The following is a 49,260-nucleotide window of genomic DNA, read 5'->3' as shown; positions in this document are numbered from 1 at the left end:
ACGTTTAGTACCGGGCGAAGCCGAGTTCAGGTCTAGGAATAGGGTACCCGGCCGAATATGTCGGGCTGCTTCCTGTGCCACCGCCAGCGTATTAGAAGCGGTCACCGCCGAAATAATCAGTGTTGCCGCGTCGCATAAGGCTCCCAAATTGGGGGCAATATCGATGCCAGCGCGAGCGGCAGTCTTTAAAAGCTCCAGCTCCGTACCAGAATTCTCAAGCTTTCGGTCGTAGGTTGTGACGGACGTAATCCCACGCTGTCCCTTGAGCCCGGCAGCAAATATCCTACCGACCTCGCCATACCCGATTATTCCAATATAATTATTTATCATGGTGCAGGTCATATCAGTCGATGTAACGCAGCCCTGCCTTGGCCAGTAAATCGCGCATTTGATACATGTCCAGGCCCAGGACGCCGCTGGCAAGCGTTTCCCTTTTTTCGGCTTCATTGGCTTCGCGCGCCGCCGCCGCCGCCGCAGTCGCGGCCGCGAATTGGGCTGGTACCACAACGATGCCGTCGTCGTCGGCGATCACCACATCACCCGGATTGACCAGCGCGCCGCCGCAGACCACGGGTATGTTGACCGAACCCAAGGTCGCCTTGATGGTGCCCTTGGCGCTGATCGCCTTTGAAAATACCGGGAACTGCATCGCGGTCAGATCCTTGATATCGCGTACGCCAGCGTCGATGACCAGACCCTTGGCGCCGCGAGCACGAAAGGAAGTCGCCAGCAGGTCGCCGAAATAGCCATCGGTACACTCCGCCGTAACGGCTGCTACCACGACATCTCCCGGTTCAATCTGCTCGGCGGCGACATGCATCATCCAGTTGTCGCCAGGTTGTAGCAACACTGTTACCGCTGTGCCGCACATGGTTGCACCGACATAGATAGGACGGAGGTACGGTCGCATCAGGCCAACCCGCCCCATGGCTTCATGAATGGTGGCGGAGCCGAACGCTGAGAGAGCTTCGACGTCGGCCTTACTTGCACGTTGGATATTGCGTTTGACGATACCGAGATTATTCAGTGACATGATGTGTATCCTCTTGTTTTGTTTTAGCCTTCAGAGCAGCGTCCAGACGCGGGAATACACGGCGGGCATTGCCTTCGTAAATCTTGTAGCGGTCTTCAGCGCTTAGCTGGACTGACGCTTCGATATAACGCTTGGTATCGTCGAAATAGTTACCGGTCTCGGGATCGATCCCCCGTACCGCGCCGATCATTTCGGAGGCGAACAAAACGTTGTCAACCGGGATAACTTTGGTCAGTAAATCGATCCCCGGCTGGTGATAGACACAAGTGTCAAAGAAGATGTTGTTGAGCAGATGCTCTTTCAGTAGCGGCTTCTTCATTTCTTGCGCCAACCCGCGGAAACGGCCCCAGTGATAAGGCACGGCGCCGCCGCCGTGCGGAATCACGAACTTCAACGTGGGGAAGTCATGGAACAGGTCGCTGGACAAGAACTGCATAAAAGCCGTGGTGTCGGCGTTCAGGTAATGCGCGCCGGTGGTGTGAAAGCACGCGTTGCAACTGGTGCTGACATGGACCATTGCCGGAATTTGATATTCAACCATCTTTTCATAAAGGGGATACCAGTGGCGATCCGACAGTGGTGGCGATGTCCAGTGGCCACCGGAAGGGTCGGGATTCAGATTGATGCCGACAAAGCCGTATTCGGTCATGCATTTTTCAAGCTCGGGAATGCAACTGCTCGGATCCATACCGGGTGACTGCGGCAACATCGCCGCGCCGATAAAGTTATCCGGGAACAGTTGCGATACCCGGTAACACAGCTCATTGCAGATCGCAGCCCAGGTGGCGCTGGTGTTGAAGTCGCCAATATGGTGCGCCATGAAACTTGCGCGCGGCGAGAAAATCGTCATATCCAGGCCACGCTGCTTCATTAGACGCAACTGGTTAGTTTCAATCGATTCGCGCAGTTCGTCATCGCTGATCCGTAACTCCGAAGGTTTCGGTCCCAGTTTCGGCGTCGCAAGGTTGGCGATCTGGCGATTGCGCCAATCCTCCAGCGCTTTAGGGGCGGTAGTGTAATGGCCGTGGCAATCAATGATTAACGGATGTTGCATATTATTTTCCTTTCCAGGCTGATGCGGGAATCATGACTTCGCCGCGCATGATCAGACGAGCGGTGCGAAGCAGGGCGGCGCGGGTAACGCTTTGTGGATGAGCAGGATCCAGTCCGAGTTCGACGCTAAATTCACCGGTCGGATGCTCGACCGATATGATTTTGGTGATGCCATCCGGAACGACAGCCAAGCCTTGGGCGACCGATCCTTCCAGTACGCAAGCGGTGGCCACGGTCACTGCGGCTAGTACGCCGATGGCGTCGTGACAGACGTGAGGAATGAAACAGCGGGTAGCAATATTACCTGCGGCTTGTGGTAGGGCAAGCAGGCACATCTTTGGATAATTTTTTTTACTGACGTCGCCCAGTCCCATCATCGGGCCTGCCTGTAGCCGTAAGGCTTCTAGTTTTCCCTGCAGTTCGGTGTCGGCGTCTAGCTGTGCCACGGTCTCGTTACCACTGCGGTTGAGATCCGCAGCCCGTACCAGCACCATCGGCATGCCATTGTCTATCAGTGTCGCGTCGATGGTGAAAGGCGCAACGTTACTACCTTGCACGGCGATGGTGTCCAGTACGCGTCCCGTTGGCAGCAACGCAGGGCATATTGAACCGGCTGTATCGAGGAAGTTAATAGTGACGGGTGCGGATGTACCGGGTACGCCGTCGATTCTGGCATCGCCGCCATATTGCATCCGACCGTTTGGTGTTTGTACTGTGATGTCGCATTGCATGCCGGTGTTCAGGGTCAACACTCTGACGGTCGTGGTGTCGCCTTGGGCAACGATGATGCCGCGCTCTAGCGCGAAGGGGACAACGGCGGCCAGCATATTGCCGCAGTTAGGCGTGGTATCGACCGTGTTGTTGTCGGGCTGCAATTGCGCAAACAGGAATTCGAGGTCAACGCCAGGCTTGCTGCTGAGGCCTACGATGCCAGCCTTGCTGGTCAGCGGATGAGCCCCTCCCAGTCCATCAATCTGGCGGCGGTCCGGCGAACCCATGACGGCCAGCAATATGCTGTCGCGCAAGGCCCCATCCTCGGGCAAGTCGGAGTTGAGGAACAATGGTCCGCGTGAGGTGCCACCACGCATCAGCATGCAAGGCACCGGAAGCAGATCAGATTCAGTGTTAAATGTGGTGGTCATGGTAAAAAGGTCATCTGACTTGAATGTGTCTAGTATCTGCAGGTAAGCGCATGTCTTGGTTGCCTTATACCGCGATAAGCGTTCTAATTTGCTTATCAAGTTGTATCAGTGCGCGCGTCTTCAGCTATCCTCCTACCCCATGCCTATCCTGAACCTTCACCATCTTCATGTATTTAGTACCGTTGCTGCCACGGGAGGGATACGTCGCTCTGCGGACCTGTTGTATCGCGCATCTTCTGCGGTGGGGAGATCGGTGGCGGCGCTGGAAAAACACCTTGAAATTCAGCTGTTTGAGCGCAAAGGAAACGGTATGCTATTGACGGCGGCCGGAGAAACCGTGCGCTTGCGGACCCACATTATCGAGGCGGAGTTGCGCGATGTTCGCGATGACGCGGTGCGGTTTGCTGCGCGCGAAGGCGGCTTTGTTGGGAGCATGGAAGCACTGTTTAATGAGCGCCGCCTGCAGAGCGCGGTCCTGCTGGCTGACGTGCATCACATGCCAAGCGTGGCACGTGTGATGGGCATGTCGCAGTCGGCGATTAGCCAGGCGATAACAAAACTGGAGGACGCTCTTGGGCAGACGCTGTTCCGTCGTACCGCGCAAGGGATGATGCCTACTGACGCTGGAACACGCTGGATTTTACGATTCAATCGCGCGCTGGTGGAACTGGATCATATCGTCTCCGACATTGCTGCGCTAAAGGGTGTGCTCGAAGGTGTAATCACGGTGGGGGCGCTTCCGCTTGCGCGCACGTTGGTGCTACCCACTGCGATCACATCCATATTGAAAAAGTATCCGCAACTGCGGGTGCGTTCGCTGGAAAGCACCTACGAGGAACTGACCGCAGGACTGCTCAGCGGTCGGGTTGATTTCATTATCGGCGCGCTACGAACCCCAACCGAGAACGGGCTACAAGCATCGACCTTGCTTCAAGACCAGACGGCAGTGATCGCCCGAGCCGACCATCCGTTGGCATCCAAGCCCACGCTAAGCTTTGATGATTTGCAACAGTACGCCTGGGTGTTGTCCCGCGCCGGGACGCCGCTGCGCGTGTCGCTGGAACAATTTTTTCAAGACCACGGTAGAAAACCGCCACAACCCGCAGCAGAAACAGGAGACCTTGCCCTCCTTCGCGGACTGCTTGTGTCCAGCGATATGATCACTGTGCTGTCTGCCCATCAGTTGCATTATGAAATTACTACCGGGCAGTTGACGGTATTGCGGTTTCCAATGGATGGTCTCAACCGGCAAATCGGCGTGACAACGCGTGCCGGCGCTTACTTGTCTCCCGGTGCAAATGCGCTGCTGGCAGAACTTCAATCCGTGGCCGAAACTTGGCGATAGTGTATATATTGTCGGTCTTACCTCAATAAGATTCATCATTGCACTCAACGCAATACTTTCGCAGCGTGAGACTAGATACGTCTGTATTTAGTCCAGACCTGAGTGTGCCACCTACCTCCAATAAGTAAATTGCAACGCTCTCGAAGCTGAGAGCAATGCGACATACAGGCACTCTGCGTAGACTTCAATTATCAAGTTACGACATCTGCATGCCAGCAGTAACAGCGTCTTGGTGGCCCGCTACTGCGGTAATTAGCCCCATAAATTACAAAAACAATAATTGAATTTCTCTCAGGAGACGAAATGACACCTTCTCAAACGCTCGATGTTCGGGCTTATATTAATGACCGGAAAATGACCGGTTACCAATGGTTATTGCTTGGGCTTTGCTTTCTCATCGTGGCGACTGATGGTATGGATGTCGCCATCATGGGTTTTCTCGCGCCGGGGATCACCAAAGAGTGGGGTATTAGCCGTGCGGTCTTTGGTCTTGTGATGAGCGCCGCCCCACTCGGTCTGGCTGTCGGTGCATTGCTTGTCGGCCCTCTCTCGGACCGATTCGGTCGCAAAAAATTATTAATGACCGCCGTGGCGTTGTTCAGCATATTCAGTATCCTGAGCGCCTACAGTACAGGCGTGACATCGTTGTCTGTTCTGCGCTTTCTGACCGGACTTGGGTTAGGTGCGGCCATGCCGAGCACTACCACGCTGTTATCGGAGTATCTGCCCGAGCGGTCACGCAGCACGTTGTTGGCGTTGATGTTCACCGGGTTTAATCTCGGTTCGGCTCTGGTCGGGTTCGGTGCCGCGGCGTTGTTGCCGCATTACGGATGGCGCACGGTGTTGATGGTCGGCGGTGCGATTCCATTGGCCTGTCTGCCATTTTATTTGTGGCTCATACCTGAATCAGCACGCTTTTTGGTAGTACGAAACTTTCCCAGTGACAAGATCGCGCGTACCCTGCGGAAAGTTTGCGGTGGCAGCTTTTCCAGCGGTACGCGCTTCGTTCTCAATGAACCACCGGTACAAAAAGGCATGCCTGTAAAAGCATTACTGTCGCCGTCCTATCGCAAGATGACGATCGCGCTATGGGTTACCTATTTCATGGGATTGCTGGTCATCTATCTTCTCAGCGGCTGGTTGCCGACGCTTATTAAAGATGCTGGCCTGCCAATCGAGCGTGCCGCAAATCTCACCGCGCTGTTCCAGCTCGGTGGCACCGTTGGTGCTTTGGTCGTAGGTTACTACATGGATAAATTGACGCCGAACCGTGTTATTGCAACGGCATATATTGGCGGAGCGATATTCATTGTGTTGCTGGCTTCGGGCAGCGTCGTCTCAAGCTTGTTCGGCGTATATGTACTGCTTGCGGGCTTCTGTATGAGCGGTGCGCAGACCGGCATGAATGCTTTCGCACCGGCATGCTATCCGACTGCAGTGAGAGCGACGGGCGTGAGCTGGATGTTGGGCATCGGCCGCTTTGGCAGCATCTCCGGCTCGTTTGCCGGTGGTCTAATGCTATCGATGGGATGGGGATTCAGCGCGGTCATCGCTATTCTTGCAGTGCCCGCGATGATTGCAGCATTTTCAATTGTTTTCACCAAGTTTGCCCCCCGCACCGCGAGCGCATAAGGCATGCCGGATGAACGTTAAGCAGGTACGCCCCGCTCTCCGTTTGTCCGGCAATTCCATTGGAACTGGCGCAATATGACTATCGCATTTTTCCTTTCTACACATTAAGTCTGTGCCTACGCGCGGATCAGGAGCTCATTATGGCCACCATCATCGGCGCGATAGCGTCATCCCACACTCCCACGATTGGCTTTGCGCTGGATACCGGCAAGCAACAGGACCCAGCTTGGGCTCCCATCTTCAAGGCTTACGAACCGGTCAGGCAATGGCTTTCGGAAAAAAAACCAGATGTGATTCTGATGATCTACAACGATCACGTCACCTCTTTCTTCTTCGATCATTATTCTGCGTTCGCACTCGGCATCGGTGATTCCTGGCGGGTTGCAGATGAAGGCGGCGGTGCGCGTGCATTGCCGCCAGTCGACGGCCACCCCGCACTGTCGCGGCATATCGGTGCGTCGCTCATGGCCGACGAGTTCGATATGTCTTTTTTCCAGGATAAAGGGCTGGACCACGGGTGCTTTTCTCCGCTCTCTATTCTGTGGCCAAACACACCAAGCTGGCCCGGTGCCATCGTGCCACTGCAGGTGGGCGTGCTGCAATTCCCGGTGCCATCCGCACGCCGTTGTTACAAGCTGGGTCATGCGTTGCGACGTGCAATTGAAAGCTATCCCGACGATATAAAGGTCGTACTGGTTGCCACCGGTGGACTATCCCACCAAGTACATGGTGAGCGCGCCGGATTTAACAATACCCCGTGGGACCACGAATTTCTGAACCTGATTGAAAACGACCCTGAATCCCTCACCAACATGACCCATGCCGATTTTGCGCGGCTAGGCGGATTTGAAAGCGCCGAGGTCATCATGTGGCTCATCATGCGCGGCGCTATGTCAAGTCACATCAAGTGCCTGCATAAAGACTACTACCTGCCGTCCATGACCGGCATCGCCGTTGCGCTGTATGAGAACGACGCTACCGCGTCAGAGGCTGTCACTGCGCGCGCCCGTGAAGAACATCTGAAGCACATGAATCACCAATTAGCGGGTATCGAAAACTTGCCCGGGACCTATCCGTACACGCTTGAGACCAGCGTGCGGACCTACCGCATAAACAAGTATCTCCATCAACTGGTAGAGCCAGATTTTCGGGTGCGTTTTCTCAGCGATGCCGAGAGCACCTTCGCGGAAGCAGGATTGACCGAGGTAGAACGGAAGATGATCACTGAGCGCGACTGGCGGGCCATGATTCACTACGGCGTTATTTTCTTTTTGTTAGAAAAGCTAGGAGCAGTCGTCGGAGTGTCCAACCTGCATATTTATGCCGCCATGCGCGGCGAATCATTGGATACATTTCGCCAGACGCGCAATGCGCCAGGTGCACTGTATTCGGTGGCAGGAAAGGTAGATAAGGATTTAGCATGGAATAGTGAAATCAGGAAATGAATCGTCATAAAGTTGACTTGATATGTGATCGATAATTTTATTTTGTCGAGCAATCAACTTTATGAAGCAGATTTTGGGTGGACTATAAGACTCACACCTAATTAGCCCTTTAATAGCAATTTCTGGCCGTCCGGCCGGAGTTCTCCCTGAGGAGAAACGTGCCGATACAACGTCTGCCGGGTAATTCCCATTTCTTCGCAAAGATCGCCTACGGTTGTCTCAGGCTGCCCCATGGCAGCCATTGCCAAACGCAGCTTGGCAGGTGTCATTTTGAATGGTCTCCCACCTTTTCGGCCCCGGGCGCGTGCCGAAGCCAGCCCGGCAATGGTACGTTCGGAAATGAGTTCTCGTTCGAACTCAGCCAACGCGGCGAAGATACCAAAGACCAGTTTGCCAGCGGCGGTCGTGGTATCGATTGCTGCACCATGTCCGGATAACACCTTGAGTCCCACACCTCGACCGGTTAGATCATGCACCGTGTTGATAAGATGACGTAAATTCCGGCCGAGCCGATCCAGTTTCCACACCACCAAGGTATCGCCTTCGCGCAATGCTTTGAGGCATGCGGTGAGGCTGGGGCGATCTTCTCGTTTGCCAGAAGCTTGGTCTTCATAAAGATGTTTTGGATCGACGCCAGCAGCCACCATAGCATCGTGCTGCAAGTTGGTGTTCTGGGAGCCGTCCGCCTTTGATACGCGCATGTAGCCAATTAGCATATTTTTACCTGTCACTCACTTGTCACTTATACGGTCGATTATGTGACATTGTCCCGCAGTATTACTTCTTCAACAAAATTTGTCACTTAACCGGTTATTTATTGTATGACATACAAAGGGCTATAATCTATAAAAATGTGACACCCATTCGACCCATTCGACCCACGTTCTTATGATCATTTATTGTGCCTGTTAATTTTCTTACTCCTAGTCAGATTCGGAGCCATGGCCGTTACGATGGTCCGCCTACCGCAGACGAACTCTCACGCTATTTTCATCTGGACGACACCGATCATGCGTTGATCAATACGCGTCGGGAAAAACACACCAGGCTTGGATTTGCACTTCAACTCGCCACCGTCCGGTTTCTCGGTACCTTTCTCGATGATCCGGCGGACGTCCCCAACGAAGTTATCAGGATACTGAGCCAGCAACTGGCGATTGACGATGGCGATTGCCTTTCAAAATACCGCAATAGTCGGCAACGCTGGGAACACGCGGCTGAAATACGCAGGCATTACGGCTACCGGGAATTTACCGAGTATCCGGTTGGTTTCCGTCTGGGGCGATGGCTCTATGCCTTGTGCTGGACCGGAACCGATCGGCCGAGCGTGCTGTTCGAGCGCGCCACTACTTGGCTATTGACCGGCAAGGTTCTACTGCCAGGCGCGACCGTGCTGGAACGTTTCATCGCGCGATTACGGCAGCGCGTGGAAGCGCGGCTTTGGCGCATGTTGTCGCACGGACTGAGTCTCGAACAGCGTATGCGGTTAGATGACTTACTCACGGTTCCGGCAGGCAACCGCAATTCGACGCTTGACCGACTGCGTACCGGTCCGGTTATGGTCAGTGCCTCGGCGCTGGTGCGCGCTCTTTTGCGCATCGAGGCCATCCGTGCGTTAGAAATTACGTTGCCGGGGACGGCGAAAATTCCGCCGAGTCGCATTGCCGCGTTGGCCCGCTTCGCCAACACATCGAAAGTCACGGCGGTGTCTAGACTGCCTGAGGCACGCCGCATGGCAACGCTGGTGGCTTTCGTTTATACGCTGGAAGCCACAGCGCAGGACGATGCGTTGGAAGTCATGGAAATATTGCTGCGTCAGTTGTTCAGCGGCGCGATGAAAGCTGATCAAAAAGCGCGCCTGCGCAGTCTGAAAGATCTGGATGCGGCAGCGACGGTGTTGGCGCAGGCTTGTGCATTTCTGCTCGACGTCGAATTGCCCGATAAAAAGTTGCGCGCAATGGTGTTCGAAAAAATTCAACAGGAACGACTCGCTGAAGCTATGCAAAAGGTGAGCACCTTAGTTCGGCCGTCACAAGACGTTTTTTATCGGGAACTACACGCCCGTTATCGTAGGGTGCGGCGATTTTTGCCTTCACTACTGCAACATATCCATTTTGGTGCCGGACCCGCCGGCCGCACTGTGCTGGAAGCCATCAAATATCTGCATGTGCATGAAATCGATCATAAACGGAAGATCGATCCGCCGATGGCGATCGTGACGAAAGCATGGTTACCGCATGTGATCCCGGGAGAGGGCCGGCTGGATCAACGAGCGTATATGTTTTGTGCGCTTGATCAGTTGCGTTCTGCATTGCGCCGACGCGATGTATTTGCTGACCCAAGTTGGCGCTACGCCGATCCGCGCAAAGGATTATTGTCAGACGCCGACTGGACGGCGGCGCGACCGGTTATTTGCCGCACGCTCGGATTTTCTCCGGACGTCACACCGGTGCTGGCGGGCTTGGCGACAGAACTGGATCAAACGTATCGCGCTGTGGCGACACGCCTGCCGGAAAATCCGGCTGTGCGCATTGTGTGCAATAACGAGCAACATGATCTCGTTCTGAGTCCGCTTGACAAGATCGAAGAGCCATCTTCCTTGCTGGCATTGCGAGCAGAAGTGGCGGCGCGTCTGCCGCGTGTCGATGTGCCGGAAATTCTGCTTGAGATTGCCGCCCGTACCGATTTTGCGGAGGCGTTCACGCATGTGAGCGAACGCGAGGCGCGGGCGGCCGACTTGGTCACCAGTGTCTGCGCCGTATTACTGGCCGAATCGTGCAACACCGGATTTGAGCCTTTGGTGCGGCAAGATGTCGCGGCCCTGCGACGTGATCGACTGTCTTGGGTCAATCAAAATTACATTCGCGATGAAACGCTGATTGCCGCGAACATGCGTCTGGTGTCGGCGCAAAACAAGATCGGATTGGCGCATGCCTGGGGCGGAGGCGAAGTCGCTTCTGCTGATGGCATGCGTTTCGTAGTTCCGGTGCGCACCGTGCACGCCGGACCAAATCCCAAGTATTTTGGTATAGGCCGCGGCGTTACCTGGTACAACATGGTGTCCAGCCAATTTACTGGCTTGAATACCATCACGGTACCCGGTACATTGCGCGATAGCCTGGTCTTACTAGCCGTCGTGCTGGAACAGCAAACCGAGCTGCAGCCGACCCACATTATGACCGACACGGGCGCTTATACGGACATCATCTTCGGTCTGTTTAGATTGCTGGGATATCGCTTCAGTCCACGCCTTGCCGATGTCGCCGGCACGCGGTTTTGGCGCATCGATCCCGATGCCGATTACGGTCCGCTCGACAAGATTGCGAAACAACGGGTCAACATGGCACTGATCGCTGAGCAATGGGACGATATTTTGCGATTGATCGGTTCGCTGAAGTTAGGACGAATACCGGCGACAGGGATCATGCGCACGCTGCAGGTCGGTGACCGGCCTACGCGAATGGCCAAAGCCCTGGCAGAATTCGGACGTATTGAGAAATCGTTACACACACTGACCTTCATCGATAATGAAACCAAACGCCGCAATATTCTGATCCAGCTTAACCGTGGCGAAAGCCGCCACGCTCTGGCGCGGGCCATATTCCATGGAAAACGTGGCGAGTTGCATCAGCGTTATCGGGAAGGCCAGGAAGACCAATTGGGCGCTTTGGGACTGGTCGCCAACGTCATCGTATTGTGGAATACCATTTATATGGAAGCGATTTTGAACAAGCTACGCAGTGAAGGTTACGTGGTGATAGACGAAGATGTGGCGCGATTGTCACCCTTGATTCATGAGCATATCAACATGCTGGGACGCTATTCTTTCGCGGTTCCAGAATCTGTGCTTCGCGGAGAACTGCGACCGCTTAGGGAGCCGGGCGATACCGATAGGGAGTCTGTTCCCTAATCTTTTATATGAAAATTCGGTGACTATGTGGTGTTTATATGACTTTTAGGCTTAACCGCAGTTTCTGTTCCGTTGCTCCCCACACCCCAACTTCAACAAGGTCGTCGCGTCGGGTGCCGACTCGCGATTGAGATCGATGCCGACGAAACCGCGAATCGCCTGGCTGTCGTAGATCGCGTCCTCGATCCCTTCGTCGGACAGGCCGAAACACTGCTGGGCGACATACATGCGCAGCATGCGCGCCAAGCCGATCGGCGGGCGTCCGGCACCTTCAGCCTTTGGATAAAACGGCGCGATCAACTGATGCAGTTGCGACCAAGGCGTTACCTTGTCGATCTCGGCGAGGAAGCGGTCGCGCCGTGTCAACTTCTTCTTGGCGGCATATTCGAGGTCAGAAAAGCTCTTCTGCATGGTCGACTGGACATTGGTGGGCGTGCCAATATTGTCTCAGGTCTCGCCCGTGGACGGAACGGTTCCGGAAGAATAAATCAGCGTTTCCCTAGGAATATTTTGGACTGTCGGAAAACAGGTGTTTTCCGGCACGTTAGCAACGGCAAGCAAAACCGCCCTCTCAATGCCCATAAAAATATACGGAAAATCTTGTCGCTTTGCGCTACTATACGGAAACCTGATTTTAATGGATATCCGTCATGTTTGTTGGCTACATGCGCGTTTCGTCGGACTCAGATCGGCAAAGCACCGACCTCCAACGCGATGCGCTGCTGGCGGCAGGCATCGATGCCCGCCACTTGTTTGAAGATCATGCCTCCGGTGCCAAGGATGATCGCCCGGGCTTGGCCAAGGCACTGGAATTTGTGTGCCCCGGCGACGTGCTCGTCGTCTGGAAGCTGGATCGACTAGGCCGTTCGCTGTCGCACTTGCTCTCCATCGTGACCACGCTGAAAGACAAGCAGGTCGCCTTCCGGTCGCTCACCGAAGGCATGGACACCACCACGGCATCGGGCGAGCTACTATTCCATGTGTTCGGTGCACTAGCTCAGTACGAACGGGCCTTGATCCAGGAGCGGGTCATTGCCGGTCTGGCCGCCGCCAAGCGGCGTGGCAGAGTCGGTGGACGGCCGGCGGCCATCGTTGGCGAGAAACAGGACGCCATCATTGCCGCACTGAACGGCGGCATGTCGAAGGCAGCTGTGTGCCGCAACTTCGGCGTCAAACGCACCACGTTGATTGAAACTTTGGCCCGTGTCGGATGGCCCGGTGCGCACGACGCCGACACCTGAAAGTAAATGACACATGCGCGGTGACAGCAACGAGCGATTGACCATCCTCTCGGAAGCAGAGAAGGCGGCGCTCTATGACATTCCCGATTTCGACGATTTCCAGCGTGTTGAATTTTTTGCTATGACCGAGGCGGAGCGTTCCTTGGCTTTGCAGCGCAAGGGCATCTTGAAACAGATCTATTGCCTGCTGCAAATGGGCTATTTCAAAGCCAAGCAGGCATTTTTCCAGTTCTCTCTGGAAGATGTGCCGCCAGAAGATGTCGCGTTCCTGCTGCAACGGTATTTCCCGGGAAAAACGCTCACGATAGGGCCATTGAGCGCCAAGGAATATTACGCGCAGCGCAGGGAAATTGTTGCTTTGTGCGGCTATCGCCTGTGGACGGACAATGACCTACCGACATTGCGCGACAAAGCAAAGCTGCTGGCTCGCACGGATGTGACGCCCACCTTTTTGCTGGCTGAATTGATGGTGTTTTTGATTGGCCAGCGCATCGTGCGGCCAGGCTACTCCACGCTGCAAACCATCATCAGGGAAGCGCTCGGTGCTGAGCGTGAACGCGTGGAGCAACTGGTCGAAGCGGCCGTGACCGATGCAGCACGCGATGCGCTGCAACAACTGCTGGTGCGAGAGAGTATCTTATCCGATTTGGCCGCGCTCAAACAGGATGCCAAGAGCTTTCGCTACCGCCAGATGGGGCTGGAGCGTCAAAAGCGCCTCACGCTGGCGCCCTTGTATGCCATCGCCAAGGCGCTGCTGCCAAGCCTTGACCTCTCGCAACTCAACATCGCCTACTACGCCAGCCTGGCCAATTTCTACACCATTTACGATTTACGCCGATTCAAGCCAGGCCAGACAAACCTTTATTTGCTGTGTTACGCCTGGCAGCGCTACCGGCAACTCACGGACAATTTGGTGGAAGCCTTTGGCTACCACACGCGGCAGCTCGAAGAAGGTACCAAGGCAGTTGCCAACCAGCAGGCAGCCAAAATACACAACGAGCGGCAGCAAGCCACGCCACGGATTGGCGAGCTGCTCTTGCTGTACGTGGATGACACACTCTCCGATGGAACACGTTTCGGCACCGTGCGCCGCCGGGCATTCGGTATCATGCCTGAGGAGAAGCTGCGATCGGCCGGCGAACTCCTGACTTCGACGCCAGTCAGTCAGATGGATTTGCGCTGGCAAGCGGTGGACAAGCAGAGTGGGCTTTGCACGAAAAATCTGCGTCCGCTGGCAATGGCCCTGGATTTCGCCAGCGACAGCGCCAGTGGCAAGGCCTGGCTGGCCGCGCTGCAATGGATGAAAGAGGTCTGGTCCCGCCAACAACGACTTGCCAAGCAGCCGCTGGCTGAAATTCCGCCGCGCACGGTACCCACACGCTTGCGCGACTTTTTGCTGAGCGTTGGCGAGGATGGCGAGCCCGTTGGTTTGCGCGGCGACCGGTATGAATTTTGGGTGTACCGGCAACTGCGCAAGCGCCTCGACACAGGCGACATTTACCTCGATGACAGTGTGCGGCACCGGCGCTTTGCTGATGATCTGGTGTCCATGGAGGCTAAGGCAGACGCACTCAAGGCGCTGGACATACCTTGGTTGCGCCAGCCGGTTGACGTGACACTCGATGCCCTGTTCGCCGAGCTGGATATGCAATGGCGCGCGTTCAATGAGGAACTGCGCGGCGGCAAACTCAAACACTTGGAGTTTGATCCCGATAAGAAAACGCTGATCTGGCACCGTCCCAAGGCGGACAAAGACAAGCTGCTGCAACAGGGCTTCTACGCCAAGCTCCAAGCACGCGACATTGCCGACATTTTTCGATTTGTGAATGAGCAGTGTCACTTCCTGTCGGCGATGACGCCCTTGCAGCCGCGCTACGCCAAGAAGATCGCCGATGAGGACAGCTTGATGGCGGTGATTATTGCGCAGGCCATGAACCATGGCAATTTCAGCATGGCCGAGACCTGTGACATCCCCTATCACGTCCTGGAAGCCACGCATCAGCAACACCTGCGCCCGGCCACCCTGATCGGCGCGAATGACCAGATCAGCAATTTCATCGCCAGTCTGCCCATATTCCCTTACTACTCCATCGACATGGATGTACTCTACGGCAGCGTTGATGGGCAGAAATTTGCCGCTGCCGCACCAACACTCAAGGCACGCCATGCGCGCAAGTATTTTGGCAAGGATCGCGGGGTTGTCGCCTTTACCTTGCTGGCCAACCATGTAGCATTGCAAACTGAAATGTTGGGCGCAAACCAGCATGAGAGCTATTGGGTATTCGATATCTGCTACAACAACACGTCCGACATCAGGCCGACCACGATCACCGGCGACATGCACTGCATAAACATGGCCAACTTCGCCATCCTGCATTGGTTCGGCATGAACTTGGCACCGCGCTTCACCAATTTGCATGCCCAGACGAAACACCTCTATTGTGGCCCTGGTCAGGCCTACTCTGATTTCCTGATTCAGCCGGTGGGTCAAATTGACCGCAGCCTGATTACATCGGAGAAAGCCAACATGGATCACATTGCCGCCACGCTGGGTCTCAAGGATATGAGCCAAAGCGTCCTTATGCGCAAAATCTGTACCTTGTCCGGGCATCACCGCACGCGCAAGGCCATCTTCGAATTCGACAAGCTGATTCGCAGCATCTACACGCTCCGTTACCTACGCGACCCGCAATTGCAGCGCGACGTCCACCGATCGGAAAACCGCATCGAGTCCTACCATCAGTTGCGCTCCACCATCGCCCAGGTGAACGGCAAAAAGGAACTGACAGGGCGCACTGACCTGGACGTGGCGGTCAGCAACCACTGTGGTCGATTGATTGCCAATGTCGTGATCGCTTACAACTCCATACTGCTGTCCGGGCTGCTGAGCAGATATTTGGCAGGCGGCAACGAAAAGTCGATCGACTTGCTCAGGCGAATTTCACCTGCAGCATGGCAGCACCTGCACTTCCTTGGGCATTACGCATTTCGTGACAAACGAAAACCGATTGATTTGGAGACTATTGTGGCTGGGATTGATTGGGAGTAGCCACGGATTTTGGCAAACTGGACAAATTCCGCCGGTTTGGGCTTACAACCCCATTGACGGTTGCACTGGGACCACGAAAACCACGAACCAGAACACCCTTTTTCGCCAGAGCCACGGCCATTTTTTCCACTTCGGTCGATGGAATGGTCGCAGGATCGATCACGGCAGCCACCCGCATTCTTGGAGAGTTCTGCTGTTCTGCTGCCACACCATTGATGATCGAAATTCCCAGGTCGGGATAACTGAACAAATGCGTAGTCGGCACCTCCCGGAAGGCGAAGCCCCACGGTATTGCTTTTGAAATGAAGGTTATACCGCGGACACCGGACATTGGGATGTCGCCAGAGAGAACCTTAAGCCGCTCACTAAGTCTCCCCAAAATCGATGACATCGACTCGTGGCGATTGTCGTAAGCACCGTAGAACTCTTCACATAGCGTTTCAGCTTCATCCTTGTCTACAGTTTTGATAAGACAAAGCCCTGCCCCGATAGAATATGCATAGTTGGCTGCGATCACCTGCGACAGTTCGTTGTCGTCCTCGCACACGACAAGATGATCACCTTGCGGCGCCGCATATCGCGCTTCACTAGGTATGTCGGTAAATTCAATGGGCACCTTTGTCTGCAACGCACGAAGCAGACCGACCCCGATATTGGTATTACCCCACTGGATTGGAGTGCCGCTTCTCACCCGAATACCCAGGACCGTATTGGTAGCCTGGCCCACATGATCAACGTTGATGGTCATGTGGGATGGAAAGTGCGGTGCGAACCGCCCAGCAATTTCACCAGGTATCCCAGCGATGATGATCTTCTTAGCCCTCGTGCGAGCGACAGCATTTTTGCGCCTAATGACTTCGGCCTCCGCATCTGGACGAGTGACCCTGGGTCCGTCGATGATTGAAAGGTATTTGCCTTTCTGTGCGATCAGTGCCGATAGCCGCGCAATTAGAAAAGGATCTTCACCCATAATGATTGCTGCATGCAGGGCAGGAGGTTCAAATTTCTTCATGATCCCTTTCCCAGGAAGACGGCGCTGAACGTTTCATCGGATTTTAGCTGGACTTTCCGCCACCCCCTTCCTTGCTCAACTAGGCTCTCATTTTCCAGTTTGTACGGAAACCTAAATCTCGATTGAGGACAAACGGGTCGCACCAACGCACACCGACGTCTTTGCATACATCGGGCAGATGGCGGTTTTGTCTTTTTTTGGATGGCTTGGACACTTCGACAGTCACGACGCATCTGTCTTCTTTGTATGTCATCGCATACGCAACCAAAAACGGATCTCGTCCTATCTGCTCAACTTCATCATCGGTTAAATCAGCTCCATAGCCAGTAATGACAACGGTCTGAACATTAGCAATATCAACCTGCTCATCAAGAATGAGGGCTTTTTTGCTTTCGTCCTGCTGTATCCAGGAAAACAGCAAATCCTTTTCCGCATCCTTTGGGCCGTCTTTTATTTCTTCAAAAATTTCCAACGGAATTTTTATGCGTCCGGACTGACCCATGTGCAGAAGCCATTCCCAATATTCAGGAATTTGATCGACAGGATAATAAGAATTGTTCGCTGTTATCAAAACGCTCGCATCTAGTAAATACAGCATTAAACATTTCCTCCGGTACTGGCCCTAAGGCCAGAGCGGGAAACGTCTACCAACAACGGATGAACACTTCTTGGTTTTACACCGAGAATTTTGGCAGCTTTAACAGGTGATAAAGCTCCTGAACTGACCGTGCGGCTTGCAAACTCCAGCATTGCTTTTCCCAGACGATGACGACGCACAACGTAATAGCTAGGACCAGAATCACTCGTCTTGGGCTTCGCCTTAATCTTCGCTTTTTCTTGCGCCCACATTTCCCGAAGTTTCGAGTCTAATGCATGCCAATTATTCCAAGAAATGAAACCTGCTCTATAGAGCTTGTAGGTCACCATGGACCTGCTTAAATTTCTATCCTCAGCAAATTGCGAAATAGCTTCTATAGAGGCATCCAGGCCCCAACTGGCATCAAGCTTGATTTTGCCGAGCTCGGCCTTGGGAAGTAAAAATTCGCCTGCTACATCATTACAAAATTGTTCAATGGCCACATCCGACGGTGCGCCACTGACGCCAGTAGCTCCAAGACATAAATGGGCTATTTCATGTAGCAGGGTGAACGACCATGCAGTTTTTGCATCTTGATCGTTAATGACAACGAACGGTGCAATTGGGTCGGCAATTGCAAAGCCTCGAAAAGTTTCAACAGGTATGGCCGAGTGATGACTACCGAGATTTCCAATCAGGAGAACAAAAATACCGACCGTTTCTGCACGCTCTCGCAGTAAGGAAAAGGCATCTTCCGCTTTTTTTTGTGCTCTGAAGTCAGCAAGATTGAGCTGCAAAGCGTGCTGAATTGACTGTAGCGTCGCAGCGATCCCATCAGCCATTTTTGTTGAACCAATAAATGCGAGTGGCTCGACTTCTTCGTCTTCCAGAGTGGAGCGAACAAGACTTTGCCGCGCGCGAAGATCGCGAATAAGGGCGTCAAGAAGGGCATCCGACGCTATGGAACGATCAGGTGTAACGGTTCTAAAATCCTGTCCTCTATCCCCTTTTTTCGGGGGGGTCGCAAGGTAAAAAGTCAGCAGAGACCGCCTGTATTGCTTAGACATTTTCAGTAAAACTGCACGGGATGGCACTTCTTCGCCTGCTTCTAAAGCAGCAAGACGTCCGACTGCAGTCATGCCGAGCGCATGGGCGGCATCCTCCAGGTTTAACCCCGCAGTTTCCCGTGCCCATTTTAGAATTTCAGGATTCAACACTTGCATCTTTCAAAACTTGTCTTTGGCGGCATTTCTGATCGGTTGGATCACGTCAAATCATCGATTATCAACGGTATTGCTCTTTCGAAACAGATTTTACTGGGACGTATAGTTTTCATAATAATCTTTTCTGCTCGTTTCTATGCCTGGGCAATGAAAAACCTCTGAACGCTATGCGTCTCCGGAATTTAATAAGCAACCTTAAATGTTGGGCTATCTTCAGGTCGCATCTTCCTGCGATCATAAATGCGGGTAGTCGAAATATTTGCGTGTCCTAACCACTCCTGCACTTTGGCGATATCGGCTTCATGATCGAGCGCATTGGTGGCGGCGGTCGCGCGCAACGCATGCGGCCCGAAGCCGGCGATATCCATCTTTAACGATGCCGCGTAACCGGCCAGCATCTTGTAGACGCCATCGGCGGTAATTGATGCCCGCCCATTCTGATGCACATTGTTTTTAAGCGGCCGGAACAACGCGCCCTGGCCATCGCCGGCGTGGCCGGCCCCCTGCAGATAGGCATCGATGACCTCGGCGGTACCGGGATGCAGCGGCACGTAGCGCAGCTTGCCGCCCTTGCCGTGGATGCGCAGATGCGCGACGCCACGCCGTTGCTGGACATCGCCGACGGTCAGTGCGCACAGCTCGGCACGGCGCAAACCATGATAGAGCAGGGTGGACAGAATCGCGCGGTCGCGCTGCCCCTGCAGCGTGGAGGCGTCGGGCGCATTGAGCAGTGATCGCGCCTGGTGGTCGCCAATCGCCGGCGTCTTTCCCTCCAGGCTTTCCATCTTCGGGCGCTTCACGCCCTTGACCGGATTGCTGACAACCGCATTGGCTTCGCACAGATAGTCGAACAAGGAGGACAAGGCGGCCAGCTTGCGCCGGATCGTCGCGCCGGACAAGGCGCGGTGTTCCAGATCCCGGCGCCAGGCGAGCAAGTGCGCGCGCGTGACGATCCGGAATTGCGCCGGCCGGTCGATGCCGGCGAACGCCATGAATTCCTGCAGATCGCTCTGGTAGGCGCGGCGTGTCTGCGGATTGGCGATGTTGGCGAACCAGGTCAGCGCCGGCGGCACGTCGGCCAGCTGATGAAACTGGGCGGCGGTCAGTGCGCGTCCCTGCGTCACCGCACCCGGTGCCAATGCCGGCGATGCGTTTTCCATCATGATGGGGTCTCCAGCGCCTGCGCTGCAGCAATCAAGGACGCGACATGCTCGATCAGCTCCTCGACGAAGCCCTCTGTGACATCGAGGTCACCCTCATATTCGGCCAGGTTGCGTTTGGTGTGTGCCTGGTTGAGCAATAGCCACTGCTGCGGCTTAAACCCCAGCGTATGCTCCAGACACTGAAAGACCAGGTAGCGGTTTTCGCTGCGGTAGCCATGCACCCGCAGGGCCGACAACGCGGCCGCATGCGCGGCATTGTAGGCCAGGTCAAAGCGGCTTTCCAATGAGAGGATGGGTTGTCTGGCATCCTGCAATCGCACGGTGGCCGAGCGCAACAGGCCAGCCCGCTCCCGCGCATCAGGCGGCTCCGCCTTGAGCTTGCCGATGCGCGCCAGATTCGCCAGCGCTGCCGAGTGGGGAAACGTCATGTTCCGATCCTTTGACAAAGATTTTGGGCTGCTCCAGCACGCGCATGATGAATGACTTGCCATCGTGCACGCGTTGCGCAAACTCGCCCGGTGTATACAGGGTTGGATTCACCACCCGACCCAGCTGCGCCTGGGCAGGCAACAGCACTTCCAGCAATTCCGTGTTCGACGGCACCCGTCCAATTACCATCAAGTCCACATCACTGCCGGCATGCTCGGTGCCTTTGGCCAGCGAACCGTAGACAAACGCCACATCCACTAGCGGCCACAAAGGCTGCAGTGCGGCGCGCAGCACATCGACCACGCCGAAGGTTTTCAGGACAATACCGCGCAGTTCGTCAAAGATCGGCGCGGCGTGGTTGGCCTGGTAATGCTTCTGATTGCCGACCCGGTGCACCGTCACCAGACCGGAGGATTCCAAGCGCGCCAATTCCCGCTGCACCGCGCCGGACCCCGACCCCGCCAACCCGATAATTTCATTGGCGTAAAACGACCGCTGGGATTGACCAAACAACACCGCCAGCACCCGCTGTTGTGTCTTCGTAAAAAGTGCATCTGCATAAATACCCATAAAAGGCATCATAATGCCCAATATAGGTATTGTCAAACGCCGCAGCCCACTGCTCCAACACACTTGGGTCGACGTCCATTTACTATTGATAACGGTTTTTATCAAGAGTAAAGGCGCCACGTGATTGACCTCGATTGGTGGACGGGCTGATTGACAGATCCCGCCAAAAAAGAGCACCGGTCAGTGTCCTGGTTCCAGGTGTCTTCAAAACCACCGTTTATTGAACTGTTGAGAACAGATCAACAAGGTGCCGCAGACTACTCGTTGGCTGAGGTTTTCAGAAAAGTTACCTCAAACGCCTTGCATTGGCGGAACTGCTGCAACCGGTTGGCAAAGGCAAAGGCATCGTTCATATCGTAGTGCTGGAAAACATCAATCCCTCGATCCAGCAGGATTTTCCAGCCATGGTCTGTGACGATATGGCGCGCATGGATGGTGCCTGACGTGTCATATGCCCACGTGAATTCGATGCCAACTGCCGACGACGACTCCGTGATCTTCTCTAGGTACTCCCGCTGCTGCACACCTTTGAATTCGTCCTCACGGGTAATTAAGTGAAACTTAATGTCCTCTTCCTTGTTCTTGACCTTGGCAACGGTTTCCAGCAGCTCCATGAGATTACGCACTTGGTGAAACAGTCGAATGTATGCGTCTGTTAGCGTGATCGTTTTGGCACCCCGTAGATATGGGCCAAACAGGCGTTCGAACGACAGCCCACGCTGGTTTTCCTGAAAGGTAAGATGCTGCTCGGTCAGCTCTTCAGCGACGACTTTGGCCGGAGTGGGCGCTATGGTTTCCAGCGCTGGTACATCGACTTGCGGAGAAGCTTCATCGTTGGCGGTAGGTTCTGAGCCATCGCCAACAACACGGTTATAGTGGCCCGGATATTCGTTTTCTTCCAACGTCGTCACAGCGCATGACTTGCCTGCTTTGTCTTCGTAGAAGAACCGGACTTTTGAATAGGTAGCGTCAATCCGCATGAGCTGATCTTTGACTCGCTTGCGGCCTTCGATAGCGCAGCGCAAAAGTTCTTCGACCTCTTCTTGTGATGCCTCGCCCTGCGGGTAGATGATCTTCATCAGGCCCGAAAAGGTCTTGTTGATACCGTCTCGGTCGCGTGTGGAAATGTCGGAAGCCAACGTGAAGTGCTGCGTGTAGCGATCCGAAAAGTCATGGTTCCGCAGTGCGCGCAGGATTTCCGCCAGATAGTCCACGATAAAGCCGTACCCGCTGGAGAACATCTCGCCACGGATGATGTCCATCTCCCAGCCGGGGATGTAGTAATGGATGCGGTCCAGGAAGGCGGAGTCATGAAATTTCTCGGGCAGCGGATCAAACAAGTCTGAGTGCTTGAGCATATGCGGCACCGTGTGTTCGGTATTGCCGACGAAGGCCATGGAAGCCTCCGCTCCCAAGGTTTCCACACCACGCGAGAACGACTTGTTTGCCATGTAGTTCTTCATGATGTCCACCAAGGACTTGTCCACACGCTTTTGCTTGCCTGCGAACTCATCAAAAGCGACCACATCCCAGTAGCCCACCAGACCAATTTTTCCGGTGCCGTTATGCACGAATAGCTTAGGCACCGTCACTTCGCCGCCCGAGATCAGCATTCCGTGCGGTGAAAACTCTGAGTAGATGTGCGACTTGCCGGTGCCCTTAGGACCCAGCTCGATCAGGTTGTAGTTGCGCTCGCAAAACGGAATCAGCCGCACAAGCTGACTAAGCTTGTTCCGTTTGCCAAACATTTCCGGGTTAAAGCCTACGCTCTGAATCAGCAGGTCGATCCACTCGTCGGTGGTGAACTGCTTGCGTGCCGTCAGATAGCTATCCATGTCAAAGTTCGACATTTGGATTGGTTTCAGCGATCCCATGATCCACGGGCTGGCGTTCTTGTCCTCCGTGAACGCGTACTCCACATCGGCGATGCACCACACACCACTGACCAAGAGCTTAGGGTGCTTCTTAACGGTGGCCGAATCCACCACGACATTTTTGACGCCAAGGTTGGCAAACTCAGCCTCGTAAGCATCGGTCTTGTCATTGAGTGACACGCTGACGCGGTCGATGACTTTATGGCGTCCTTTCTCTTTGATCGTCGAGCGGACTAGCCCGGATTCATTGCGGTGCACATAGTGCTTCGCCAAGATGTCCTTCACGGTCTCGATGCCGGTCTGGATCGTAGCTTCGTCGTTGGTCGCGCAGTACTGGCCCAGCAAGTACTCCAGCACATACGATGGAACAATCGCATTGCCTTTGACCGTTTTCACGAGGTCTTTGCGAACCACCAGACCGGGGAAGTGCTGGTTTATTTTCTGGTCAAGTGCGCTCATGGGAATCCTGTCCCTTAGAAATCAAAATCACTAGTAAAAGAGCGCCGCACCAGATAGCGCAGCGACTTGTATTCTTTGTAATGGCTGGTGCCTGCCAGTTTTTCGTCCAGCCGCAACACAACCTCTTGGCCGTTGACCTCATCGGCTTTGCGGGTCAATACCAAACGAACATGCGACTCGCGGTCGCGGGGGTTTTCTGACGTCAAGTCAAACGTCAGTTCGTGGCTATCAGAGATCAAGTCACCCGAGTGGGTGTAGATGCCGGCACGTAGCGTGCGCGCCTGCACTTTTTCGGTCACCGCCTGCGACTGATACATCACCACGGCCAGCTGGCCTGATGTGATGGTCGAGGTTGTTCCGCGCAAAATGTCCACGTCAACCACCGACACATCGCTCTGCCGCTTCTTATTGATCTTAATGACAGGAATCACCAACTCCTGCAAGGTGGCCCCGCCATGCACAAAGCGGCTACCGGAGCCTTGCAGGCGCAGACGATGAATCGACTTCGGGATCTGTACTTCCATGTCGCCGGTCAGGCCCAACTGCGCCGAGGTGAACGACTTCAGGCTGGTGTTTTCTTTCAGGCCCCGGCCCAGCACAAAGCGTCGGTCACGGTAAAGAATCGAATCACCTTCCACATCGCCCGCCAGAAAATCGCTCTCTGCCAACGTGCGGTTTTGGTAGATGAAACCATGGTCTGCCGTCACTAACAAGTTGCTGGCGTTGGCCCCGGTCAGCTTTTTGATCAGTCGCAGCAGTTCTTGCAACGTCTCTTCGGCGGCGTTGAACACGCGCTCTTCAGTGTCTCGCGTATCGCCGGTCTTGTCGATCAGGTTGTGATAGATGTAGACTACATCGTTATCGCGCAGCAGGGCACGGGTGTCTTCCTTACCCATTTCCAGCAGGTCTTTGGCCTGAATTGCTTTCCCAACTTTGGCAGCGATCTTGTTCAGAATCTTGTGCCGGTTGTCCGTGCCACGGGAGCTTTGGCCGTCTACCTGCACACCGCCAGATTCATCGCCGGTCAGCATCAGTTCCTTGTTGGGCAACAGCGCTGCCATGCCCAATTGCGTGTAGCTTGGCAGCATGGACAACGCTGGCTCAATGTCGGCATCAAAACGATCTTCTTGGCGGATCAAAGTCAGAAGCTCTTCGCCCACTTCGTAGCGGAACGCGTCCGAAATGATGACGTAGACCTTGTTGTCCTTTTCCAGAAATGGCTGAACCCAGCGCGTAAAGAAGTTACGCTGCAAGGGCACAGGAGGTGCGTCCCAGTGGCGCGTATCGTCCACAAACGGCTGCCAACGGTTGTTCAACTTTACTAGATAGCTATTGGTGTAAAGGTTCTCAATTTGCTCGGCCAGGCTTGCCATCAACGTGACCTCACCTGCCTCGCGAATATGAAATATAAACTTGCGATACAGCTGATCCAGCCGAAACCAAGACTGGCTGTACCGCAACACGCCATCAGCCAACGAGTCCATCGCCAGCGTGGCTTCATCGAGGTTACGAATGAACTCTGCCGCCATCTCAAGGGCGCCATAAAGACTCGCAAAATCAGCGTGCCAGTGGCCTTGCCGCCGCAGGCGTACCCACTGCGCCACATCAGCCGCAGACACCGTGCGTGAGGTCACCTGCTGGACCAAGTCTGAAATAATCTTCTGGTCAATCAGCCGGAAGTAATCCAGCTCCACCAAACTGCGAAAGTCGCGTTTAGCCAAGTCTTGTTCAATGCCCAATGCATCGGCACATTCAGCCGACAAGGCCTCAAAGCTGGCTTCGTATTGGCGGCTGTCTTTCCAGCGCTTCAGGAACACCAAGGCATCGGCAGACATCTTGGCAGTGCGCTCCGTGCCCATGGCAAAGCACGACTTGAACAGCTCCACCACAAAGTCGCGAATGCTCGGCGTTTCAGACACGTAGCCAAAGGCTCGCTCCATCTGCTCCCACAAAAAACCATCCAAGCCGCAACGGTGGATAAGCTTTATTTTGTCGTCTTTGTGTTCTGCCAGTTCGCCCAGCAGGTGTTCCAACACGGCATCTAGACGTGGCTCGCCCCCCGTGCACACCGCCAGCATCTTCATGCGCAGCGCCCCTTGCGTGTCGTCAGGCTTCAGCCAGCGCTTCAATACCTCTTTGCGTTTGCCCGCCTTGAAGAACTCGGCATGGGCCTGTGCCACATCGACAAACTCAAGGCCCAGTTCCAGCTCAGCCAGCCACAAAGCCACCTGATCGGTACGAAACTCGTCATGGGCCAGTTGCACATCCAGCAACCAGTTGTCCAAATCGGCCGGTTGCGGTCCCGGCTTGTAAATCAGGAACTTGCTCTCTGGCTCCTCACGCAAGATACGGTGCTTGATGCCAAACTCGTTGTTGGCAATCTCCAGCTTCTGCACACCGGGCAATGCCAGCGCGTCAAAGTCGGAGCGTAACTCTTCCTTGGTGTCGTACCAGAAGACGATGCGAGTTGCTTCAAATTTTTTGGCCAGCGCCAGGGCTATGCGATTTTCCATCCTCAATCCTCTGGCGCATCTAACCCAACAATCTTCTTCAGCGCTACGCCAAACAAGCCATAGTTGTACCTCACGCCCTTATCGAGATCGATTTTTTTCTGCTCCGTAGCCAGCGGGTACAACACATCTCGTTCGTAACTCTCCAACTCGGCGATGTTCTTTTTCAAGTCTTCAATCTCCTTCAGCGCCTTGGTCTTCTCACCAGCCGAGGCGTTGCCGCTGATGCTCACCTGGTCCAGATGGCTCTTGCGTGCAGCCAACTTTGTGCGGAACTCACGCAAGTAGTCATTCAGCACCACACTTACCGTGTCTGGGCGATATCGGTGCATGTAGATCAACGCGTTGAACGTGCCGTTGGGGCTGGAGAACAGCCAATAGATGGGGCGCTTCTTGTAGCGCTTTATGTGATCGTTGTAGAACTCAGAAAGGAAGTACTCACGTAGCGTGTAGTCCTTCTTTTTCTTTACGTTCAGTCCATTAACGATGAACTGGAGGTTTTCCTCGTAGTGTTCGCCTCCAAAGGTCGCGCGCAGAAAGCTGCGGAAACGCTCGGCCATGTCGTCGGTAAACCAGTCGCCATCGAGTATCGGGATGACGTTGTCGGCATCGGCTGGGAAGGTTGAGTCCGGCACTTGCCGCAGGTAATCCGCCAGTGTCTCGCCTTGGTCGGCGAGAATTAGCCCCGGCTTGTCGAGGCTGTAGCGGCCAAACATGCAGCCCACGGCGTAGGAAATGAACTCCTTCATCGTGTCGGCCAGCACCAGTACTTCCAGCGCGGCTTCGGTCTTGTCGCCACCGTAGCGATAGTGCGGGTTGCAGGTTAATGTGATTTCGCTCAAAGACACATCCGGCCTCGGTTCATCTTGCAAGCCATAGGCATTAATGAAGATACGATAGTTTTCTTCTTCGAGCGATTTCATCTCCAGCGTCAGTTCTCGCCAACGGACGCTGAGTTGGTCGTAGCTTGCCTTAAGCGAAGACGAACGACATGAAGATTCCAACAGCGGAAGATTGATGAAATCCCAAGATGTTTCATATGAATTCCAATCTACTTTGGCAATCCCTACCAATGCTTTTGCAACCTTTATAGTTTCATCCGAAATGAATAAAGCTGACAGAGTTAGTTTTCTGAAATCACCAGATTGAAAATGCAAAGTTGGGTTAAGTATTTTTGACCAATTATCAGCAAACTTAGTATTCAGTAAAGCCAGGCCAACATAAAGTAGATCTGGCTTACTAAAAAAAGCGGAAGGGCCGGATGCATCAAAAATGCATCCCTCTGGCATCAACCGCCCGGACAGCTTTCCTGAGGTTACATCAGACCAAGTTATACCTTGCTGAAGGTAAAATTCCTCACCCCTTACACAAGAATTCTTCTCTGCCTTTATCCGCTCTCCGTTATTTTCCCAATCAACATAGAAATCAAGATTTCCATACCACTTTCTAAATCGCCCCCCTTTGTTATATGGAAACCATTTAAGTGTCAGTTGCTTCTTTGATACTTCACTCCATGCTCTCACGTACAGATCATTGTTGCCTGTCTGCACTCCATTTGATGAAGTAGCAAATGTAGATAGTGCGGGGAACTCATCGAAGCATCTTAGTTCAGCTTTACTTACCCAATACGCAATTGGATTACCGGGAATTTTCCTGAAATCGGTAGTTGACGCGCGATAGAACCAGCCACAATCTGGATTCTTGATGGCCTCTTGCAGCATCCCTGATTTTTCTGCTTCTGAATTTCCGTCAACTAGTCGAATATCGCCACCTTTGAACTCTGGACGATAGGCGTTTTCCAGAACAAATGCAGTTGTCTGCACTACCTCACCACCAATGCTGTCGAAGGCTCGGGCGCCCAAATGCGCCATTGAAACCAGCGTTTTCTGATTCAGCAAGTTCTCGCGAAACCTTTCGAACGATGAAAGAAACATCCAGCTTTGCATAGTAATCATGGATACTGCACCTTGTTTCACAGCAAGGTCGAGATTGCGCTCGATGAACATGGCAAACAGATCGGATTTGCTATCCGGGTAGTTATCCTTCGCCCAAGCCCCCAGACGCCCATTCATGCTTCGACCTCCCATATAAGGAGGATTGGCAACCACAACATGATATTTCGGGCTTAGATAATCGGCTTGGCGCAGCGCGATCAGAACCTTACGATGCGTCTCAGCCAAGAACAGTTGGCCACCCATGTCTTTGGCCTCCAGCATTGGCAGGATGCCCGCCACGTCGGTCAGTGCAGGCCGGATCAGTGAACCGAAGTTGTCGGCCTCGGCAAACTGCTTAAGGGTGGCGCGCAGGTTATCAGTGAACAGATCGCGCCCCACTAAGTCCATGTACTCATCCATCTCGTCTTTTACGAATTCCACGTTTTTCAGCACGCAAATGTTCGGTTGGACGCGCTTGTTGAAAAAACGGCGCTGTTTGGCGCGAGCCTTCATGGTCAATGCGAAGGCTGCAAGCTCACCAGCACGTTCGTCGATCTCGATGCCATAGAGGTTATGCTTGAGAATTTTCTCGGGAATCTCGGCGGGATCGGTGCCTGCTTCTTCGTAAATGGCATAAAGCAAATCAAAAGCGTAGGTGAGCATGTGGCCGGAACCGCAGGCCGGGTCGCACACCTTGATGTCTTCTGGCTTGCTAATGTGCAAAAAATTCGTCTCTGGCTGCCCGGGCTTAATGTAGTAGTCCATCTGATCGACCAGCCGTGAGTTCGGACGATTGAGCAGCCACAGGCGACCCAGCGAGTTTTCCACCAGATAGCGCACGATGTAGTGCGGGGTGAAAAGTTGTGTGGCGGCCGGAATATCTTCAGGGTCAATCTTGCCGCTCTTCTTTAGTCCACTGAAGACCTCATCTTTTTTCTCTGATATGTAGAACTGATAAAGCCAGCCAAGGACTTCCACGTCCTCGCACGTATCCGGTGTCATCGCTTCGCGGGTGTAGGCAAGGATGGCGTTGCCCGAAAGCAGATCATCCGGCATCAAGAGTTCGGTGTAGTCGGCGATGCGCTCGAACAGGTAGGGCATGGCTCGGTGGAAATCGTTACACGCAGCCACCACCAGCAGGCGATAGGCCTCTTGCTGCGGGTCGCGGCTAGTTGCGCTTTCGTTCAGTAGTGCAATGACCTGCTGGCGCACATCGGCGGGCACCATCTCTTCGTCGAGGTGCCCCATCTTGGCCTCGGCCAGAATCTCGGGCTGGAACTGGCCTTCCAAGGGCGACACCACGGCAATCCGGCTGTAGTGGTTTACGTCCATGAAGCGCAGCGCGCAAAAGCGGTTGAACCATGTGTAGGCCACTTTCTCGATCACATGCTCTTTGCTGGTATCTTTGATCTGCTTTTCCAGATCTTGCACCGTCTTGGAGTTCTCTCGCCGCGCAGCACTGTCTTTGGCCAATACCATGCCCAACTTAGCCGCGACTTGTTCCAGCAGCGTGCGGCGGGCGTATTGGGCGAAGCGCCTTAGTTTAGTGGTTTCCATTGTTTTTATGCTCCTGGCTGAGGTGCAGCCGCTGAGATTGGGGTGATGGCGGCGGAGCCGGCGCTAAGGCGCGTGACCGGCCACTTCGGAAAGTTTTCGTTCCAAGTCTCAATGTTGAAGACCTGGCAGTTCTCGACCAGCTTGCGTTGCCAGCGTGGGGTTGGCATTCCCATGGGGGGCAGCTTTCTTGCGATCTCATCCGAAAGGTTAAGCAAAAGTGCTGGCTCTAACGTAATGAGGCTGATGTAATGAATCGGCTTGCCGACCTTGCCTTCCGCCCAGCGGTAGACAAATGAGTCGATGAACTTCGCGGCGAACGTGCCGCTCAAGGTGCCGTCATTCAATCCGCCGAGAAACTTTGCCAGTCCTTCTGCCTGCGCATTGGGATTGCTGGGGTCTTTCACTTCTACAAAGACCCAAGCCTCAGCCATTTCCACAACAAAATCAACCCGATGCATGACGCTAATGCCGTGAAAATTCGGCAAAGCGGGCTTCATCTGATCAAAGACAAAGCCATCTTCGGCGTCGGTGAAGTCAAACGATAGGTCGCGTTCTGCTAGATTCATTTGCCCAGATTCCCCATCTTCAGGCGAACCTGTTCTTTGGTCAAATCGTTGAAGGTATCGGCAATCGCGTTTGGCGTGATGGCGAGATAGTCATCGGTAGATTCGAGTTTGACCTCCGCCGTAGCCGGATCTTTGTAGAGGGCGTGGAAACGAACGTGGTCACCTTTTCCCTTGTCCATGAGCAGGTCGAACCACTTCAGCAACACATAGTCGTGCGTGGCCAGCACGATTTGCTGCCCGTTGCGAGATAACTCTATCAATACTTCGACAACCTGACGCAGCAGTTTCGGATTCATGTTCGTCTCAGGCTCGTCCCAAATTAAGGGGCCGCTGATGCCCGGCAACAAGCTCTTGTTTAATACCAATCGCTGAATCACACCTAGCTTGCGTACCCCTTCTGCGGACATATGAGCAGAAACGGCCTCTCCGGTTTTTACGACGAACTGTGAAGTTTTGGTGTCGCTGTATGCGTACTTCTCTGGATCTGCTTTGTCGAGCAACTCATTCGGGTCTTTCTTAAAGCTCTTCTGATATTCTCCAGGGTGGAAAACAACTGTTCCCCCCTGGAACACGAACCTGCCATTGATCGCTTCGGCCAGCTTTTCGTAGACGCTACCGAACCTTGGCTCATTCTCGATTACCTTAGCCTCATTTGTAACCGGATCTCGGACTATCAGAGCGCAAAGATCAAAGTAGGTTTGATCAAAAAGACGAACCAACGTGGCATTGTCAGATGCTGGGTCAGATATTCCTCCGACTAATGACATGACTTCTTTTGTTGGAATGAAGATTGGCGGTCCACTCATCAGCTGAGATTTTGTTTCACCTCCTGAAATGGTTCCGCCTCGCTTGCTAGGAATCTTGATTTCAATTCCGCCGGCTGAAAACGATGCTCCTAGTTCCGCGTGCCGTTGGCCATTTAAAGGTCGTCGTACCAACCGGCTGAGGTCACCGTCGATTGGCTTAAACAGTGCTTCTAATTGCTTGACCTTCCATTCGAATCGAGCGGCTACATCAACTTGCTGGTCGAGCGCAGCTGCCCCAGCAAGAAGGTATGCTGCCTTTAGAAGGTGGGTTTTACCGGTGCCGTTCTCACCGATGATGATGTTAATATTGGGTGAAAACGTGATAGCGTGTTCGCCGGTCAGATTGCCGAACTTGGTGAAGTTCTTGAGCTCTAGTTTTTCAATCATGTTGATTCCTTAAATCTGCACGCGCTTGCCGTCGCTGATGGTCTTGAGCAGGGCTTTGCGCATAGAATCAACATAGCGCTCTACATCGCTTGCATCTGCAAGCCAAGCTTTGTCAAAGTCCACCCGGATGTTGCGACTTGGTACGTACTCAATCTTGGATTCAGCTGGTGTGGCTGTCTCATTAGCGGTGGTGGTTGTTGCTGTGCTTGTACCCGTGACTGCTGGCTTGACCGATACTGGCTTGGCCCAGGCAGACAAGTGCGATAGCAGGCGTTGGTATTCGTCGTCTTCAAAGCGGCGCAAGGTGTCGCGAATGACCGCGATCAGCTTTTGCCGTGCGATGCTCTGCGCACAGCGTTCAAACGGTTCGGCGATCTGCATTTGCTGTTCAGTAGACAGTGCGGTGAATTCCGCCATGCTGTGGATGCGTCGCTCCAGCGTTTCGACGGCGGTTTTTGCTGTGTCGATCTCGGTGCTAAGTTGCCCAGCGATCTTGGCTTGCAAGGCATCAACCAGCGTTTTGATCTGCTGCATCCGGCTACCTTTGAAGCAATCCGCATCAGTCAGTGCCGAGCTGAGCTGAGCTGCTTCTTCGCCGGGTACGTAGGCGAAGTTGGGCTCCTGGCTTTGCACAAACTTGCGGGCCTCAACGAAGATGTCTTTCTGCACGCCGTTCATGAATCTGCGGATGGGGTCGATGACCTTTTCCTTCACGTCCAGCAAAGCATCTTCCTGCCGCGCCAGTTCTGTCAGGTGCCACGTGTAAGGCTTGTCGCTGACTTCCTTGAGCGTTTCCAGCACCGGTTTGAGTGCAGCCAAGAACGGATACTGGTTGACTTGCGCAGCCAGCAGGGTCAGGTCAGAATGCAGTTGCTTGAACGCGGCTTCCGCCTCTTTGCCCAAGGCCTTGGCTTCGCCAGCGCCAGCGGGCGTGTCAAAAAAGTCGGCAAAGAACTCTTTCAGCGCCCGCACTTGGGAAGCGGTGTAGTCAACCTGGGGTTCGAGGACGACAGTGCCATGGCCATGCGTGTTGCGCAGGGCACGTTCCAGCTCGTCGTCTTCCAGTACGTTGCCATCCACGCGCACCTCGATTTTACCTCTGGCACAGAGGTGCGCCAAGATGCAAAGCACTGCCGCGAAGTACCAGCCGTAAGGTTTGCGTTCGAACTTCTCCAGCAGACTCTTCAGTGTGGTTCTAACGCCGCCACGGTTGTTGCTTTGGATAAAGGCCAACATTTCTTGCTCTGACTCGGCCAAGATAGTGGCATCTGTCCCGAACAGGCCTTCTTGCGAGTGCTTGAGGAACTTGCCTATATCGTTCTCTACGTAAGGGAGTCCGCGCAACATGCGCAGATTGGGATAGACCCGCTGGATCAGCTCGTAGAAACCTTTCGTGACGCGAATTTGGGCCTCTTCTGACCCAATGTCCACATCACCGCCAGAAATGATGAGTTTGGCTTTGCCCAAAAGCGATTGCACGAGTGTCTGCAAATCACCATGGCGTTCGCGGTTCTGGAAACCTTTGTCGGTAAGAATCCGTTTGACGTTTTCCTGCTGGGTGGTGGAGACGGTTTGCCGGATGTATTTTTCGGTGCGCTTGTACATCAACAGATCGCGCACCAGCTGGTCGTCGGGCGGCATGATCACTAGCAGCTCGTCGCGCCCCATGCTTTGCATACGCAGGATGGTTTCGCTCTCCGCATTTTCATGGAATGGGCTGATCACGTGGATGGCAAGCTCGTATTCGCGGCCTTGTAGCTTGTCATCTAGCTTGCGGGAATAAGGGTAGTCCTGCCCTCCACTGTTGCCGTTCGGTTCAAATCGGATCTTCCGGTTCTTGATGACGTGGTCGAAGATCAGCTTTTCAAGCTCGCTGCTGACATCTAAAGATTCAACTTCAGTGTTCTTGATCTCCTGCTCGACGTCTTTTTCTTCATCGGTCAGGTATTCGTACAACTCGCCGTTGCGCTGAATATAGGTTTGCTGCTCTAGCAGGTTCAGTGCTTCTTCAACCTTCTTGCGCAACTGGGGCAGGTTTTGGTTAAAGCTTTCCAGCATCAGCACGCACAAGTTGCGCAGCGTGGGCTTGAACTCCTTGACGTACTTCACGAGGAAGAGCGTTTTCAACAGTTTTTTGGCAAACGTGTTGTCAAGCTGATTCTCGGCATTGATGATGGCTCGCTGAATGTGTGACTTGAGTGCGGTCCGAATGCCCTCAAACATCAGGTCGAAGGTGGCTAAGTGCCCTAGTTGATGGCTGCTGATCTGTTTGGCAACCTCTTGGAATACGCCGAGCATGGAGCGCTCACCTACCGAACTGTGCTTGCCTTCAAAGCCGTTGTGCTGAGACAAGCTCTGGATGGCTGACTGGAACAAGCCGAACTGGTATGGGATGAACGGATAGCAATGAATGAAGTGGTCACGGTCCTGAAAGTTGCGGTAGTTCTGCGAGCCATCCGCAAAGTCGAACAGCGTTTTGAAGTTGTTCGACTGCTGGTGATATACGTCCGTGAGCAGGCTGATGCCCTCATCATTTTTCATCAGCAGGCGCTTTTGAATGACCTCAGCCACATCGGCGCTGGTGAGCTTCATTCGGTTGGAAAAGCGAGCTTGAATCTTTGTGAAGTCGTTGCTCTGCTGCTTGCTCATTTCGCCCACCACCGTGGACATGTCCTCTTGTGCGGTGACCATGACCCAGGCGCGGCCATTGCACTTGGTAGCCAAGCTCTCAGCAATGGTTTGCAGGTTAGTCATGAGCTTGACGTTATCAGCGATATACTGCCCGACCTCGTCCACAAAGAAATTCAGACGGAAGTTGGCTGGTCGCTTGTCGAGAAAGGCTTTGACCTGATTGGCGAAGTCTTCAATCGAGACGCGGTATTGGCTGCGGTACTTGTCCAGAATGCCTGCTGCGTCCGCGTCAGCATCTCCCGTGGCCACGGCATAGGCGCGGGCGATGTTTTTGGATTCCAGTAACGCTTGCTCCCGGCCACGTGGCCAGTCCCGGCCAGAAATATCTTGGTAGGCTGCTTTGAATGCGCCGTAAAGGCCACGGCTGTCCAGATCACGTTCGAACTGCGCAATATGCCCTTGTTTGCCGTAGTAGCCGCAGGTTTCATCAAAGACCTTGACGAACACGGACAGCAACGCGTCCATCTGCGTCTTGCTGATGACGTCGGCTTTTTGGTCAATGTTGAACAGAATGCTTTGCGCCGGGATGTTGACAGCACGCTTCAGATCACCGCGCAAAATCTCGTTCTCGCCACACTTGGAGAGGAATAAATCCAATGCGGCCACGCCATCAATCGCACGGTTTTCCAAGAGCAGCGCCAGCATCTTAAGCAAGTGCGACTTACCTGAACCGAAGAAGCCAGATATCCAAACGCCGTTGGCACCTTCATAGTTGTTGTAGGCATCAAGAAATGCTTCAAGACGCTTTTCAACCTCATTGGTCAATACGTATTCCTCAAGCTCAAGGAGCAGGCTTGCTTCGTCGTCAGCTTTGATCACCCCTTCGATAGGACGATCAACCGGCTTTTTGAAAATGGCTTTTAGGTTCATCAAGCTGCTCTCGCTTTAAACTTCGTAATCAAAGATGTTGAACGCCCGGTAGTACTTGTCGTCTCGCAGGCGGCCAAACAGCTCAAGGGCTGCGCCGGCTTCCAGCGAATGCGTGTAAGCACCGGGAAAAAACATGACTGTCGGTTGATCTTTTGCCGTGCTCTGAAGGTTGTTTAGCACGTTGTGCGAGCGGATATACGGGAACACCTCCGCCACACCGGACAGGAACAACACGTCGAACTCATTGCGTTCAATCAATCCGGCAATGGCAGGAACCAAGTGCGCTTCGGGGTCCAGCATCCCTTGCAGCAGCTCCAACAGCTCAGGCTTGGAAACTGTGCTCTCCACTTCAAGAACCTGCATCCATACGTCTCGCTCTTTGAGCAGTTCAACCGAAAGGTCATAGAGATTCACCTCAAGCACACGCACACCATTCTGACCAAGCCTGTTGGTGAGCTGCTTTTGAAGACGCTCCATTTCGACCGCTTCAGTGGGCTTGAAGGGACAAATGAAGAACGGCACTTCGGTGTAGCCCTTCATTAGCAAAAAACGCTGGCTACCGATGACAGCCAGCAAGTGCTGGAATCGTTCTTGGAGGGAGCCTTTAGTCAACTCGCCCATCATTGCGCCTTCATACTTGACCGGAAACCAAGCACCGGAAAAATGCGGATCATGTCTATTCTTTTTTGCGAAACCAGTTTTTCCACATGCGGAGACAGCACAGCAGGTTGAATGGAGTTACTGGCTGAAATTAACTCAGCATCCCGAAGCATTCGAAATAAATTCTGACGTAGCTTTTTGCGGGTCATGGGGGTTATGGCATCAAGGTCTTCATGCCAATCCGCTTTTGCATTGAAGAATGCATCGAAGTCTTGGTAGCTCACGTCATACCGAAGCGTCATAAAGCGTTCCCGAATCACTTCAACAGCAAATTCCTGGATAAAAGGATAGCGGCAACACACGGCAAGCCAGAGGATATTTGCGCGCTCTTGACTAGAACCACGCGCAACCAATTCAAGAGCATCGTCGGTCAAGGTTTTGAGGCGTGCAGAGATTTCGCGGTAAATGCGAGTCGCAGAACTTTGGGTTCTGGTCTGAAGCAGCCCCTGCTTCAGCGATTTTTCGCGGACGGCATCCCAATTCATTTCTTCCAAATACAGCTGGGCCACTTTTTCTGATTCTTGGCAGAAAAGGCCTCCTGTAGTGAATGACATGCTGTATTTAGCTAAAGCGATCATTATTCTTCAATGCTTGATTTGTTTTCGTTAGCACCACCAGCCTTGACCCAAAGATCAACTTCACTCTTCTGAAACTTCCAGAACCGGCCAACGCGGTGCGCAGGCATGTTCATTTTGGCGATCCATGCGTAAATAGTGTCTTTGCTGACACCCAAATATGCGGCGATCTCCTCAACCGACAACCAGCGATCCGACATGGCGGTGTTTTCCATTTATTAAGGTAAAGTAACTGGACAATGCCGTAGGATTATACAGAGCCTGATCAATATGAATCGGATTTGACCTGAATAGACCAGTTTTGATATGTAATAGATGGGACTTGTTCTGATTGAACTATGGGCGGGGAAACCACCTACCCCGTCTTGGTCCGCGTTGGCCGTCCAGCACGAACCCGATGAGCTGGTGGGTACGATGGTCGCGCGGCTTCCTGCAAAGACTCGGCCTATTCGCCACAAAACTTGAAAAAACTCGGCACGACCTGCGATGTCGTGACGATATATTGATGGCATTGCAACCCTACGACTCTGCCATGAAACCGATCCCTTCCGCAATTTGTTGATCCATCTTGAATTGGATGAAGAACCTCTAAACGTCTGGTGGCCAAAGGCCACTATCGAAGACCCCTCTAGGGGTACCGTAAGGATTCCTGCGCAAATGAGTAACATGTTAAAAAAACCATAAAATTTATGGTGTTCTGCGCTACTGGATGACCGGAACGGGGCGGTTGCCGCCAATGGCGGGCCTTCGGCAGTTGTAAGCGTGTTAGCCAACCATTCGGCCTGCGACTACGGCCAATTCGGCAGTGCTTAACCCCAATCCCGCCCAGCCTTCGGCGAACTTGGCGCTTTGCGACCGGGGAAGTTGGTCGCTTGTTAGGTTACGAATCCGCACCCGAGCTGGCAGCGATGCCCCTTCGCCCACAAAGATTGCTTCTTGCTGCGCGAGATTAGGGAGGGCTTTCGTCATCCCAGAAAGACCGTCAGGGAGAAATCGAGCGACGTGCTGTTGGTCAGCTTGATTCGTTAATCTCAAAACAAGCCAAGTGCCGCATTGCGATATGACGGTGCTTTCAACGTCCGCAGGGCGCTGACTTACGAGCATTAGCCCAATTCCATATTTTCGGCCCTCTCGGGCGATCCGTCGTATAGCCATCTGTGCCGAAGCGTACTCCGCTTCACCACGGTCTGGTACATATCGGTGTGCTTCTTCGCAGACCAGCAATATCGGATCTTTCTTCCTCTCATCGCTGGTCTGGTACAGCTTATATTGGAAAAGTAGTCTTGCGAGCATTGCGGCAAGAGGGCCAGCAACCTCGTTGGGAAGACCTGAAATATCGAGGATTCGTATGTCCTGCTTGGCGCCTTCTCCGACTTGAGCTTCTCCGACAAACTGTTGGAGCACATCAGATAGACTAGGTGCATCTTGCCCCCAGTTTTGCATCAAAAAGTGAACGCGCGGGTCACGTCTAAGAATTGATATTTTGTCCAAGATGGACTTGAATTTGTCGGCAAAGGCCCCGTCCGCCATCTTTTTCAAGGCCGCATCCTTAACAACTGCTCCTTGCAGATAAATAATGTGATTGACCAATTCATCTAATGAAAAAGGGCGCGGCTTGTCGCGGTCAAACTCGACCAAAACCTGCTCATCAATTCCAGACTTTGGGCGCGGTTCATCAGGACTGCCTCCGTCTGCTGGCGCCGCGCCGCCGTAACCAGTTGGCGCTGCATCTACAAGACCAGCAGCTACCATGCGTGCATGTGTGAGGGCCTTGTAGATGATATTGTTCTGGGTCGTGGCTTCAAATTCTGTTTTGCCGATGGCTAGTGATCTGAACTCATCTGCAGACATTAACCAATAAGGAAGTTTGATCGGTTCCCCTTGTGCCTGCTCGTGCCCAATTGGATCGTATGCACGATATACAACTGCGCGATTCCCAAACGCTTGTCCGTATTCGCCGTGCGGGTCGATTATGACGATGCGAGGGCGGCATAAGTCCGTTCCGTTGGGTTTGTGTTCAAGTACGCTGTGGAGTAGTGCCGCGACAGCCCCTGACTTTCCTGAGCCTGTGGACCCCAGTACGGCACAGTGCATTCCAAACATTTTATCTATATTTGCCCGGCAACGGGCCGAGTCTGCGCCAACATAGGTAGCAAATGGAACGAGGGGGTCGATTGCAGCGTCATGAAATTGGCCTTCCGCTGATTTATATAGATCAACAGCTTCATCTCGCGTCAGAAGATATACGCCTTGGCGCGGCAGAGGGTATGTCGAAACGCCGCGAGTGAATTTAAGTACGCCACCTACACCCTGCCAAACTCCTTCCGCAAATAACTCAATTTCCATTACCCGTTGATCTGCTTCGGGAGGAATAATTTGTCCTTGCTCTATCAATTCTTCCGACCGCATTCTCAACAACGTTACGAATCCGAATACCAGGCGACGTCCAAAATGCACTTTTACAATGCTGCCTATTTGGCCGATTGGATAGACACGTCCGTCGTGACTACGTGTTAGCTCTGTCACGTCACCACTTAATTCAACGCGGATAGTTGTTCCAGCGACTTCAACGATATTGCCAATCTTAAGATCAGCGACCAGGTCAAAATTTGCCATCACACTGCCCCTTCCGCGCCGTTTTCAAGAACTTTAGTAACGCCGCCGAAAGTCCACCAGTCCAAAGATGTGCCGTCGCTTCGCCCATGTAACGGGCCAACAGGTCCGACATATAGGCCGTGTTGTGTCATGACGTACACTCTTTTCCCCCAAGACGATTTACGCCATTGATCTAGCACTTGCGGAATGCCGGGAAATTCGCCACAAAATGCCAGAATGGTCGTTTTGCTTGATGGAGCAGACATAGCGAACTCAATTTCCTGATTTATATGGTCGTCACCGAAGCTATATCCACAAATTGCGAGAACATTGTCGCTCCCATTGGAAAGGGCGCGCCGGAATACATCAAACTGAGCGGCAAACGGGTCTCGTTGCGTGGCTACATATTTCGTTGCTTGCGGATAAATTAGGACGCGACCGGCACGATCAGGGTAAAGATCTCGATCACGGACTCGCCATACCTTGCCATCGTCCCCTAAATACCAGTCAATCGAACCATGCAACTTCATTACGTGTGCGCGGCACCCGGTAGCGGGTTCGTCGTCACCATACCTGTGGTTCCTGAAGGCGACGGCGCCACCAGAAAATCCATCCCAATACGAGTAGCAGCCAAGTGCCAGCGCATCTTCTAGCAGCGTGTCGTAGTTTGTGGTGAAAAAACGAATCGGTGGTCGCCGACCATCCAGTCCGGCCTGCCGCTTACCAATTAGTGCCTTCACGAACGCCGCGTGATGCGCAACGGAAACCATCGGACTGCCGTATGAGCCAACTACGGCCGGATTGCCACCGTCGGCTGCCTTGTAACCCCACCGCACTGTTTCAGAGATGTATTTTAGAACTTCAGTATGCGCCGCTTCAAGGTCAGCAACAGCATACTCAACGCCAGCAACCGTTACCCGGCCAGAGGAACTTCTATTGCCTAGCGTCGTGTAGTCACCAAGCTGGCTCAATATATGTTCAATATGGGTGTGTGCGGGAAGCTCTGCCAGCAAGGCATCCAGCAATGGCTTATGTGGGGATGCCACCGTCAGTTCCATCACTCTATTCGTTAGTGGGTACATGAGCGGTATGCCTGCGTCCCTGCTAACGCCTGCGCCTAGCAGCCACATTTGATTGGGGCGGCTCAGGAATTCGTCAAGTTGCAGCAAGTACCCGTCATCAACTGCGCTCATTAAGGTCTCCGGTCACGTGCCATGATTGCTATTCTGAAATGTTGAAATGTTGAATTATGCAACATACCACTCTGGGCCTACTAATGACCAAATATTTCACTGCGAACGGCGGCAACCGCTGCACTGCTGACGATAAAGACCGACGTGCCGACCGGCAGCAACGGGGCGTTACCTGTCGTTCGGTGACGCGAAAATACGTTGATTCCAGAGCTGTTTTCGCCTGTTACTCATTTACGTAGGAATCCTTACGGTCCCCCCTCTACCGGAGAGGTCGCTCCGGTTTCCTTGCGCCGCCATGAAGCCAGCCGGGAGGCTGCGGCGTTGAAGGTGCTTTTCGAGGCTCGTCGGCGCATTCAAGCAAGCACCTGGCACAATTAGAATGACGCACTTGCCTTGAAAACGACCGTTTTTAAGACATGTACATTCGCCGTAGCCACTATTTTTTAGCTTTGGTCTGCACTTGTTCGCCATCCTTCGCCGCTGTCTTGAAAGCATCCAGCATTGCTGTTTGCTGATCCTTCATCGCCCCAACCTGGCCGCGCAATGTGGCCGCATCCTCGCGGGCCTGGCCGGCTTCCTTGCGCACCTGGTCAAGCTCGGATTGCATCGAGGCGAGCACCTTGCGTTGCTCCTGGTACGTCCCTTGGGCTGCTTCGGCTTGTGCCGTCACGGTCGCCAGTTGCGCCCGTAGTGTCTCGGCCAACGCGACTCCGGCTTCGCGGGTGTCGGCCAGCGTAGCGGCGTCCTGTTCTGCCCTGATCTTTGCGGCCGACAATTCGGCGCGCACCTGGCTTACGTCCCGGTGTGCGTGGTCAAGCTCGGCCCGCAAGTCGGTCGCGCGTCGCTCGATTTCCACGGTGCGGGCATCTGCTCGTTCTGCCGCTGCCTTAGCATCAGCCAACGCGCGGCGGGTGTCGTCAAGCTGACCGGCGATCTCGACAGCACGGTTAGCGGCCTCAACGCGCTGCCCCTCAATCTCCGCAATCTTGGCCTGGGCAATTTCAAGCTCGGCGGCCTGGGCCTCGTAAGCGTCGGAAAGCTGCTTATTCAATATGTCGGACTCAACCCGCTCGGCCTCCCACCCTGCTTGCGCGGCCCGCAAAGACTCGTTCGCCATTTCCTGGGCTTGCTGCCACAACACGGCCAGCGCTTGGCTGTGAAGCTGCCGAACAGCATCCGGCACCTGGATCGCGACCGGAGCGGCTTGGGCCGTCTGCGCTCTGCGCCACTCCTTCATTGCCGTGCTGGCATCGCCCATGCTGGCCTTTGCGGCCCTGCGGACTGCATCAACGGTAGGAAAGCCGGCGCGGCCGGCTTGCTCGAAAAGCGTATCGGCGGCGGCAAAGATGCGGTCGCGGGTGTCCTTATTCATTTCCATCTTGCCGGCTCCTGCCTTAGTAAGTAGTAATAGTAGTAATAGTAGTAATATTACTACTATTACTACTTACTACCAAACTATTTTTACAATTTTTCCCCCGACGCCATGCGAAAAAAAACCCGCGCAAGGCGGGTTCGTCGTAACTGTCATCGATTATGGCAGGCCGGCATTCGCGGGCCTTATTGCTTTCTTTCCGTAGCAGATCCTGGGGTCAATAAGGTCTGGGGTCAGTGGAACAACTATTTGCCATAGTTTCCCCTATGAAATCACTGATACCAATTTGCGGACTTTTACTCCATCTCTTTCGGCCAACGCCATAACATTAGCGATTGTAGGCAGCACCACGTTAAAAATGTGCACCATCTGACTCCCGCCGATCTCTCGAATTAAATCAGTTCTCAATACAAAGATTTCGCGTGCGCGCTTACCTGGGGTAATTTGCACATAGCTGCCAAAAGTGCCACCTACCATTGAATCTACTTGTCCAATTTCCTATTCGACAAAAACATTTTACTAACGTCAGCACACTATCATCTGTAAAGTATCTAATGATAGAATAAATGCCTTCGATAGCCGAGGTGCGGATATGAATAGAAATAACCAATGAAATGGCAATGGAGCGAGGATGAGCTTCATACTCACTGGTTCTTGTCGTTGGCAGAACGTGACTTGTTCTCCCGAAAAACCAAACATGGCCGCCTTGGATTCGCTATTCTGCTGAAGTTTTTTCAAAGCCAAGGGCACTTTCCAGAACATCGCCACGCTATTCCGGGCACGGTTGTCTGCTACTTGTCGGAACAGATTGGTGTGACAGTTGACAGCCTGGATCGTTACGATTGGACGGGACGCTCGTGTAAGCGTGATCGCGCTGAAGTCCTTGCATTTTTAGGTATTCGCCGACACGTTCAAAAAGATAAATATGCATTAGCGCTATGGCTGCAGACCGAGATATTGCCAGAGGACCCATCGCTTGAGCATCTCGGGGAGCTGGCGCGGGACTGGTTTTCTGTTCGACACATAGAACCGCCAGGTTCATCGCGGCTGGAACGATTTCTGCACACCACTGCGCATGATTTTGAAACCGGATTGTTTCTGCGTATTGCAACACTACTGACTCACGAAGCCAAATCCTCCATTGACGCTCTGCTTGATATCAAAGATGACGCTGAGATAATCAATCCCGCCGAGCGCCGCGGTATACCTTGGATCAGTGCCGATCCCGGAGGAGTTAGTCTCGATTGTGCATTGCAAGAACTGGCTAAACTTGATCGTGTTCGCCAGCTTGATTTACCCTTGGATGCGTTCGCTGCATTGCCAGCGAAATGGCTACAAAAATATTGCCGACGCGCTGGAGCCGAATCGACTTGGGAATTGCGTCGTCATCCAGACGACATTCGTCACTCACTGGTTGCTGCGTTTTGTTGGCAGCGGCAGCAGGCAATAACAGATAGCCTCGTCGATTTATTCATTCAGGCTGTTCACAAAATTGGTACCCGTGCCGAAAATAAAGTAGAGAAACAGCTATTCGAAGATTTGCGCCAGGTACGCGGCAAAACTAACGTTCTGTTCAAGTTAGCTGAAGCTGCTGTTGGGCAGCCGGAGGGCGTCATCAAAGATGTGCTCTATCCGGTAGTTGGACTCCAGACGCTCGAAGATTTAGTAAAGGAATTCAAAGCTAGCGGTAAGGCATATAAGCAAGTCGTGCATAAGGTGATTCGCGCATCTTATAGCAATCATTACCGCCGCATGTTGCCGCCGATCGTCGATGCATTGGCATTTCAAAGCAACAACAATGTCCATCAACCAGTGATGCGGGCGTTAACATTGCTTAAAACCTACCGTAATAGCAGCCAGCAATACTTTTCTTCTGACGAGGACATACCAATTGATGGCGTCATCCGACCTAAATGGCAGGATATCGTTGTGGAACAGGGCGACGATGGTAAGCCGCGAATCAATCGTATCAATTACGAGATAGGGGTACTGCAAGCGCTACGTGAGCGCCTGCGCAACAAGGAGATCTGGGTGGTTGGCGCGCATCGTTATCGGAATCCAGACAAGGATTTGCCAAATGACTTCGATGCAAACCGTATTGCTTACTATGACGCACTGACACTGCCACAAGATTGCGATACGTTTATCGCAAAAATCAAACAAGCAATGGTCGATGGGTTAAAGACACTCAACCAAGGTATGCCCAAGAATCCATCAGTTAAATTGCGTGATCAAGGCAAGAACCGTATTGCTCTCTCTCCCCTAGAGGCGCAACCGGATCCTGAGAATCTGAAGTATATGAAGGCTGAAATCTTCCGGCGCTGGGCATCGACCAGCCTGCTCGACATGCTCAAGGAAACTGATCTGCGGATTGATTTTACGAAGGTGTTTCAAAGTAGTCGGCAGCGCGAGACGCTTGATCGCGACACGTTGCAACGACGTTTATTGTTGTGCCTATATGCGCTTGGCACGAACGCAGGGATCAAGCGAGTGGCCGCTGGTGGCCACGGTGCCAGCTATCAGGAGCTACTTTATGTCCGCCACAGTTTCCTGCAAAAAAACACGTTGCGCGAAGCGATTTCCCAAATCGCGAATGCTACTTTCGCTGTTCGCTTGCCAGAGATATGGGGCGAAGGAACGACCAGTTGCGCGTCGGACTCGAAAAAATTTGGTGCATGGGATCAAAATCTCTTAACCGAGTGGCATGTTCGTTACGGTGGTCGCGGTGTCATGATTTATTGGCACGTAGAGAACAAATCTGTGTGTATCTATTCACAATTGAAGCGTTGTTCTTCGTCAGAAGTGGCATCAATGATAGAGGGTGTATTGCGTCATGAAACCGATGCGAATGTCCAGAAGCAATACACCGATAGCCACGGACAAAGCGAGGTCGGCTTCGCATTTTGTTATCTGCTAGGTTTCGACCTATTGCCACGCCTGAAGGCGATTGCATCACAAAAGCTCTATTTGCCGGAAGTAGGTTCGGCCTCAGAATATACCAATCTGGCGTCGATTCTGACCAACCCGATTAAGTGGGAGTTAATCCGACAGCAATATGACGAGATGGTCAAATACGCGACCGCACTACGGTTGGGAACGGCAGACGCCGAAGCCATTTTGCGCCGCTTCGCGCGTGGCAATTTACAACATCCAACGTATAAAGCGCTTGCAGAATTAGGTAAAGCGATAAAAACAATTTTCATGTGCCGTTACCTGCATTCAGAAGCATTGCGGCGCGAGATTCATGAAGGACTCAATGTCGTAGAAAATTGGAACAGCGCCAATGGTTTTATCTTCTACGGACAGAGCGGTGAAATCGCGTCGAATCGGATGGAAGACCAAGAACTGTCAGTGTTGTCGTTACATCTGCTGCAACTGTGTCTGGTCTATGTGAATACGCTAATGATCCAGCAAGTACTCGCCGAAGGGCAATGGAAAAAGCGCATGAATAGCGTGGACTTGAGAGCGCTGTCGCCGCTTATCTACGCGCATGTGAATCCGTATGGTCGGTTCGAATTGGATATGAATGTCCGTTTGCCAATTCATAGTGAGGCTGGGCTGTTGGCGGCATAAAGTGCGTAGTCTTCAGCAGCGGCAATGATTTTATAAATACGTCAGGAGCATCAAATGACAAAAAATAATGCGACACACATTTACGTAATCAAAATCACTTTGCAAGAATGAAGAACCCAAAAAAGGATGCACAAGCCGTGCAAGTAAGTAGCATCACGACGACACTTGTCGGCGACATCCGTAGCTTAATCAACGAAGCTAAAATTGGACTGGCGGCCACCGTCAATTCGACTTTGACGCTACTGTATTGGCGTATTGGGCAGCGCATCCATACCGAGGTGCTCAAGGGTGGGCGAGCGGAATATGGCGGGCAAATCGTAGCAAACTTGGCCCAACAATTAGAAGCCGAACAGGGACGTGGTTTTAGCACTAAGAACTTGCGTCACATGTTGCGTTTTTCCGAGGTATTCCCTAACACGGAGATTGTCTCGACGCTGTCGAGACAATTGGCCTGGAGTCACTTCCTTGAAATCATCTACATGAAAGATGACCTCAAGCGTGATTTTTACGCGGAGATGTGTCGCCTTGAACGATGGAGTGTTCGCACACTGCGACAGCGTGTTGGTTCAATGCTTTTTGAGCGCACAGCGCTGTCACGTAAACCAGATGAGTTAATCCAGCAGGAGCTAGCTACACTGCGAGAGTCAGACCTATTGTCACCAGCGCTCGTACTAAAAGATCCTTATATTCTCGATTTCCTTGGCTTGCAAGATCGGCATCTGGAGAAAGACCTTGAGGATGCCATTTTGCGTGAACTGGAAAATTTCTTGCTGGAACTTGGAGCAGGATTTACTTTCGTCGCCCGCCAGAAACGGTTACAGATAGATAACGATGATTTCTACATTGACCTGTTATTTTATAACCGCCGTCTCAAGCGACTAGTTGCCATTGAGTTAAAGCTAGGCGACTTTGAGGCGGCTCATAAAAGCCAGATGGAACTTTATCTACGCTGGCTGGCCAAGCATGAACAGGAGCCAGGCGAAGCACCTCCTCTGGGTATCATTCTGTGTACCGGTAAAAAGCGTGAACAGATCGAATTGTTGGAGTTGGATCAAACCGGCATTCACGTCGCCGAATATCTGACCGGCTTACCACCACGGCAACTGCTGGAGCAGAAACTGCACGAGGCAGTCGCACTGTCGAAAGCGCGGATTGAAAATCGCGCAAGTCCTACGGATGGTGAGATGGGGAGCGAAACATGAATACCATTTCTAAAAAAACAATTTCTATCATTAGAGCATGCTCTAATGATTTATTTTTAGTTGCGCGTAAAACTCTATCAATAGAATCAATCAATAATTTTGATATGCTGAATATCACATCATCTATAACCCTTGTGGTCGAAAAATGATCGTTGGCTACGCAAGAACTTCCACTATCGATCAAGTTGCTGGTTTCGAAGCACAAATCGAAGCGTTGAAAAAAGCGGGTTGCGAAAAGCTATTTAGTGAGCAGGTGTCCTCTGTCGTCATTCGCGCGCAATTGGAAAACGCCCTCGACTTTGTACGAGAAGGCGATGTGTTCGTGGTGACTAAACTGGATCGACTTGCACGTTCCATTGCAAACCTAATGGCGATTATTGAGGTGTTGGAACGCAAACACGTAGGCGTGAGAATTCTTAATTTAGGGATGGATACCGAGACACCAACTGGCAAGCTAATGTTAACTGTCTTAGGCGCTGTAGCTCAATTTGAAAGGGAAATGATGCTGGAGCGCCAGCGCGAGGGAGTCGTAAAAGCCAAAGCTGCTGGCAAATACAAAGGCCGGAAACCAATTGCCTCAGATCGCCGGCAGAATGTGGTTCGCTTGGCATCTGAGGGAGCAACAAAAGCTAGTATCGCCAGCCAACTCGGTATTGGAGAGGCCACTGTATATCGCATTTTAGCTGCCGAAAAAAGTTCTAAATAGATAACAAAAAATAGGGGGCAGGTAAGATGGCACTTTTGGCAGCTATGTACAAACTACCCCATCAAGGATCAGGTTCGTAAAGTTGGCCGCCAGATTGATAAAACGGCGCGCTACGATGCCGAGAATTTTTTCAATAGTATGCCGCTTCGATTACCGGATCCACCGCTTGCGCCGCCGCGCTATGCGTTGCAAGTAGATGCGGGCTACATTCGCTCGGTCCCTGCAAGGTGTCATGGTAGGCGCTCGTTTGCGATCATTGCCGCGCGGCTTCGTCATTCGGACGGTCCATCAGCATCAATGGCGTACGTGATGACGAGATGTGGTCAGCCCTGGACCGGTTTCACCATTTTTTACATCGGCACGTCGTTCCGATTGATGCACCAGTGTCCGTCATCAGCGATCGGGTGAAGATGTTGCCTACCCGACTTATTTACCCTGGCGGCCAGTGCAGCGCATCCTCGATTGGTTTCATATTGCAATGCGGTTCGAGCACATCCTCCAGCGGATTCGCGGCATGCGCCATTCGCAGCCAGACGATGCCGCTACCCTGATGAAGAAAGTTGCGTCTGCAAAATGGCGGCTGTGGCATGGTCGCGCAAAGGTGCGATCGAACGGCTGGGCGAGGTTGCTAAAATAACGACCAGCAAGCTTCAGAAGCAAGTGAAAGACATGATTGGCTCTGGGCTCAGATCAGAGCCGGTTAATCAACTATGGTGCCCACTATCGGGCAGGTCTTCCGATCTCGACGAGTCTGGCGGAGTCAGCGGTTAACTTTGTGACCGGAGATCGCTTAGGGACAAATGCGCTGGACTCTTGCTGGCGCGAAAGCTCTGTTGCATATTCGCGTAACAGATCTCAACGGTGAGTTTGCCGATATTTTTAAGAAACCGCTCTATGTAAAGCGCTCAAAGTTTACACAAAAAAATCTTTGGGAAGATTTCCCTATGGCTGCGTAAATCAAGAGTTCAGCCCCCGATTTCGTCCGCTCTCTGCCGTAACTATTTGTTTTTAAAAGGAGTAAGTTTTGAAAAACGACAGGGCGTCAACTTGATAACACTTTTACTAAGTTTTTTATCAATTTTACTTCGGTTGACGGCCTTACCAAGTGTTTTCGTGGCATGATAATTATCGTAAGTTACTCGTCAACCAATAATTTTGCCACATCCTGCACGAAACCGTGCCTTGGCCAAGAGTAGAACCTCCACAGTAAATTGGGGATTTGAGTGAAATTTCAGCAATTACGTACTTTTGTGCAAGTCGCGGAAAAAGGTAGTGTTCGTGCCGCGGCAGACTCCTTGAATGTTTCAGCTACCGCAGCAAGTCAATCGTTAAAAGAGCTGGAACATAATGTTGGCTTTCCGCTCTTTACCCGGCACAGCCAGGGGGTGGTTACCACTATTCTTGGCCGACAATTTCTGGAACATGCACGTCTGATACTTGGTCAGGTTGATCGCGCAGAGAAGGAGTTGGTTCAACTGCGCGGACAGGTTGGCGGTTCGCTCGCAATTGGTGTCACGCCGTGGGTTTCACAGTCGATCCTGCCATATGCGATTCGAGCTTTTCGACTAGTCCGGCCGGACGTGAGACTGGATGTGTACGAAACTCTCGGGCGCGGCCACCAACCTTTGCGCGAAGGCACGTTAGATATCGTAATCGGCATGCCGCCAGCGCCGCAGCACGCTGCCGGATTTAAAACCCAAAACCTTTTCGAGTGTGCCATGGCAATTGTTGGACGGATGGGCCATCCGCTCTCTGACTGCACTTCGATGGCTGAGCTTTGGGAATGCGATTGGTTACTTACCTTACGCCAGGATGTGATAGAGCAGCCCCTCTTGGACATGTTAGCGCCTTTTGGTGTGCAACCCTGCACTGAAAAAATTCATTTGGCCCGTTCAACTCTGAGCGTGCTCGCCATGCTGGAAGGTAGCAATATGCTCACGGTATGTCCGTGGCCGTTGGTTGAAACACCACTCATGCGAAACCGTATTTTAGCCCTGCCGATCCGCAACCCGTTGCCAGTTCTGACCACAAGTTTGGTAACTCGACGTGGTGATGCACTGACAGCGGTTGCAAAAATATTTATCGATTGCTTCATGGATGCGACGCGGGAGTGTCAACATTCTGTCGAGGTATCGTTGCGACGCATCATGAATTCTGTGGAGGACATATCAGGCAAAATTGCAGCCGAAGCAGTCGGCACACCTCCCGACGTGTAAAGCAAACGTTGACGCCCTCCGTTTCGCAGGGGTACTCAAGACCCGCTGCCGTCCGTAGAATCAATAGCGTTAGTTCGAGTGGAAGTATGCCGAACTAGCATGATGGCTACATGACAAAACGCTAACGGAGACATTATGACGCAGCCAGCTTTACCACTTGTGCCTATTGGGCACGCCGAGCGCAGACGAGCTATCTTCGCCTCTGTCATCGGCAACGGACTTGAATGGTTTGATTTCGGCATTTACGGCGTATTCGGCGGGATCCTCTCGAAACTGTTCTTTCCAACCAGCGACCCTGCTGCGCTGATGCTGGTCGCGACCGCTACGTTTGGTATCGCATTCGTCGTACGTCCCATCGGTGGAATATTGTTTGGCATGTATGCAGACCGTGCCGGCCGCAAGGCGGCCATGTCGATAATTATCCTGTTAATGGCCATCGGAACCGGGCTAATTGGCATAGCGCCGACCTATGCGATGATCGGCGTCGCCGCGCCCGCCATCATTATCCTTGCCCGTGTTCTACAAGGCTTGTCCGCTGGCGGCGAGTTCGCCAGCGCCACCGCGATGTTGATCGAATATGCACCCCCAAACCGGCGCGGTTTCATCGGTAGCTTTCAGATGTGTTCCCAGGCATTGGCCTTTGCGCTTGGTGGCGCGGCAGGTTACTTCATTACCCACTCTTTGCCTCCG

General features: G+C 53.0%; 37 protein-coding genes and 1 pseudogene. 14 read left to right on the top strand and 24 right to left on the bottom strand.

Annotated elements, in window-relative coordinates:
- The 4 genes from ACVBEF_RS08245 to ACVBEF_RS08230 all read right to left on the bottom strand — a co-directional run.
- Positions 1-330: NAD(P)-binding domain-containing protein (locus ACVBEF_RS08245; protein WP_447123462.1), on the bottom strand; the 330-nt coding region annotated here is incomplete at its 3' end.
- Positions 331-343: 13 nt separating this feature from the next.
- Positions 344-1,027: a 4-carboxy-4-hydroxy-2-oxoadipate aldolase/oxaloacetate decarboxylase gene (gene ligK / locus ACVBEF_RS08240; RefSeq protein WP_447123463.1), complete on the bottom strand. Its 684-nt coding sequence runs from the start codon at positions 1,025-1,027 to the stop codon at positions 344-346.
- Positions 1,020-2,087 (bottom strand): amidohydrolase family protein, encoded by a 1,068-nt coding sequence (locus ACVBEF_RS08235; RefSeq protein ID WP_447123461.1) that lies wholly within the window; start codon positions 2,085-2,087, stop codon positions 1,020-1,022. The genes ligK and ACVBEF_RS08235 overlap by 8 nt, the downstream gene beginning before the upstream one ends.
- A gap of 1 nt (position 2,088) precedes the next feature.
- Complete coding sequence (locus ACVBEF_RS08230; protein ID WP_447123460.1) at positions 2,089-3,228, bottom strand: 4-oxalomesaconate tautomerase; 1,140 nt, start codon at positions 3,226-3,228, stop codon at positions 2,089-2,091.
- A 139-nt stretch (positions 3,229-3,367) separates the two neighbouring features.
- Here ACVBEF_RS08230 and ACVBEF_RS08225 point away from each other — a divergent pair, with 139 nt between their 5' ends.
- The 3 genes from ACVBEF_RS08225 to ACVBEF_RS08215 all read left to right on the top strand — a co-directional run bounded on the left by ACVBEF_RS08225 (position 3,368) and on the right by ACVBEF_RS08215 (position 7,650).
- Positions 3,368-4,573, top strand: coding sequence for a LysR family transcriptional regulator (locus ACVBEF_RS08225; protein WP_447123459.1), 1,206 nt, complete (start codon positions 3,368-3,370; stop codon positions 4,571-4,573).
- Positions 4,574-4,876: 303 nt separating this feature from the next.
- Positions 4,877-6,205, top strand: a complete 1,329-nt coding sequence (locus ACVBEF_RS08220) for an MFS transporter (protein WP_447123458.1) — start codon at positions 4,877-4,879, stop codon at positions 6,203-6,205.
- A 140-nt stretch (positions 6,206-6,345) separates the two neighbouring features.
- On the top strand, positions 6,346-7,650 hold the full coding sequence (locus tag ACVBEF_RS08215) for a gallate dioxygenase (RefSeq protein WP_447123457.1): 1,305 nt from the start codon (positions 6,346-6,348) through the stop codon (positions 7,648-7,650).
- Positions 7,651-7,751: 101 nt separating this feature from the next.
- Here the strand turns inward: ACVBEF_RS08215 and ACVBEF_RS08210 are convergent, their stop codons facing one another.
- Positions 7,752-8,366 carry a recombinase family protein gene (locus tag ACVBEF_RS08210; protein WP_447123456.1) on the bottom strand — a complete coding sequence of 205 codons (615 nt, stop codon included), beginning with the start codon at positions 8,364-8,366 and terminating at the stop codon, positions 7,752-7,754.
- Between the two features lie 185 nt (positions 8,367-8,551).
- Here ACVBEF_RS08210 and ACVBEF_RS08205 point away from each other — a divergent pair, with 185 nt between their 5' ends.
- The gene (locus ACVBEF_RS08205) at positions 8,552-11,560 is read left to right on the top strand and encodes a Tn3 family transposase (protein ID WP_447123455.1); all 3,009 of its coding nucleotides are present in this window, start codon (positions 8,552-8,554) and stop codon (positions 11,558-11,560) included.
- A gap of 90 nt (positions 11,561-11,650) precedes the next feature.
- On the opposite strand, the pseudogene ACVBEF_RS08200 reads toward ACVBEF_RS08205, so the two are convergent.
- Positions 11,651-11,971, bottom strand: a pseudogene (locus tag ACVBEF_RS08200) (transposase); the annotation flags it as partial.
- Between the two features lie 239 nt (positions 11,972-12,210).
- Between ACVBEF_RS08200 and ACVBEF_RS08195 the strand changes: the two are divergent.
- Complete coding sequence (locus ACVBEF_RS08195; RefSeq protein ID WP_447123454.1) at positions 12,211-12,801, top strand: recombinase family protein; 591 nt, start codon at positions 12,211-12,213, stop codon at positions 12,799-12,801.
- Between the two features lie 13 nt (positions 12,802-12,814).
- Positions 12,815-15,850 (top strand): Tn3 family transposase, encoded by a 3,036-nt coding sequence (locus ACVBEF_RS08190; RefSeq protein WP_447123453.1) that lies wholly within the window; start codon positions 12,815-12,817, stop codon positions 15,848-15,850.
- Here ACVBEF_RS08190 and ACVBEF_RS08185 read toward each other — a convergent pair.
- The 18 genes from ACVBEF_RS08185 to ACVBEF_RS08100 all read right to left on the bottom strand — a co-directional run bounded on the left by ACVBEF_RS08185 (position 15,822) and on the right by ACVBEF_RS08100 (position 40,879).
- The gene (locus ACVBEF_RS08185; protein ID WP_447123452.1) at positions 15,822-16,862 is read right to left on the bottom strand and encodes a hypothetical protein; all 1,041 of its coding nucleotides are present in this window, start codon (positions 16,860-16,862) and stop codon (positions 15,822-15,824) included. The two genes, ACVBEF_RS08190 and ACVBEF_RS08185, sit on opposite strands and share 29 nt — an antisense overlap.
- A gap of 79 nt (positions 16,863-16,941) precedes the next feature.
- The gene (locus ACVBEF_RS08180; protein ID WP_447123451.1) at positions 16,942-17,460 is read right to left on the bottom strand and encodes a DUF4411 family protein; all 519 of its coding nucleotides are present in this window, start codon (positions 17,458-17,460) and stop codon (positions 16,942-16,944) included.
- On the bottom strand, positions 17,460-18,662 hold the full coding sequence (locus ACVBEF_RS08175; protein ID WP_447123450.1) for an ImmA/IrrE family metallo-endopeptidase: 1,203 nt from the start codon (positions 18,660-18,662) through the stop codon (positions 17,460-17,462). The genes ACVBEF_RS08180 and ACVBEF_RS08175 overlap by 1 nt, the downstream gene beginning before the upstream one ends.
- 182 nt (positions 18,663-18,844) lie before the next feature.
- Positions 18,845-19,825, bottom strand: coding sequence for a tyrosine-type recombinase/integrase (locus ACVBEF_RS08170; RefSeq protein WP_447123449.1), 981 nt, complete (start codon positions 19,823-19,825; stop codon positions 18,845-18,847).
- Positions 19,822-20,253: a hypothetical protein gene (locus ACVBEF_RS08165; protein WP_447123448.1), complete on the bottom strand. Its 432-nt coding sequence runs from the start codon at positions 20,251-20,253 to the stop codon at positions 19,822-19,824. The genes ACVBEF_RS08170 and ACVBEF_RS08165 overlap by 4 nt, the downstream gene beginning before the upstream one ends.
- Positions 20,183-20,836 carry a nucleotidyltransferase domain-containing protein gene (locus tag ACVBEF_RS08160; protein WP_447123447.1) on the bottom strand — a complete coding sequence of 218 codons (654 nt, stop codon included), beginning with the start codon at positions 20,834-20,836 and terminating at the stop codon, positions 20,183-20,185. The genes ACVBEF_RS08165 and ACVBEF_RS08160 overlap by 71 nt, the downstream gene beginning before the upstream one ends.
- Positions 20,837-21,081: 245 nt before the next feature.
- On the bottom strand, positions 21,082-23,157 hold the full coding sequence (brxL, locus tag ACVBEF_RS08155; protein WP_447123446.1) for a BREX system Lon protease-like protein BrxL: 2,076 nt from the start codon (positions 23,155-23,157) through the stop codon (positions 21,082-21,084).
- A gap of 14 nt (positions 23,158-23,171) precedes the next feature.
- Positions 23,172-25,670 carry a BREX-1 system phosphatase PglZ type A gene (gene pglZ, locus ACVBEF_RS08150; protein WP_447123445.1) on the bottom strand — a complete coding sequence of 833 codons (2,499 nt, stop codon included), beginning with the start codon at positions 25,668-25,670 and terminating at the stop codon, positions 23,172-23,174.
- A 2-nt stretch (positions 25,671-25,672) separates the two neighbouring features.
- Positions 25,673-29,158, bottom strand: coding sequence for a BREX-1 system adenine-specific DNA-methyltransferase PglX (gene pglX, locus ACVBEF_RS08145; protein ID WP_447123444.1), 3,486 nt, complete (start codon positions 29,156-29,158; stop codon positions 25,673-25,675).
- A 5-nt stretch (positions 29,159-29,163) separates the two neighbouring features.
- The gene (locus tag ACVBEF_RS08140) at positions 29,164-29,724 is read right to left on the bottom strand and encodes a hypothetical protein (RefSeq protein ID WP_447123443.1); all 561 of its coding nucleotides are present in this window, start codon (positions 29,722-29,724) and stop codon (positions 29,164-29,166) included.
- On the bottom strand, positions 29,721-30,917 hold the full coding sequence (locus ACVBEF_RS08135) for an AAA family ATPase (RefSeq protein WP_447123442.1): 1,197 nt from the start codon (positions 30,915-30,917) through the stop codon (positions 29,721-29,723). The genes ACVBEF_RS08140 and ACVBEF_RS08135 overlap by 4 nt, the downstream gene beginning before the upstream one ends.
- Before the next feature lie 9 nt (positions 30,918-30,926).
- Positions 30,927-34,478, bottom strand: a complete 3,552-nt coding sequence (brxC, locus tag ACVBEF_RS08130; protein ID WP_447123441.1) for a BREX system P-loop protein BrxC — start codon at positions 34,476-34,478, stop codon at positions 30,927-30,929.
- A gap of 15 nt (positions 34,479-34,493) precedes the next feature.
- Positions 34,494-35,099 carry a DUF1788 domain-containing protein gene (locus tag ACVBEF_RS08125; RefSeq protein WP_447123440.1) on the bottom strand — a complete coding sequence of 202 codons (606 nt, stop codon included), beginning with the start codon at positions 35,097-35,099 and terminating at the stop codon, positions 34,494-34,496.
- Complete coding sequence (locus tag ACVBEF_RS08120; RefSeq protein WP_447123439.1) at positions 35,099-35,716, bottom strand: DUF1819 family protein; 618 nt, start codon at positions 35,714-35,716, stop codon at positions 35,099-35,101. Before ACVBEF_RS08120 ends, ACVBEF_RS08125 begins: the two co-directional genes overlap by 1 nt.
- Positions 35,716-35,928, bottom strand: a complete 213-nt coding sequence (gene mads1, locus ACVBEF_RS08115; RefSeq protein ID WP_447123438.1) for a methylation-associated defense system helix-turn-helix domain-containing protein MAD1 — start codon at positions 35,926-35,928, stop codon at positions 35,716-35,718. Before mads1 ends, ACVBEF_RS08120 begins: the two co-directional genes overlap by 1 nt.
- A 550-nt stretch (positions 35,929-36,478) precedes the next feature.
- The gene (locus ACVBEF_RS08110; RefSeq protein ID WP_447123437.1) at positions 36,479-38,329 is read right to left on the bottom strand and encodes an ATP-binding protein; all 1,851 of its coding nucleotides are present in this window, start codon (positions 38,327-38,329) and stop codon (positions 36,479-36,481) included.
- Entirely contained in the window at positions 38,329-39,390 is a 1,062-nt protein-coding gene (locus ACVBEF_RS08105; RefSeq protein WP_447123436.1) for an SIR2 family protein, read from the bottom strand. Before ACVBEF_RS08105 ends, ACVBEF_RS08110 begins: the two co-directional genes overlap by 1 nt.
- 547 nt (positions 39,391-39,937) lie before the next feature.
- Positions 39,938-40,879 carry a DNA-binding protein gene (locus tag ACVBEF_RS08100; RefSeq protein ID WP_447123435.1) on the bottom strand — a complete coding sequence of 314 codons (942 nt, stop codon included), beginning with the start codon at positions 40,877-40,879 and terminating at the stop codon, positions 39,938-39,940.
- A 603-nt stretch (positions 40,880-41,482) separates the two neighbouring features.
- Between ACVBEF_RS08100 and ACVBEF_RS08095 the strand changes: the two genes are divergently transcribed.
- The 8 genes from ACVBEF_RS08095 to ACVBEF_RS08060 form a co-directional block, all read left to right on the top strand.
- Positions 41,483-44,446, top strand: coding sequence for a Tn3 family transposase (locus tag ACVBEF_RS08095; protein WP_447123434.1), 2,964 nt, complete (start codon positions 41,483-41,485; stop codon positions 44,444-44,446).
- 107 nt (positions 44,447-44,553) lie between these two features.
- Positions 44,554-45,648 carry a PDDEXK nuclease domain-containing protein gene (locus ACVBEF_RS08090; protein WP_447123433.1) on the top strand — a complete coding sequence of 365 codons (1,095 nt, stop codon included), beginning with the start codon at positions 44,554-44,556 and terminating at the stop codon, positions 45,646-45,648.
- Positions 45,645-45,797 (top strand): hypothetical protein, encoded by a 153-nt coding sequence (locus tag ACVBEF_RS08085; protein WP_447123432.1) that lies wholly within the window; start codon positions 45,645-45,647, stop codon positions 45,795-45,797. Before ACVBEF_RS08090 ends, ACVBEF_RS08085 begins: the two co-directional genes overlap by 4 nt.
- Entirely contained in the window at positions 45,794-46,354 is a 561-nt protein-coding gene (locus ACVBEF_RS08080) for a recombinase family protein (RefSeq protein ID WP_447123431.1), read from the top strand. Before ACVBEF_RS08085 ends, ACVBEF_RS08080 begins: the two co-directional genes overlap by 4 nt.
- A 445-nt stretch (positions 46,355-46,799) precedes the next feature.
- The gene (locus ACVBEF_RS08075; protein WP_447123430.1) at positions 46,800-46,991 is read left to right on the top strand and encodes a hypothetical protein; all 192 of its coding nucleotides are present in this window, start codon (positions 46,800-46,802) and stop codon (positions 46,989-46,991) included.
- Between the two features lie 163 nt (positions 46,992-47,154).
- Positions 47,155-47,310, top strand: a complete 156-nt coding sequence (locus ACVBEF_RS08070; protein ID WP_447123429.1) for a hypothetical protein — start codon at positions 47,155-47,157, stop codon at positions 47,308-47,310.
- A gap of 267 nt (positions 47,311-47,577) precedes the next feature.
- On the top strand, positions 47,578-48,570 hold the full coding sequence (locus ACVBEF_RS08065) for a LysR family transcriptional regulator (RefSeq protein WP_447123428.1): 993 nt from the start codon (positions 47,578-47,580) through the stop codon (positions 48,568-48,570).
- Between the two features lie 159 nt (positions 48,571-48,729).
- The coding region (locus ACVBEF_RS08060; RefSeq protein ID WP_447123427.1) for an MFS transporter at positions 48,730-49,260 on the top strand (531 nt) is incomplete at its 3' end.

It is taken from the genome of Glaciimonas sp. GG7 (assembly GCF_052976905.1).
Note: the sequence above shows the minus strand (reverse complement) of the source record. Positions and strands in the feature narration are given on the sequence as shown.

What these genes read in the sequence shown, in the direction of transcription:
- mads1 (WP_447123438.1), bottom strand. Translation starts at nt 35,928, where the DNA reads ATGGAAAACACCGCCATGTCGGATCGCTGGTTGTCGGTTGAGGAGATC.
- ACVBEF_RS08090 (WP_447123433.1), top strand. Translation starts at nt 44,554, where the DNA reads ATGAAGAACCCAAAAAAGGATGCACAAGCCGTGCAAGTAAGTAGCATC.
- ACVBEF_RS08110 (WP_447123437.1), bottom strand. Translation starts at nt 38,329, where the DNA reads ATGGCAAATTTTGACCTGGTCGCTGATCTTAAGATTGGCAATATCGTT.
- ACVBEF_RS08225 (WP_447123459.1), top strand. Translation starts at nt 3,368, where the DNA reads ATGCCTATCCTGAACCTTCACCATCTTCATGTATTTAGTACCGTTGCT.
- pglX (WP_447123444.1), bottom strand. Translation starts at nt 29,158, where the DNA reads ATGGAAACCACTAAACTAAGGCGCTTCGCCCAATACGCCCGCCGCACG.
- brxL (WP_447123446.1), bottom strand. Translation starts at nt 23,157, where the DNA reads ATGAGCGCACTTGACCAGAAAATAAACCAGCACTTCCCCGGTCTGGTG.
- ACVBEF_RS08135 (WP_447123442.1), bottom strand. Translation starts at nt 30,917, where the DNA reads ATGATTGAAAAACTAGAGCTCAAGAACTTCACCAAGTTCGGCAATCTG.
- ACVBEF_RS08070 (WP_447123429.1), top strand. Translation starts at nt 47,155, where the DNA reads ATGCGCTGGACTCTTGCTGGCGCGAAAGCTCTGTTGCATATTCGCGTA.
- ACVBEF_RS08095 (WP_447123434.1), top strand. Translation starts at nt 41,483, where the DNA reads ATGAAATGGCAATGGAGCGAGGATGAGCTTCATACTCACTGGTTCTTG.
- ACVBEF_RS08080 (WP_447123431.1), top strand. Translation starts at nt 45,794, where the DNA reads ATGATCGTTGGCTACGCAAGAACTTCCACTATCGATCAAGTTGCTGGT.
- ACVBEF_RS08125 (WP_447123440.1), bottom strand. Translation starts at nt 35,099, where the DNA reads ATGGGCGAGTTGACTAAAGGCTCCCTCCAAGAACGATTCCAGCACTTG.
- ACVBEF_RS08190 (WP_447123453.1), top strand. Translation starts at nt 12,815, where the DNA reads ATGCGCGGTGACAGCAACGAGCGATTGACCATCCTCTCGGAAGCAGAG.
- ACVBEF_RS08085 (WP_447123432.1), top strand. Translation starts at nt 45,645, where the DNA reads ATGAATACCATTTCTAAAAAAACAATTTCTATCATTAGAGCATGCTCT.
- ACVBEF_RS08140 (WP_447123443.1), bottom strand. Translation starts at nt 29,724, where the DNA reads ATGAATCTAGCAGAACGCGACCTATCGTTTGACTTCACCGACGCCGAA.
- ACVBEF_RS08210 (WP_447123456.1), bottom strand. Translation starts at nt 8,366, where the DNA reads ATGCTAATTGGCTACATGCGCGTATCAAAGGCGGACGGCTCCCAGAAC.
- ACVBEF_RS08235 (WP_447123461.1), bottom strand. Translation starts at nt 2,087, where the DNA reads ATGCAACATCCGTTAATCATTGATTGCCACGGCCATTACACTACCGCC.
- ACVBEF_RS08220 (WP_447123458.1), top strand. Translation starts at nt 4,877, where the DNA reads ATGACACCTTCTCAAACGCTCGATGTTCGGGCTTATATTAATGACCGG.
- ACVBEF_RS08185 (WP_447123452.1), bottom strand. Translation starts at nt 16,862, where the DNA reads ATGAAGAAATTTGAACCTCCTGCCCTGCATGCAGCAATCATTATGGGT.
- ACVBEF_RS08175 (WP_447123450.1), bottom strand. Translation starts at nt 18,662, where the DNA reads ATGCAAGTGTTGAATCCTGAAATTCTAAAATGGGCACGGGAAACTGCG.
- ACVBEF_RS08105 (WP_447123436.1), bottom strand. Translation starts at nt 39,390, where the DNA reads ATGTACCCACTAACGAATAGAGTGATGGAACTGACGGTGGCATCCCCA.
- brxC (WP_447123441.1), bottom strand. Translation starts at nt 34,478, where the DNA reads ATGAACCTAAAAGCCATTTTCAAAAAGCCGGTTGATCGTCCTATCGAA.
- ACVBEF_RS08180 (WP_447123451.1), bottom strand. Translation starts at nt 17,460, where the DNA reads ATGCTGTATTTACTAGATGCGAGCGTTTTGATAACAGCGAACAATTCT.
- ACVBEF_RS08195 (WP_447123454.1), top strand. Translation starts at nt 12,211, where the DNA reads ATGTTTGTTGGCTACATGCGCGTTTCGTCGGACTCAGATCGGCAAAGC.
- ACVBEF_RS08165 (WP_447123448.1), bottom strand. Translation starts at nt 20,253, where the DNA reads ATGACGTTTCCCCACTCGGCAGCGCTGGCGAATCTGGCGCGCATCGGC.
- pglZ (WP_447123445.1), bottom strand. Translation starts at nt 25,670, where the DNA reads ATGGAAAATCGCATAGCCCTGGCGCTGGCCAAAAAATTTGAAGCAACT.
- ACVBEF_RS08160 (WP_447123447.1), bottom strand. Translation starts at nt 20,836, where the DNA reads ATGATGCCTTTTATGGGTATTTATGCAGATGCACTTTTTACGAAGACA.
- ACVBEF_RS08120 (WP_447123439.1), bottom strand. Translation starts at nt 35,716, where the DNA reads ATGATCGCTTTAGCTAAATACAGCATGTCATTCACTACAGGAGGCCTT.
- ACVBEF_RS08170 (WP_447123449.1), bottom strand. Translation starts at nt 19,825, where the DNA reads ATGATGGAAAACGCATCGCCGGCATTGGCACCGGGTGCGGTGACGCAG.
- ACVBEF_RS08215 (WP_447123457.1), top strand. Translation starts at nt 6,346, where the DNA reads ATGGCCACCATCATCGGCGCGATAGCGTCATCCCACACTCCCACGATT.
- ACVBEF_RS08230 (WP_447123460.1), bottom strand. Translation starts at nt 3,228, where the DNA reads ATGACCACCACATTTAACACTGAATCTGATCTGCTTCCGGTGCCTTGC.
- ACVBEF_RS08100 (WP_447123435.1), bottom strand. Translation starts at nt 40,879, where the DNA reads ATGGAAATGAATAAGGACACCCGCGACCGCATCTTTGCCGCCGCCGAT.